The following is a 48,713-nucleotide window of genomic DNA, read 5'->3' on the forward strand; positions in this document are numbered from 1 at the left end:
TCTTATAGACTATAAGTTTGATAGGCTGGGTGTGTAATTGATGTAAGTCATTTAGCTGACCAGTACTAATAGCTCGTTTGCTTATCTTATTAAGCATCACTTCCTTGTTAAGGATAAATAACTATTCTTTAAACAAGTTTTACAGTTTTAAATATTAAAACTTAGACTTTTAACAATTTAACTAACAGTGTTTAATAAGAGTATTTATTTAAATATTTTTATTTAACACTGTCCGTGGTTATACAGATGTGGAAACGCCTTGCTCCATCCCGAACCAAGAAGCTAAGCACATCGTGGCTGATGATACTCTCCCTTACTGGGATGCTGGGAAAGTAGGTCACTGCGGACTTTGTTTTTATACTATCTATATATTTTTAATTATTAATTTATCTAGTATTTATTGCAATGTTTATTTTAAAAACATATCTAATTAAATTAATCTTTTAAAGACTTTTATCTGTTTGCTTTTATCTTTTTTTTATTTTTTCTTTTCTTTTATCCTGTTTATGTGTTTATTTAATGTATTTTTAGCTATAATATTACTATCACGAGTTAAAGGTGGATGAGAAGAGTTCTCCCTTAAATTTACCGCTATAAGCGGACAAGTTCGCGGTATTGCCTTTAACTCTATATTATATGAAGTTCTCTTTATTTTTTTATATTCTTTTACAAGATAAAAACTATTATCCTTTTAATAGTTTTAAAGCTATTAAAGTATTTAAAGTTATTACTAAAATAAGTTGATTAAAAACAAACTTCTTTTTTATTATCTTTTATAAAACATTACATAATTAATAAAAACTAATCTATATAATAAATCTTTTTTAAAATAAATTCTTAAATACAACTATCACTATAAAATATAAAAATGAGGCTTTTTTAAATTTTGATAGTGTTTTAGCTTAAATATTACAAAAAATAGCAATATCTTTCTAAATCATAAATAATATTTCATAAATAATATATCATAAATCATAAATCATATATATTATTTCATAAATGATATATAATAAATCATAAATATGATATATTATATAATATATCATAAATATTATATCATAAATAATAAATAATATCTGTTAAAAATACCTAAATTTAGTAGTTTATGTTTTAATTATCATAAATAATATATCATAAATAATAAATAATATATCATAAATATTATATCATAAATCATAAATAATATATATTATATCATAAAACATATTTCATAAATATGTTATCATAAATAATAAATCATAAAACATAAATAATATATCATAAATAATATATCATAAATAATAAATAATATTTATGATTTCTACTAAATTTTAGTAAAATTTGACTGTTTTAAAAATACTAAATTTAGGCAAATTTTTACCCCTATATATATAGAACATTATTTATTATGAAAAATTAGTTGGAAAAAGTCTAGTTTTTCTTTGGGTAAAAATTAACTCATATTCAACTCTTTTTATTTAATATTTTATTAAGATTAGAGATTTAAAAAAGTAATTTAGATTTGTATGTTTAAAAACTAAAATATCACTTATAAAAAAATACATAAATAAGATAAAAAAGAAATAAGTAAATAGATAAAAGTATTTAAAAATTTAATTTTACTAGATAGGTTTTTAAAATTAAACATTGTAATAAATAAAAGATTACTAAAAAGAAAGATTATTTTTAAAAAATAACCAAACATTGTTTTTATGAAAAGATCTTGGCGAAAATTATGTTAAGTTTTATAAGTATTAATTAATTAAGGTTTTAACTAAAAAGAAATTGTAGGATAAAAGATTTAGGTGGTATTGATTTAGTTGGGTAGAACTTGGTTATATATGATGCTATTGGATTAGTAAAATATTGATGAAATACACTTATGATTTGAGAAATTTTAGTGGGATAATACTTTAGAAAAATTTGCTAATACTGTAAATAAAATTATCTAAAAAAAGGTAAATAATATAAGGCTTAACAACTTTATAGTTTTGGCAAAGCAAAACTCTTGATAAGAGAAATTAAAATTAGTTTTGATACTATAAAAATAAGCAAGGAACTATCAGTAATGCACACTTAGATAGTATTAAAAAAGACAGATTGTCCTCTTAAAACCTTGCTAGTATTGGTAGCTTAACCCAATATACCTTAAAAACCACTAAAATTAAAATGAGATTTATAATTGTAAGAGAGTTTGTTTTGATATTTTTTAGGAAATGTGGCTGGTTGCGAAATCACACATAAGTTAAAAAACTATGAAAAATTGTTTTAGGAGTGTTAGGTGGTGTTGGTATATCTCAAATCCAATAACAAGTGGCAATTTTGTAACTCCATCAAAAATGGAAGCTATGGCTTATGCTGGAAATGGCAAAGTATATGAAAAAAACGTAAATATAAATGAAGTTGCTTGGATAGATAGCCTACAAGGTCAATACATACAAAGTAAAAGCTTACACCCATTTGAAACAGTAAAATACAATAGTAATGTGATAGATAAAAATAGTTTAAATATCATTAAAAAGCAAGAGTTTATAAAAACTCTAAAGGGCGAAGAAAAAGACCTAGCAAGAATAAATTTAGAAAAAGAGCTAAATATCACTCCTATAAAAGAGTTTGGCAAAAACTATGCTGAGTTTTATCACGATCCAAATGGAGCAATTGATAAGCTTTTAGCTGAGAAAAAAGGACAAGTTGTAGGGGCGTTTTATAGAAAAGATTTAGGCGATATTGACTTAGTTTGGGGCGATATAAAAATAGGGCTTAGAAAAATACTAGATAAACATATTGATGATTTTAGTGAGTTTGGCAATGATATAAATGCAGTTGGTAAGGCGCTAGATACAATTATTTCAAAAGGAAAACTAACAACAAATGCAGGAGTTCATACGATAGTTTTTAAAACTGAAAAAGGAACTTATAGAGTTGGACTTGGTAAAGGATGGTTTGATAAAGGGGATAATAACTGGGTAATAACTGCTTATAAGTTAGATAAGCCGTCTGGCTCTGTATCTCGACCAAGTAGCCAAGTTGTCAAGGGCGATGGAACCGATCTACGCCCTAACGGCTTATCCAATGCAGATAATATACCTCAAAACACCTTAAACAATAATAAAATGAAAGGTGGTTTTACCACTCAAGCTATGGCAAAAAACATAGTTTCTAGTGGTATAGGTGGAGGCATAGGAGCATATTCAGCACCTGAAGATAAAAAACTAGAGGGATTTATAATTGGAGCTTTAGGAGGAATGGGAGCATCAAACTTTGGTGGCATATCTCACTCAGCCGTTAATCTAGTAAAAAATATGATAAAAACTCCAAAAGGAATAGATAAAGCAATCGAAAAAGGAGTAGATAAAGGCTTAGTTGGTGTTGCTAATAAGTTTTTAAGCAAAGAAGCAGCCAAAACTTGGAGTGATATCGGTGGCAATGTTGGAAATATAAAATATCTATTTGCAAATACCCTAGATAAAAGTTATGAAAAAGTAAGAGATAGTGTAACTGGTGAATTAAATGCTATGTTTAATAAATATGTAAATTTAAGTGGTGTTTTAAATCAGTTATCAAAGCAAGATAACAAAGCTTTTTATGATTTTTTAGCAAATAATGGAAGTATTGAGAACTTAAGCCCTGAAATTAGAAAGTTTGCAAATGATGTAAGAAATCAAATAATTAAAGAGTTTGAATATCAAATGGGAGAATAAGCAACTAATTTTTTAAGTAAAACACTAGGTTTGGCTAAAAAAACAGATAATATTTAGTACCTAATTAGCTATTACCATTGATTAACATAGCTAAAAAAGCAGGAATATAAAATATATAAAAAGGTATCAAAATCACCATATATAGAGTGTTAAAAAGTAGGTTTTAAGATATGTGATACTATTTAATACTTTTTTATATAGTTGTTATAATTTTAAGTGTAATTTTTAAAAAATAAATAATTTTATTTAATATTTATTTTTAAGCAGATATAAAAGAAAAATAGTATATAATGAAAATCATTTATACAAAATTTTTAAGGATTTTATATGAAAAAAATACTTTTTGTTTGGTTGGCCTGTATTATTTCGTTTGCCTTTGCTGATATTTCTGATGAGTGTAGAAATAAAACTAAAGATGAGTGTTTAAGCTATTTATTACAAAAGTGTGATGAAGACAATTGTGAGTATTGTCAAAAGCTTATAGCTTCTCTAAACGTAAGTTTTGTTGCAACTAAAAATTTAACTGTAAATTTTGATACTAAGCAAGAAAAAGATATAAAACTTGAAGAGTTGAAATCCAAAGTTCAAACTATTTACAGTGAAAAGAAAGAAATTTGTCCACATTTGATAAATTTTATTGACTTTTAAAATATTTATTTAACCATATCAAAAGTAAAATTTGTATACGATACTCAGAAAAAGGAGATAATATGAATTTGGTTATTTTTGATATGGATGGAACTTTGGTTGATAGTTGTAAAGCAATAACTAATACTATAAACACTACTAGAAAAGAACTAGATTTAAAACCTAATTTGGAAAGTGATTTTATAGTAAAAATTATAAATGATCCAACTAAAAATTATATAAAAGAGTTTTACCCAGGCATCATACCATCGCAAAAGCTCATGGATAGATTTGAGGTTTTGTTTAGGCAAAATTATGAAAAGTATGCTAAGACTTACTGTGATATAAAATATCTTTTAGAAAAATTAAAAAATGAAAATATTGCTATGGCTCTTGCTTCAAACGCACCTAGCAAATCACTTAAAAAAATACTAAAAAAACTTGAAATTTTTGAATTTTTTAACTACATAGTTGGTTTTGATGAGGAAAATCCTAAAAAACCAGATCCAACCATGCTTATAAAAATAATAAATCATCACTCTAAAAACAATAAATCTTTTAAAACTATTTTTATTGGCGATAGCTTAAAAGATAAGGCTGCATCTTTAAACGCTAAAATACAATATCTGCATGCTAATTGGGGTTTTGGAAAAGGACTTATGCAAGGGGTTAATACGCCAAATGAAGCGTTAAATTACATTTTAAATTATTTTTATCAAAATTAAAACTTTCTTTTGATATAATGAGATGATTATTTTTTAAGGATATAAAATTGGATATTTTTGAAGGCTCACCTAGGCAAAAATTTTTCGATATCATTTTTAACGCAAATCAAAATATAGTTGAAACTGAGATTGAAAATTTGCTTATTGAATTTGTACATTTAAAAAAAACCTTAAAAGATAAAGAAATAACTATTTCAAACTTAGATAACGAAACAATACAAGATGAATTAAATGATATCTTTATACAGCTAAGTTCAAACATATTATCAAATAGCGAGTGAAAATGGAAAATTTAAATAAAATCGATGAAATTATGAAAAGCTTTATAGATGAATTTTGCTATGAGAAAGCTAATTCAATGTTTTCAAGCATCAGTTCTGGAAAAAAACTTCGTTCAAAACTTATCTTAAAAATAGCTGGAATAAGTGATGAAAGTTTAAGGCTTTGTGCAGTTATTGAGATGATTCATGCAGCAAGTTTGCTTCATGATGATGTTATTGATGAGAGTGATACAAGACGTGGAAAAAGCTCAATAAATGCAACATATGGCTCTAAGAATGCTATTATGCTTGGAGATATTTTATATTCAAAAGGGTATTTTGAGCTTAGTTTATTTGATAAATTTATTGCTCGTAATGTATCAGCAGCTGTTTCATTGCTAAGTATTGGTGAGTTAATGGACGTTGAGCTTAGTAAAAAATTTAATAGTAATAAATCTCTTTATTTTGAGATGATCTATAAAAAAACAGCAGTTTTAATAGAAGCAAGTGCAAAATGTGCAGCTTTTTTAAAAAGCTATGATGTGGATAAATTTGCAAAATATGGTAGAAATTTAGGCATTGCTTTCCAAATAGTTGATGATATCTTAGATATTATAAGTAATGATGAAACTCTTGGTAAGCCAGCTTTAAGTGATTATAAAGATGGAAAAACAACTCTTCCATATATTTATCTTTACGAAAATTTAAATGATGAAGATAAAAAAATACTACTAAGGTATTTTAAAAAAGAACTTAGTAGTGATGAAATTTTATGGGTAAAAGATAAATTTAATGAGTTTAAGATAATTGAAAAATGCGTAAATGAGGCCAAATTTATAGCAAATGAGGGCATAGAAGCTATAGAAAAATATAAAAATAACGAACTTGTAAATATAATGAAAAATATGGTTGATAGGAAGTTTTAGTGAATTTTTTAAGTATAAGTTTTACACATAAAAACACAGATATTGATATAAGAGAAAAATTATCTTTTTCTAGTAATGAAAAAAAAGAAGAAGTTTTGAGACTTATTTTATCAAATCAAAGCATATCAGAGTGTATGTTGCTTAGCACTTGCAATAGAGTTGAAGTTATGGCCTTTGTCAATGATTTGGAAATTTCTCAAAGTTATATTTTAAAGGTTATGTCTATAACAAGTGGTGTGGCTTTAAATGAACTTGAACATAGAGCAGATATATATTATGCCAGTGGAGCACTTCATCATCTTTTTTTGGTAGCAAGTTCTTTAGATAGTTTAGTTATTGGAGAAACTCAGATAGTAGGACAGTTAAAAGATGCTTTAAAATTTGCAATTGATGGCAAATATGCTGATTTAAACTTAAAAAGGGCAGTTGATTATTCTTTTAAATGCGCTGCTGAAGTTAGGAATAAAACTGAAATTTCTAAAAATCCAGTATCTGTTTCAAGTGTAGCTGTATCAAAAGCAAAAGAAATTTTTAAGAGTTTAGAAGGCATAACAGCAGTTGTTGTTGGTGCTGGAAAGATGAGTGAGCTAGCTTGTAAACATTTATTAAGCAGTGGTGCTAAAATAATTTTAGTTAATAGAAGCAAAGAAAGAGCCTTAAATTTGATAAATGAATTAAATGCAGATATTAAATATGAGCCATTTTCAAATTTAAAAGATGTTATTAACTCTCATCAGCTTATTTTTAGTGCTACAGCTTCCCCAAAAATTGTCATTGATGATACTTTTATCGAAGAGTGTGAGTTTGATAGATATTTTTTTGATATTGCTGTTCCAAGAGATATTGAAATTACAGAATCATTAAATTTAAAGGTTTATAGCGTTGATGATTTGCAAGAAATTGTAAAATTAAATTTAGCGATGCGTGAAGAACAGGCTCAAATAGCTTTTGCTATTGTTGGTCGATACACAAATGAGTTTTTTAAATGGCTTCAAACTTTAGCAACAACTCCAATTATTAAAGCTTTAAGATTAAATGCTAAAAAAATAGCTGAAAATGAAATACAAAAAGCTATTCAAAAAGGCTATTTAAAACACTCAGATCAAGATGAAGCAAGAAAATTAATTCATCAAGTTTTTAAAGCATATCTTCACAAGCCAACCATAAATTTAAAAAATTTAGAAAATGATGATGCTTGTGTTGTGGATTTAATTTTAGATATTTTTGATATTAAAGATGAATTTGAAAAATATACTTCACAATACTCAGATATAAATTTATTAGCAAAAGGCACCACCGATGAAATTTAGCAAATTTTTTATACCAACAACAAAAGAAGCACCAAAAGATGCAGTTTTACAAAGTCATATCTATCTAATAAGAGCTGGTTTTATAAATCAAAATGGAAGTGGACTTTATGATTTATTGCCATTAGGAAAAATGGTTTATGATAATATTTATAATGTTATAAAAGAAGAAATGGATAAAAGCGGAGCAATACAAGTAAATTTTAGCGTTGTAACTCCGGCTGATTTTTGGAAGGAAAGTGGAAGATTTAATGTTTATGGAAAAGAACTTTTAAGATTTAAGGATAGAAAAGAAAATGATTTTGTAATAAGTCCTACAAATGAAGAAAGTGCTGTAAATATGGTAAAAAATAAAATTACCAGCTATAAACAACTACCACTAAATATTTATCAGATAAATACTAAATTTAGAGATGAGGCAAGACCTAGATTTGGGCTTTTAAGAGGACGTGAGTTTGTTATGAAAGATGGATATAGTTTTCATGCAAGCACAGATGATTTAGATAAAGAATTTGATAATATGTATAAAACTTACACTTCCATTTTTACAAAATTAGGACTTAATTTTAGAGCTGTTGAGGCAGATAGTGGGGCAATTGGCGGAAGTGGAAGTAAGGAATTTATGGTTTTGGCTGATAGCGGTGAAGATGATATTTTGGTTTGTGAAAGCTGTAAATATGCTGCCAATATCGAAGCAGCCAAAAGAAAGCCTAAAATTTGCAATAGTCTACCTCCGCAAAGTAGTATGATGAGCAAATTTCATACACCAAATTTAAAAACAATTGATGAAATTGCTAATTTATTTAAAGTTGATAAATTTTATACTATAAAAGCAATCATTAAAAAAGCAAAATTTGAAGATGATAGTTTTAAAATAGTGGTATTTTTCATAAGAGGTTGCGATGAACTTCAAGAAGTAAAAGCTTTAAATGCTTGTTGTGCAATTGAGCTTATGGATGCAAGTCAAGAAGAGATAGAAGAAGCTGGGCTTGTAGCTGGATTTTGTGGACCAGCTAAACTTCCAAAAGATATTTTATTTTTTATAGACAATGAATTAAAAGACCAAAAAGAGATGATAGTTGGAGCAAATGAAAAAGATTATCATATAATTGGCTTTAGTGTTTCAAGTTTTAAAGATGAGAGATTCAAAGATTTGGTAGCTGTAAATGAGGGTGATTGTTGTCCAAAATGTGGTGCTATTTTGAAAAAAACAAAAGGTATTGAGGCAGGACACATATTTAAATTAGGACAAAAATACTCAAAACCTATGAATGCTACTTTTTTAGATAAAAATGGCAAAACGGTACCATTTTTTATGGGTTGTTATGGTATTGGAGTTACAAGACTTATTGCAATTGCCGTTCAAAGTAGTCACGATGAAAAAGGAATAATTTGGAATGAAAAAATAGCTCCTTTTAAACTTCAAATAATAATTTCAAATATAAAAGATGAAAATCAAGTTAATTTTGCAAATGAAATTTATGAAAAATGTGAAAATTTAGGAATAAAAACTATTCTTGATGATAGAGATGAAAGATTTGGCGTTAAAATGAATGATTATGAATTAATCGGATTTCCGTACGCCTTAATCGTAGGTAAAAATTTAGCAAACGGTGAAGTTGAGTTTATAAAAAGAGATGGTTTGATAAAAGAAAAAATTTCGAAAAATGAAGCCCTAAATAAGATAAAAGAGATTTTATTATGAGAAAATATTTACTTCCATACGCCATTTTAGAGACTTTATTTGTAATGATGTTTATTTACAAGTATGGTTTTTTTGCTCTTTTACTAGAGGTTGTTTTAAGTATTGGCGTTGGATTTATTTTAATATCAAAATTTGGAATGTTGGATTTATTAAGGGATTTTAGGACTATTTCACCAAAAGATATTTCAGGAAATTTTGGCATTGCCTTAGGAGGGTTTTTTTTACTTATTCCTGGTATTTTATCAGATACAATAGGTTTTTTAATAATTATTTCAAGTATTGTAATGCGTTTTTTATCAAAAGACTATATCGATTTAAAAACTAGAAATAAAAAACATTCAAAAACAAGCTATGAAGATGATATTATAGATGTTGAAATTATAGATGAAAGAGATAAATAAAAAGGAAAAATATGAAAAAATTGATAATTGCTTCAAGAAAAAGTGCTTTAGCTATGTGGCAAAGTGAGTTTATAAAAAGTGAGATTGAAAAAGAACATAAACTTAAAGTAGAAATAAAAAGTATGAAAACAAAAGGTGATGTAATTCTTGATAGTCCATTATCAAAAATAGGTGGAAAGGGACTTTTTACAAAAGAGCTTGAGGTTAGCATGCTAAATGGTGAGAGTCATTTAGCTGTTCATAGCTTAAAAGATGTTCCTATGGAGTTTCCAGATGGACTAATTTTAGGCGCGGTAAGCAAACGAGAAGATGAAAGAGATGCATTAGTCAGTGAAAAATTTGCTTCAATAAAAGATCTTCCAAATGGTGCAAGAGTTGGAACTACTAGTCTTAGAAGACAGATGCAAATTAAAATACTTAGACCAGATATTAAAATTTTACCACTTCGCGGAAATGTAAATACTAGGATTAAAAAACTAAAAGATGGTGAGTTTGATGCAATTATTTTAGCTGTTGCGGGAATTAGCAGAATAGGGCTTGATAAAGAAGTTAAACATATTTATAAATTCAGTAAAGATGAAATGATTCCTGCAATGGGACAAGGTGTTTTAGGAATTGAATGTCCTGATAATAGTGAAATTTTAAGTCTTATATCTTTTATAGATGATAAAAAAGCCCTTATGGAAATAACAATAGAAAGAGCATTTGTTGGAGCATTAGAGGGTGGATGTCAAGTACCAATTGGTGTAAATGCTGAAGTTATAGATGATAATATAAAAATAAATGCTGTCGTTGGACTTCCCGATGGAAGTAAATTCATTAAAAAAAGCATTATTATAAATAAAGATGAGTTTAAAACAGCTGGTAAAAATTTAGCTGATGAGTTTATAAAAGAAGGTGCAAAAGAGCTTTTAAAAGAAGCTGAAAAAATGGCAAATAATAGTTAGTTAATTTTTAAAAAACTTTAAAAAGGATAAATTATGCAAGAGTGGGTAGGGAAATTTAAGGAGGCTGGACTTTTAAAGATCATTGATGAGCCAGTTGATATAGACAGAGAAATCGGACATATCAGCTACATTGAAGTTAAAAAAAAGGATTCTAAGGCGCTACTTTTTACTCGCCCTATTAGTAAGGATGGGCGAATTTATCCTCCTGTTTTAACAAATACTTTTGGAAGCTTTGAAGCTTTAAATTTAATCTTAGGAAAAACTCCAGATGAAATAGCAGATGAGATAACATCCATTTTAAAACCCAAAAAACCTACAAATTTAGCTGATAAATTTGATTTTTTAAAATATCTTTATTCGCTTAAAAATATTTTTATTAAAAAATTAAAAGGCGAGGGTGTTTGCCAAGAAAATAAAATCTTAGGTGAGAATATTGATTTGTATGACTTACCGCATCTTACAACATGGGAAAAAGATGGTGGACCTTTTATAACTATGGGGCAAGTTTACACCAAAGATTTAAATGGAGAAACTCAAAATTTGGGAATGTATCGTTTGCAGGTTTATTCTAAAAATAGACTTGGTATGCATTGGCAAATTCATAAAGATGGAGCAAATTTCTTTAATGAATATAAAAAAGCTGGTATTAAAATGCCAGTTTCTGTAGCAATTGGCGGAGATCCACTTTATATTTGGTGTGGTCAAGCACCTCTTCCACATGGTATTTTTGAATTGCTTCTTTATGGTTTTATTAGAAAAAGTCCTGCAAAACTTGTAAAAAGTTTGACAAATGATATTTATATTCCACATGATAGTGATTTTGTTATTGAGGGGTTTGTAGATCCAGATGAGCTTGAAGATGAGGGCCCATTTGGTGATCACACAGGTTTTTATACACCTATTTTACCATTTCCCGTTATGAACGTAACTGCTATAACTCATAAGAATGCTCCTATTTATCACGCAACAGTTGTTGGAAAGCCGCCTTTGGAGGATAAATATATGGGGTATGCAACAGAGAGAGTATTTTTACCTCTTTTTAAAGTTACAGCTCCAGATTTAGTTGATTATAATATGCCTGAAAATGGTGTTTTTCACAATTTAATACTTTCTAAAATAAATGCATGGTATCCAGCTCATGCAAAACAAATGATGCACGCTTTTTGGGGAGTTGGTCAGATGAGTTTTGTAAAACATGCTATTTTCGTTGATAGTGATGCACCAAATTTAAATGATTTTAATGAACTTGGAAAATATGTTTTAAACCGCATAACTTCAAAAAGTTTATTTTTTAGTGAAGGTGTTTGTGATCAGCTTGATCACGCAAGCCCAAATTCTTGCTTTGGTGGAAAACTTGGCATTGATGCAACTATAGACTTAGAGCCAAAAGAGGCTGAAATATTAAGCGATGAAGAGCTTTTAAAGGAATTTAAAAAAATAGATAAAAATATTATAAATTTAAAACAATATTTTTGCGATACAAAAAATCCAGTAGTTTTGATAAATTACGATAAAAAAGATATTGTTAGAAAATGCTTTAACGAACTTTTAAAACTTAGAAAATATTTTAAAATCTTAATATTTTTAGATACAAAAAATGATGTAAATAATCCATATATGAGTGTTTGGAGAATTACAAATAATATTGATGCACTTCGCGATATTTATACAAACAGAGATCAAATTTGTATAGATGCAACAGAAAAAAGCCAAATTGATGGATATGAAAGAGAGTGGCCAAAAGAGGTTAATTGTTCAAAAGATGTTATTGAAAGTTTGATAAAAAGAGGACTAATAGAAAAAGATGAGGAGTTTTTTAAGAAATTTGAGATAATTGGCTAAAGCTTTGAATCTTTTGGAGCTGGAAAAACATAGAAAAAATACTCTTAACAAACTAAAAACCGTGACATTAAAGCGGTTTTTCATGTACTTTTGATATTAATAGCTCCTTTTTTAGTTTGTATTTTAATGGGTTATAGGTCATAATTAGAGTTTGATTTAAGTACTATTGCAATAATTATATTAGCTTTTATAATATATTATTATGCTTGTTATTACTAAAATAAAGAGATTTATATTTTTGAAGAAATAAGAAAAATTATCAAAAAATCTTTAAAGCTATCCGGCATTAAATGTGCATCTGCAGTATCAACTGGAGAAATTTTATCACCATAGGTTCCATATTTATTGGCTATTTTTGATACTATCTATAATTTTTAGTATCGCTTTTATCTCCATTATTTTCATTATTATCTCCTTGCACATAATTATAGAGATTCTCGCCAAAAACAGAATCTTTAAAAAGACAATATGCATATTGTTTTCCTGTTTCAAACATTATGATTTTTTTATTAAAATCATGGGTATTGTTTTTATTATGCAATGCTTATTGTGTAGTACCCGCAGATATTAAAAATTTATCTTTTATTCCAGCAATAGTTACCGATACGCCATATATAACATTACCTAAATACTCATTTGTGATATTTCCCTCGTTTATGTTCTTATTTTTTACATCAAAAATACCTTTGCCTTGAAATCTTTTACCAAAATCATCTAAAATTTGCTTTGTGGAATTTTTGTCTTTTTGGCAAGACATTGCTACATCAAGTGTATTATCTACATGGCTTCTTTGCGAAGAAGTTAGCTGATTATATAAATTAGATTTTTTAAAATCATCTATATTAAATTTATTTATTTATGTTCCTATTAAAAAACATTAAAAATATAATAAATAAAGAAAAAACTAATGAAATGACTATATGCCATATTTTACATTCATCAACATTAAACAAAAAGCCTATTTTTGTTAATTTTGCATTTGATAAAACTATTATAAAAATAGAATATAATTGTAAGAAAATAAATATAATAATTGATTTTGTTATTTTTTTAGTTAAATAAAACCTAAAAATTCCTTTGTATACATAAAAAGAAAAGAATAAAGAAACAAAAATTATTAGTAAAACCGAAATATAAAATAACAATATAATGATAGAAGACGAAGTAAAAATATTTTCATTGACAAATAAAACGTCTATTTTAAAAGTATTTATTATAAACAACATAGGCTCAATAAAAAAAGCTATTTTGTAAATCCTTCTTTCGTATAATTTAAAATTAAAAAGTAAACCGTCCATACTAGCCAAAAATACACTTAATGAATTAACAATTAAAATAAATAGCAGTACGATAAATAATGCTTTTAAAATATTGCACAAAATTCTATTAACTTTTACCACCTTTTGCATCCTCTAAAAATATTATTTTTTAAATGTTTGTTTTATTTTTAAATTTTATTCTTTTTATTTGTAGATTTACGTTACAAATTTATAACTTCTAAAATTATAAATGTTTCATTAATAACACTCATAGCTATCTCCTATCTTTATTGCTAAAAAATTTAATTATTTTATTAAATATTGTCTTAGATTTTTGTTCTTTAATATCTTTTTTAATTTTGAATTTTCCTATAAAAAGCGATATATAAGTATATAGTATGTCCCAAAAAACGCAATAAATCATAGAAGATACAATACAAATAAGTATATTAAAAACAAAAGATATGCCATCATTTAAATGCAAAAAATTATCATCAATATAGATGCTAAAATTAAAGCCAAAAAACAAACTCATCAAAACACCTATATCCAAAATAGCTGAGTAGAAAAAATTAGAAAGAAAATTCTCTTTTTTTACATATTCGGTTTTACAATTTTTACACTCTATTTCTGAGGCAAAACCATATAAATTTATTGCCTTAAACTTGTTTATTTTATTTCCACAAACTTCACATTTTTTATAAAAAAACCCCATTTGATTTTACCTTTTACGCCACAAATTTATAATTTTTAAAATTATAAATCTTTTTAGTTAAATTTGTATAAATTTACATCTTTTAGCACTATTAGAGCCATCTTTTAATACATTGTTATTTATAGATTTAGTAAAATTAGAGAATGGATTTGATGCTATGTTCTTTTAATGTTTTTAACTCCTTTGAGAGATATCATTTAAATATCAAAACTACTTTTTAATAATAAATTTCTTGCAGATATTTATTATGTTTATTATATCTATAGTAAAAAAGATAAACCACCAAATTCTATCTGTAAATTACTATTTGTTTACCATTATAAATTATAATAATTAATATCATTATATAAAGGAAAAAGATGAGAAAGATTATTTTTTCGGCTTTGATTGTTGCAAGCTCTTTGTTTGCAGACTCTGTTGTCAATGTTTATTCTTCAAGACATTATGACTCAGATAAGATGGTTTTTGATGCTTTTACTGAAGAGACAGGCATCAAAGTAAATGTCATACAAGATAAGATAGAGGCGATTACTCAAAAACTTGAGCTTGAGGGCAAGGATACAATAGCTGATGTTTTTATGACAGTTGGTGTTGGCGATCTTTATAATGTAAAGCAAAAAGGACTTTTACAACCAATTAGCTCAAAAATTGTAGATGAAAATATACCACTAGATTTGATGGACAAAGATAAAAACTGGGTAGGTGTAACATACCGTGCTAGAGTTTTGGTTTATGATCCAAAGAAGATAGACAAAAAAGAGCTCTCAACCTATGAGGCGTTAAGCGGTGATAAATTTAAAGGCAAAATTTTAACTCGCTCATCAACATCATCATACAACAAACACCTAATAGCCTTTTTGATAGCAAAAGATGGCGAGGCAAAGACAAAAGAGTGGGCAAAAGGTTTGGTTGCAAATTTTGCAAGAGCTCCAAAAGGAAATGACAGAGATCAGGCAAAAGCCATAGTTTCAGGTGTTGGAAGTGTGGCTATAATGAATAGTTACTATATGGGTAGAATGTCTGTTTCAAAAGATCCAGTAGAGCAAGAGGTTGCTAGAGATTTAAAGGTATTTTTTCCAAACCAAAACGATGGAGGAACTCACATCAATTTAAGTGGTGCTGGTGTTACAAAATATGCTAAAAACAAAGATAATGCAGTTAAGTTTATAGAGTTTTTAACAACTCCAAAAGCACAAGAAATTTTTGCCAAGACAAATTTTGAGTTTCCAGCCAACCCAAAAGCAGAGCCTGCTGATATCGTAAAATCATGGGGAGAGTTTAAGAAAAGCAAGATTGATTTTGATGAAATAGGCAAAAACCTCACAAAAGCTCAAATGATAGCTGATGAGGTAATGTGGAAATAGTGCGTATGATGAAGCGCTTTAAGAGGTGTGATACACCTCTTATTTTTACTTTTGTCTGTTTGGCTCTTATAATATTTCCAATTATCTATATATTTTTTGGGATCTTTAACCAAACAAACGAATCGACTGAATTTTTGTTTAAAACACAGCTTAAGTTTTACATAAAAAACAGCTTTATAATACTTTTTTTTACAGGAATTTTTACAGGCATTATAGGAACTTTTTTAGCCTATTTTGAGACATTTTATGAGTATAAATTTAAAAATTTCTTTAAATTTACCCTTATTTTGCCATTTGCAATCCCTAGCTATCTTTTTGGGTATATTTATGTTGATTTTTTCAGTTATTCTGGCTGGTTAGTAACTTTTTTAAGGCAAAATTTTGATATAAGAGTCCATTTTGACATTATGAATATTTATGGTGCTATTTTTGTGCTAACGCTGGCTTTTTATCCATATGTCTATATCATCTTAAGAGGATTTTTAAAAAGGTTTCCGCAAAACTATATAGAAGCATCGCAAAATTTAGGTTGCACTCAAGTAAAAACCTTTTTTAAAGTCATCTTGCCTCTTAGCAAACCTGCAATTATAAGCGGCATGACGCTTTGTTTGATGGAGTGTTTGAATGCTTATGGAGTGCCAAACTATTTTGGACTTCATGTATTTAGCACAGGAATTTATAAGGCTTGGGTTGGGTATAGCGACTTAAATGCAGCTATAAAACTTGCTTCGATTTTGCTTTTTTTAGTCTTTTTTATCATAATAGTTCAAAAGTTACTGCAAAAACCATATGCCATAACTGTTACAAAAAGACAAAAGATAAGAGCTAAAAAATTAAGTAAAAAGAGCGAAATTGCTGTTGTTTGTCTAATTTTTTTATTTTTATTTGTAGCTTTGTTTTTGCCACTTCTTCACATTTTTATCTGGCTTTATCAAAGCTATAGCGATATAAATTTAATTTCGCTTTTTAATCTAAGCAAAAATACAATTTTACTTACAACATTGTCAGCCATGCTAATAGTAGTTTTTTCTCTGTTTATCAACGAATCTTTGAGGCTAAAAGAGGGCAAGATCAAGGAAATAGCAACTTCATTTGCAAATATTGGCTATAGCATTCCAGGCTCAGTTGTAGGTATCTCGATGCTTGCGATATTTATAAATATCGACAAGTCAATGCAGTGGTTATATCGGCTTTTAGAGGTGAAAGCAACTCTTTTTTTAACGTTAAGTCCTTTGGTTTTGGTCTTTGCTTATATGATCAGGTTTTTGTCTTTAGGATATATGGGAGTCCAAAATAGCCTAAACCAACAAGGAAAAAAATACTATGAAGCCTCTTTAAGTCTTGGAAAAGGAAAACTAAAAACATTTTTTTTGGTGGATCTGCCAATGATAAAACCAGCTATTTTAAGCTCATTTATACTTGTTTTTATTGAGATAATCAAAGAGCTTCCATTAAGTTCGCTTTTGACTCCGCCAAATTTAAAAACTCTAGCTTTTGAAATGGATAGATATGCCAGTGATGAACAGCTAGCTTTAAGTGCGGCTCCTGCTATTGTGGTTGTTGGCATAAGTTTAGCTTTGCTGGTAATTTTAAATAAAATAAAGGATAAATAGTGTTTTTAGAGCTAAAAAATATCTCTTTTTCATATAAAAAAGATCAAAACCTAATCTCAAATTTAAACTTTTCTTTGCAAAAAGGAAAACGTCTAGCAATACTTGGCGAAAGTGGAAGTGGCAAAAGCACGATTTTAAGACTAATTAGTGGCTTTGAGAATTTAGATAGTGGAGAGATTTGGCTAGATGGTCAAAATATCACTTTTTTACCACCAAACAAAAGAAATATAGGCTATCTTTTTCAAGACTATGCGCTTTTTCCACATCTTAAGGTTTGGCAAAATATAGGCTTTGGCATAAAAAATAATAAAAAAAGAGTTGATGAGATGCTTGAGCTGATTAGAATGAGTGAATATAGAGATCTCTATCCCCATGCTTTAAGTGGTGGTCAACAACAAAGAGTAGCACTTGCAAGAGCGTTAGCAATAAAACCTAAACTTTTACTTCTTGATGAGCCATTTAGCGCTCTTGATGCAGGTTTAAGGATAAAAATAAGAACCGATATAAAAGAAATTTTAGATAGCCTTGAGATAACTTCTATTTTAGTTACTCACGACCTAGATGATGTTAAAAACTTTGCAGATGAAAACTTTATGCTTAAATAAGGGCAGTAGCTTTTAAAATCTACATTCACATTGAGAAAAAATACAGCCATTTAAAATCAGATATTTAAAAAGTGCAGTTACAAATAACCAAGCTAAAAATATCTTAGATGAGATTAAGGCTTTACTTGATATTATTGAAGTTTTAAATTCTAAAATTTATAAAGTATAAAAACAAGGATTTTGTTTTGTTAAAAACGGCATTTAACACTTTTTCAAATAAACGAGATTACGATAAAGAGCCGATAGTTATTAAAGATTATAGTTACTTTTTTGGTGTTTCGTTGAGATTTATTTCATTTTTTATAGGCATAACAATTGTGGTTAGCGTTATGTGTATAACAATGAATTTAATAAAAGAAAAAATTGAAATTTGGTTTTTATTTGCTCCTTTGATAGTGCCTTTAGCACTTGTTTTTTATGATTACTATTCTTATGTTGTAAGGGATAATTATACGCTTTATTTTACAAATAATTCTATTAATTATATGTTAGATGGTAAATTAAAACGAAAAATTGATATAAATGAAGTGCCAAATTACTTGTTAAAATCTTTTTGGAAAAACAAGCTTGATACCCAAGCTGTTATAATTGTTTTAATAATTGTGATTTCTATATTTGCTTATTTACTTATTAGTTTAAGCAAGCCTACACCAAATGAAATTTATTATTTTACTGCCTTGTTTTTTATATCTCAATTGTTTGGAAATATAATATTTAAAGTGCTTTTATATTTACATTTAAATAAAACTTTATTTGGATTTAGGGTTTTTCCTACTTTAATTTTAGCTGAACCCATAAATCCTAAACTAGGAACTCCTAGTGAGTTTTTCAATAGGCAAAAATACTATTTTATATATTTTTATAATGAACAAATTTATGATGAAGTTAGAGAGTATTTTTTGCAAAATTTAGGTTTTGATATTGATAAAACTAAAAAATTAATTACATTTTAATGGATAAATTACAAATAGAGAAGCGTTGCAAAACAATAGCTTGAAATTTAATTATAAAAACAACAAATTTTTTATAGTAATTATAAACTCATTTTATTGTGAATCCACCATCAACGACTAAATTTGCTCCTGTTATCCACTTTGCTTCATCACTTGCCAAAAATAGAGCTGCATTTGCCACATCTTCTACGCTTCCAACACCGCCAAGTGGATGAGGTTCGTTAAACATCTCATTAAATGCCTCTTTGCCGATTTGTTTTTCTAAATTTGCCACGGCATTAGTTTTTACCGTTCCAGGAGATATTGAATTTACTCTTACATTAAACTTTGCCACACTTAAAGCATCTTGTTTTGTCATGGCTATTATAGCGCCTTTACTTGTGCTATATACACTAAAAGCTTCACTTGCAACCATTCCAAGAACAGAAGCAATATTTACTATATTACCACTTTTTTGTTTGATCATTTCTAAAAGTGCGTATTTGCTCATTAAAAAAGTGCCATTTACATTTAAGTTTATTACCTCACTCCATTCATCAAAACTAAGTTCAAATGATGGTTTTGTTGGACCTGTAATTCCTGCATTATTTACCAAAATATCAATTTTTCCAAAGCTTTTTATGGCAAATTTATAAATTTCTTTTACACTGTTTTCATCTGTTATATTAGCACTAAAAAATTTTGCATTTTTTCCAAGATTTTTAATAACTTCTTCGTTTTTATGTCTTGCTATGACTAAAACTTTAGCTCCATTTTCTATAAAAGTTTCAGATATTTTTGCACCAATTCCACTTGTTGCACCAGTTATAATAGCAACTTTATTTTTTAATTTCATAGTATTTTTACCTCTAATTTATGATTTTTAAACTCTATCTTTTCGCCCTTTAAAAGTGATAAAAACTCATCTGCCATTAGTATATAAAAGTTATTTAAACTTCTATTTTGCGTTTTTTGAAGCTCTTTACTAAGTGTGTCAAACATATAAAAAGCTCTTTTATCATTTACTAGCAAAAAATCAGCCCCGTTATCATAAGCATTAAATAAAATTTCACCTGCTAAATTTAAAGCAACTTTTTTATCAAATTTTAAAATATCATATCCAATATTTTCATTTTCAAGTTCAAAATTAACTAAATTTGCTACAACTTTAACCAAATTTTGTAAGTTTTTATCACTATAAACTGCGATATTAAATTTTGAAAAATCAACTTTTTTTGTTGCATTTTTTATCTCTTCATCACTTACTATATTCTCTTTTTTTGAAAAATTTAAATTTAACATTTTAGCTAGATTTTTTACTATCTCATCGGTTTTAAAAGGATCTTTAAGTAAAAATTGTGGTTTTATATAATAGATTATTTCATTTTTAATTAAATTTAAAATTTCATCCTTTTTATGAGGAAATTTTTCTATTAGATAGTTTGCAAAAACAAATGCCGAATTTCCTAAAAAATCATCTTTAAATTCCATTATTTTACTTGAATAAAACAAAGGCTCTAATTTTAAAAAAAACTCTTTTTCATTGTTTTGTCCTAAAATTTCACTAAATCTATCATAGGTTTCTATAAAATCATCATTGTTAATTATTAAATCCTTTGTAGAGCGAGTTTGGCAAAGTGCAGAGATATTTATAAAATTACCAGTTTTTTTAAAAATGTCATCTAAATTCTCATCCAAATTTACAATTTTTTCATTTATTTTTACAAATTCTGTTTTTCCAAATTTAAAGTATGGATCGTTTCTTTTAATATCTAGTAAAAGCTCTCTTAAAGTTAAAAACTCAAAATGCTCATAAATATAAGGCTTATAATAACTTTCTAAATCTATTTTTCTATCAAAACGAAAAAGTGATATTTCAACCATATTTTTCCTTTAAAATTTCGTTAAATTGTATCAAATTTAATCTTATAAAGAGTTTTTTATCAAAATTAATATAAAATAATAAGTTATGGATAAAGAAAGTTTTGTAATATCAAAATTCAGTAATAAATTTATCGGAGATGACGGTGCAGTGCTTGGAAAATGGGTTTTAAGCAAGGATCTGTTTTTGGAAAATTCCCACTTCAAAATGGGCTGGTTAAGCTTTTATGAAATAGGAAAAAAGGCAATGAGTGTAAATTTAAGCGATGCTATTGTGATGAATGCAAAGCCTAAATTTACATTAATTGGTTTAATGCTTCCTAAAAACATAACTTTTAAAGAGATTGATGAGCTTAAAAATGGAATTTTAGATATTTCAAAACAATATGGAGTTAAAATAATTGGCGGTGATACAGTAAAATCCGATATTTTGGGAATTAGTGTAAGTATTATATCTTATGCAAAAAAACCAATTTTTAGAAAAAAACTTAAAAATGGTGAGCTATTAGCTTTTACAGGGAATTTAGGAGGAAGTCTAAAAGGGCTTAAAACGCTTCAAAGATGTGCGAAAAACTATAAAATTCTTGGCAAAAACTCACGATTTAGAAATATTACTTTAAGGGATAAATTTTTTTACAACTCATCAAAATTCATAAACTCAGCTATGGATATAAGTGATGGACTTGCGTGCGATTTGCCTAAATTTATAAAAAATAAAAATATTAAATTTATAAAAAAGCTTAAAAAATATGAGTTTTTAAGCGGCGAAGAGTATGAGGTGCTTTTTAGTTTTAGTAAAAAAAACAAATTTAGAATCATAAACGAGGCTAAAAAAGCTAGGATAAAACTTACTATTTTTGGAGAAACAATAGATGGAAAATATAAAAAACGAGCAAGAAATTGGCATTTTTAAACCACTTTTCACTCTTGATCATTCACCCATAAATGTACATTTTAGTAAAAATTCAGATGATTTTGTAGTTAGAGAAATTCCACTTTATGAATTTAGCGGTGAGGGTGAGCACTTGATACTAAATATCGCTAAAAAAGGACTTACAACTTTTGATGCACTTCATATTTTAAGTGATTACTCAGGCGTTAAAATGAGGGATTTTGGATATGCAGGACTTAAAGATAAAGAGGGTTTTACAACTCAGTTTATCTCACTTCCTAAAAAATTTGAAAAAAACTTAGCAAATTTTTCTCACGAGAGTTTAAAAATAACTGATACTTTTACACATAAAAATAAACTTAGAATTGGTCATTTAAGCGGAAATAGTTTTTTTATAAAACTTAAAAAAGTTAGTGAAGTTGATGCTTTAAAGCTTAAAAATGCTCTTTTAAATTTGGATAAAAATGGCTATGCAAACTATTTTGGCTTTCAAAGATTTGGCAAATTTGAAGATAACGCAAAAGATGGTGAAGAAATTTTAAGTGGAAATTTAAAGATGAAAAATCCAAAAATTAAAAATTTCTTAATTTCAGCTTATCAAAGTGATCTTTTTAATAAATGGCTTAGTAAAAGAGTTGAAATTTCAAAATTTATCAGAGATTTTAATGAGAATGAAATAAATAAAATTTATGGATTTGATAAAGAGATTGTAAAAGATTTAAAACTTCAACCTAATTTTTTTAAACTTTTTAATGGGGATGTTTTGGGACATTATCCATATGGAAAACTATTTTTATGTAAAGATTTAACAAGTGAGGTTGAAAGATTTTTAAAGCGCGATATTACTCCTTTTGGCTTACTTCCTGGAAATAAAGCTTTTGACAGTGAAGATTTAGCAAAAAATATAGAAGATGAAATTTATCACCCTTCATTTAAATTTATTGAAAAAATGAATGGAAGCAGGCGTTTTGCATGGTGTTTTTTAAAAAATGTTAGTTACAAATACACACCTGAATTAGCCCAATTTAGCATGAGTTTTGAACTTACAAAAGGAAGTTATGCAACTGTGGTTTTAAGAGAGATTTTGCATAAAGAAATTTTTGATTAAGTCAAGTTTTTATAAATTTATTGTAATATAAGGTTTAAATTTACAAGGAGAGAGTATGAAAATAGCAGTCATCGGCGGAGGGATAAGTGGCTTAACAACAGCTTTTTATCTAAATTTTTTTGGCAATAGCGATGGTGATAAATACGATATAACAGTTTTCGAAAAAGAAAAAGAGCTTGGTGGAAAAATGAGAACTAAAAACATAAAAGGGTTTTTAGTTGAAGAAGGAACCAATGGTTTTTTATCAAATAGACCTGATACCTTAGAACTTTTAAAATACGCAGGCATAGAAAATTTACTTTTAAAGAGTAATGACAATGCAAGAGTTAGATTTATTTATAAAGATAAGCTTTATAAAATGCCAGAAGGTGCAAAAGATTTCTTTTTAAGTGGGATTATGTCACCACTTGGAAAAATAAGAGTTGCATGTGAGTATTTTATACCAGAAAAAAAAGATGACATGGAAGAAACACTTCAAGAGTTTGGTTATAGAAGAGTTGGAAAAGAATTAACTGAAACTTTTTTAGATCCAATGGTTGCAGGAGTTTATGGCTCAAGTCCTGATAAAATTTCAGTTAATGCAAGTTTTGAGAAGATAATAGCTATGGAAAAAAAATATGGCGGACTTATAAAAGCAATGCTTGCTATGAGAGCTAAAAGTGCTGCTCCAAGTGGAGTTTTAATGAGTTTTAAAGGTGGGTGTGAGACCTTAATAAAAGAAGTTGGTAAAAGATCAAATGCTAAGATTGTTACAAATTTTGAAATTTCAAAAATAGAAAAAAAAGATGATAAATTTATACTAAATGGTGATAAAAATTTAGAGTTTGATAAAGTTATTATTTCAACTCCTGCTTATAGAGCTTGTGAGCTTTTAAACAAGCTTCTTCCAGATACTTCAAAAAGACTAAAAGCTATTGAATATACTCCTATTTCTGTAGTTGGGCTTGGATATGAAAACCTTGATCACGCTTTAAGAGGTTTTGGACTTTTAACAACAAGCTCATCAAAGCAACCAGTGCTGGGAATTTTATGGGATAGCTCGATATTTTTTGATAGAGCGCCTGATGGTAAGGTACTGCTTCGCGTTATGATAGGCGGTCAAAGAGATAAAGATCTAGCCTTAAAAGATGAAAAAACATTAGTTGAGCTTGCAAGACTTGGCATAAGAAATACGATGGGAATTTCTGATGAGCCGGTAATGACGTACGTAAAAAGACATGAAAAAGGCATACCAAATTATAATTTAGGTCACCTATCAAATGTGGCTGAAATTTTTAAAGACATAAGGCAAACAAAAGGACTTTATTTAAATTCAAATGCCTATAAGGGCGTTGCTATGAATGATTGCATTAAAAATTCACGTGAATGCGCAAGGGATGTTTTACAAGGTTAAAATACAAACCAAAGTGTTTTCTTTGGTTTGTTAAGTTTTATTTATATGGCATGTTGTAAATTAATCTAAAGCATAGCCACCATAAATATATGATTCCCACTTTATCAATATTGTCATCTACAAGAGCATGAACTATTTCGTTTCTTAAATTATATGATGTTGGTTGTATTAATAAATATTGTAATTCTTTTATTAGATCTATTTCTAGTATCTCTTGTAATTTTTCTTCTTTTAGGAGTTTATTAAGGCTTTTTTCTGTTTCTATTCCACAGTTATCAATTATGGTAGTTGTAACATTGTTTTCTTTTAAAATAAATCTAATTAGGTACTCTATTTGGGGTATTAGTATATGTGCTGATAGTAAAAATTCATGCTCAAAACCAAGATGTAATCCTTTTGTCCAAAGATTAACTCTGTTTTTATCTATAAGTAAAGAATTATTACATATATTATAAATATACTCTTTGGAAATTCTGTGCTCCATTAAAATTTGGTTTAATGCTGGAATAATAAAGCTATATACTGTAAGACTAAAGTGTATATTGTAATTTATAGATAAAACTATATTTTCATATGGCTCCTCTGATATTTTTTTACCATCTTGTGATAATTGTATGTGTTTAAACATTGATGCTATTGAGTTTTGAGAGATATTTTCAGATTGTTTTTTTAAATTAGTAAAATCAACTCTTTGTCCGCCATTTGTAAAAAATCGCAATGCAGTAGAAATATCTTTATTTTTTACCATATTTATACTACTATCTGTTAAATTACTTATATTAATAGGTGAAATTTCCAGACCTTCAATGCTTCTTAGTTGTATTTTATTAGTTCGCTCAATTTTTCCATAAAGAAAATCTTTATCTATATCTAAATTTTCTTTTATTTTATTGGGAAGGGAATAATACTCTTTTAATGCCATTTCGTAGTAGCATGAATAGTTTTTATTATTTCCAAGTTCTATATAAGTGTTGATTATTTCAATAGTTGTATTATTTTCTTCGTCTGTATTGCCAAGAATTATATACCAGTTTCTAATTTCTTCTAGATAGCTTATTTTTTGTGCGTTGTTAGTTTTAATTTTTAGTTTTTCTATTATTTCATATTTTAATTTATCTTTTAATTGTAATTTTTTTAAAATATCATTAAGTTTGAGTATATAGTTATTGTTTTGTAAATTTAAAAATGCATTAGTAGTCCTGTTTACTATTTCGCTTAATAACTCTTTATTTTTTGTGGAATTTGCAAGAAATATAGCTCTTTTATATGAGCTGATAGCTTCACTAAATTCAAGGGCATTATCAAAATTATCTATAGGAAATTTAGAATATTCTTGAATAGCTATTTTTAAATATTTTATATCTTTTGGTTTATAGTAAATCCATAAAATATCGGCTATTCTAGCTTTAATTCTAAAGTCTTTACATTCATTTAAAATTTGATTTAAAAAATATAATTCATCTTTTGTTAAATCATCAGGTAGAAAAGTTCGTTTTTGGTAGTTTTGAAACATTGGAATAAATGGTTCATTATAGCTATCTACTTTTAGGCCAATAGAACAAATATTTGATAATAAATTTAAAATTTCTTTTGCATTTTTTGAATATTTGTAAGACTTAGTTAATTTATTAAAAATTGTACTATAATTTAAACAAGTTTTATTTTTTAAATTTTGTAAAATTTCCATGTAGTCTAATTTTGTAAAATTTTCAAGCGTTAAGACATCCATTCTTCCCCTTTTTTACTACATTATAACTAATCTTCTTAAATTCATAAAATTTTTATTGATTTTTTGTTAAAATATCTTTTTCGGTGCAATGAACGATCGCGTTAATACGAGGAAAGTCCGAGCTGCTCTAAGATGTAGTTCCATTTAACGAATGGCTGGGGTAACCCAAGGGATAGTGCAACAGAAAGTAAACTACCACTTTGTTTTTATAAGGTGGAAAAGGTGAAATGGTGGGGTAAGAGCCTACCAGCGTTTTTGGTAACATTAACGGCTTTGCAAACCCAACTTGCAGCAAGAAGGGATGGTTTAATCTTAGAATAAAACCCTTCGCTTGAACTAAATTGCAAAATTTAGTCTAGATAAATGATCGTTTGAAAAACAGAACTCGGCTTATAGTTGCACCGAAATTTCATTTAAATAAAATATTAAAGCTATTATTACTATTTTTTACGTTTGATTTAATTTGGTAAAAATGACTTGGATATTTGCATTTGTTTATCAAAATGATATTATAATATAGCTTTAGAATGTTTTTACAAAAAGGTAATATTATGCAAACAATTTATGACCTTGCCATTATAGGTGGCGGACCGTGTGGGCTAGCCTCGGTTGTGGAGGCCAAAATAAGTGGAATTAATAAAGTTTTACTTCTTGAAAAAGGCTCAAACCATTCTCAAACAATCAGAACTTTTTATAAAGAAAATAAAAGAGTTGATAAAGAATACAAAGGTTTAGATAGTGAAACAAAAGGTATGGTAAAGTTTGAAACTGGCACAAAAGAAGATGTTTTAAACTACTTTGATACCCTTTTGGATAGTGAAGATATTGATGCGTTTTTTAATACAGAAGTTGAAAAAGTTAAAAAAAATGAAGATGGATTGTTTGAAATTTATGCTCCAAAAACTCATTATTACGCTAAAAAAGTAATAATTGCAATAGGAAGAATGGGAAAACCTAATAAGCCTGATTATAAAATTCCAAGGTCACTAAATCCCGTTGTAAATTTTAATCTTGATAAGTGTGGAAGTCATGAAAAGATTTTAGTTGTAGGTGGTGGAAATTCAGCTGTTGAATATGCTATAAGCCTTTCTAGTAATAATATTGTAACGCTTGCTTATAGAAAAAGTAATTTTACAAGATTAAATGCGATAAATTTAAAAGATATCGCCCATGAAGAAAGATATGGAAATATTATTTTAAGATTAAACTCAGATATTGAAAGTCTTGAAAATGAAGAGGGAAAAGTTGTTGTTAAATTTAAAGATGGCAAAGAGTTTGTTTATGATAGAGTTATTTATGCCATAGGTGGTACAACTCCGGTTGATTTTTTAAAAAACTCAGATGTTGAGATAGATGAAAATGGTATTCCAATAGTTGATGAAAATTGCCAAACACATATCAAAGGTCTTTATATCGGTGGTGATTTAATAACAAAAAATGGCGGATCTATAGTATTTGCCCTAAATCACTCAAGTAAAATTGTAAATAATATAAACTCTTTATGATAATTTATCAACTAAAAGATGGCTATCGCTACAATAGTGATACCATCATGCTTTATAATTTTATTTTTGATATTAGTCCAAAAGGTGATATTTTAGAAGTTGGGGCTGGATGCGGAGTTTTAGGACTTTTATTAAAAAGAGATTTAAAAAATGCAAATTTAACTTTAATGGACATACAAAAAGAAAATATAAAATTATGTGAAATAAACTCAAATGAAAACAGACTTGATATAAATACTATTCTTGCTGATTTTAAAGAGTTTAGAAGCGATAAAAGATATGACGTAATTATCTCAAATCCACCATATTATCACGATGGAGTTATAAAAAGTGAAAATTTACATCTAAATATAAGCAGATATTCATCAAATTTAAGTCTAAGTGACTTAATTCAAAACTCAAGCACTCATCTTAAATCTCACGGATCTCTTATATTTTGTTATGATGCAAAACAGCTTATGAATGTAGCTTATCTACTTTTAAAAAATAAATTTTGTATGACAAAGCTCAAATTTATTTATCCAAAAATTGGCAAAAGAGCAAAAATTGCTTTGATAGAGGCAAAAAAAAGTTCAAAATCTTTATGTTTGGTTGATGAGGGATTTTATTTAAGTGATGAAAATGGTTATACAAAAGAGGCTTTAAAGCTTTTTAAAAAAGCCAATTTAGAAAGTAAAGATATTGTTTTAGGTAAAAATTATGATTAAAAAAGATGGGTTTAATTATTGCTTTGATGAAAAAAAATGTGAAATTTGCAAAGGAAAGTGCTGCACAGGAGAAAGTGGTTATATTTGGATAGATGAAAGTGAAATTAAAGCTTTGGCAAAATACTTAAATTTGAGTTTAGATGAGTTTAAATTTAAATATTTAGAAAAATTCGGAGTCAGGTATAGTATAAAAGAAAGTATTTATAAAAATGGTTATAAATGTACTTTTTTTGACGAAAAAAAATTAAATTGTTCTATTTATGAACATCGTCCAAAGCAGTGTAGAACTTTTCCGTTTTGGGAATATTTTAAGAAAAATTATAATGAATTGGAGAAAGAATGCATAGGTGTAAAAAAATTATAAAATACCTTTTTATAGCACTTTTTTGTCTAAATTTAAATGCCTTTGATACAAAATCTTACGATGAAAGCTTGAACGTATTTAAAGCACTTTTATTAGAAGAAAAAGACCCAAAAGATTCAGTTTCAATTTTTACATACTTGTATGATAAGACAAAAAAACCTGAATATTTAAAAGAGGTAATAAAAATACTTTATAATTATGAAGATTTTACAAATTTAGGTTTTTATCTTGAAAAAGGAAGTGTTGTATTAAAAGATGATGATGAGTTTTTAAGGATAAAAATAGCCTATCTTTTATCGAAAAATAGCCTTTATGAAGCTTTAAATTTAGCAAGAAATCTTACTAAAGTAGATAATAGCGCAAGAAGTTTTATTATTTTAGGAAAAATAGAAGAAGTTTTAAATTTACAAAATGAAGCTTTTAAAAGCTATAAAAAAGCCTATGAGTTAGATAAAAATGAGATAAATTTTTTAAGATATGTAAAAGCTTTATTAGGTATGAAACAAACAGATGAAACATTAAAAGAGCTAGAGAGTTATAAGAAAGAAAATGGCTGTTCTTTGGCGGTTTGCAGTATGTTAGTCGATATTTATAGACAGCAAAATGACTTTGACATGGTTGTAAAAATTTGCGAAGAGCTTTATAAAGATACGAAAAATAATAAATTTTTAGATTATATTCTTAATTTTTACATAACCTTTGAAGAGTATGATAAAGCTGTAGATCTGTTAAAAAAATATGACTATAAAAATAAAATGTTGGTTGAGTTATACGGTTTTTTAAAACAAAATGATGAGGCTATAAAACTATCAAAAGAGTTTTTTAAAAAGACAAATGATACAGAGTTTTTGGCATTAGAAGCAATGAATTTATATGAAAAAAATACCCCCAATGTAAATGAAAATTTGCTAAAAGAGATTTTGGATAAATTTGATAAATCTATTAAAGATTTAAATAATGCAACTTATGAAAATTATTATGGATACTTATTGATTGATCATGATGTTGACTATAAAAAAGGCATTGAGTTTGTTAAAAAGGCACTCTTAAAAGAACCAGATTCTCCTTATTATTTAGATTCGCTTGCTTGGGGATATTATAAGTTAAAAGAGTGTAAAAAAGCTGATGAAATTATGAAGCAAATCAGCTATAAGTTTAGTGATTTTTTAAACAGTAGTGAGGCAAAAGAGCATCTTGAAGCTATAAATAAGTGTTTAAATAGCGGAGATATAAAATGATACTTGATGAAATTTTAAAAAAAACAAAATATGACTTAGAAAAAAGAAAAAAAGATATTCCTTTTGATGTTCTTGGTAGAAGCCTTTCGGCTAATCCTTTTATTACAAGAGATGTAAAGACTGCCTTAAAAACAGATGAAAAAGATCAATTTAAAATAATAGCTGAAATTAAAAAAGCAAGTCCTAGTAAAGGTATTATAAGAAATGATTTTGAGCCAGTAAATATTGCAGTAGAGTATGAAAAAGGTGGAGCAAACGCCTTTTCAGTTTTAACAGAACCGCATTACTTCAAAGGGAATTTAGAGTTTATCCCACAAATTAGGCGCTATACAAAAATACCAATTTTAAGAAAAGATTTTATTGTTGATGAATATCAAATTTTGGAAAGTTTAGTTTATGGAGCTGATTTTATTTTATTAATTGCTAAAGCACTAAGTAAAAATGAGCTTAAAAATTTACTTGAATTTGCTCATAGATTAGGTCTTGAAGCTTTGGTTGAAACACATGATAAAGAAGATATTAAAAATGCTATTTTTGCTGGAGCAGAGATATTTGGCATAAATCACAGAGATTTGCAAACTTTTGAGATGAACATGGGTTTAAGCTCTGATTTAATTCCACTTATTCCAAAAAATAAAATAATCGTTGCTGAAAGTGGACTAAAAGATAGTGAACAATTAAAACAATTGCATAAAATCGGTGTTGATGCATTTTTAATTGGTGAAACTTTTATGCGAGAAAAGGATGTTAGAAAAGCTATTTTAAAAATGAAAGGTTTAGAATAAAATTTTAAAAATAAAAAGGAAGTAAAATGGGTAATAAGTTAGAATATCTTTGTGCACCTTGGAGAAGTGAATATTTTAGCCATAAAAAAAGTGAATGTGTATTTTGTGATATTGTAAATAGTAGAGAAAATGATAAAAAAAATGGTGTTATTTTTAGAGCAAAACACTGTTTTGGTGTGATGAATTTATACCCATACAGTCCTGGAGCTTTTATGGTAATTCCTTATAAACATATTGACAACATTGAAAACTTAGATGATGAAATTTGGACTGAAATGAGCAAATTTGTTAAAAAGGGTGTTGAGGTCTTAAAGAAATATATTGGCGCAAGTGGCGTAAATATAGGCATGAATTTAGGAAGTGCAGCAGGAGCAGGTATCGCCCAGCATGTGCATTATCATTTAGTTCCAAGATGGAGCGGGGATACAAATTTTATAACTACAATAGGTTGTGTTAGGGTAAATGGTGTTCCTTTTGGAGATATTTATGAAAAAATCAAATTAGGGTTTGAAGAGCTGAAATAATAAGGAGAAAAAAATGGGTTTTGTGAGTATAGAAGAAGCTATAAAAGATATAAAAAATGGGAAAATGATAGTAGTTGTCGATGATGAGGATAGGGAAAATGAAGGAGACTTGGTTTTTGCTGGAGCTTTTAGTGATGTTGAGAAAGTAAATTTTGCCATAACTCACGCAAAAGGAGTTTTATGCACACCGGTTAATAAAGAAATTGCTAAAAAACTTGGTTTTGATCTTATGGTAAAAGATAATACATCAAATCACGAAACCGCTTTTACTATAACAGTTGATGCCAAAAAAGCAACAACTGGAGTAAGTGCAGTCGAGCGTGATATGACTATAAAGCTAATTACAAATTTTTCAACTTCGACAAAAGATGATTTTGTCTTTCCAGGACATATTTTTCCATTAATTGCAAAAGATGGTGGAGTGCTTGAAAGAATTGGTCACACAGAAGCAAGCATTGATCTTTGCAAACTTGCTGGACTTGCCCCAGTAAGTGTAATTTGCGAAATAGTAAATGAAGATGGAACTATGGCAAGAAGAGATGATTTAGATAAATTTTGTAAAAAATTTGATTTAAACATGGTAAGCGTAGCTGATTTAGTAAAATACCGTCTAAAAAATGAGACTTTGATAAAATTTAGCGAGTTAAAATATGGAGAATTAGCTGGTATTAAGGTTAAGTTTTATGAGGTAATTGACCATAAAAATAACATTCAAAGAGTTTATATTTTTGGTGATATTTCAAAAACTTCAAATGTTAAATTTCATAAAATTTCAAGTGATTATGAGTTTTTAACAACTGACAAATTTAGTGAATTTAAAAGAAGCTTAGATATTTTAGAAAATGAGGGTGGGGTTTTAATAATGTTTGATGCACTTCAAAATGGCTCTATGAAGGATTATGGTATAGGAGCTCAGATATTAGCTCACTTAAAAATAGAAAAAATAAATATTATTAGTAAAAGTCACAATAGAGATTTTGCTGGACTTAGTGGTTTCGGGCTTGATATTATAGGTTATAAATAGGTTTAAGTATTGATTTTGCACATTGATTTAGATTGCTTTTTTGTAGCAGCTGCAAGGATAAAAGATAAAAGATTAATTGGTAAAAATGTAGCTGTTATTGGAGGTGGACTAAATGAAGACTTTGGTGAAACTAATAGTGATATAAACAATTCAGTTGTTTTAAGTGCTAGCTATGAGGCTAGAAAGTATGGAGTAAAGTCTGCTATGGTATTAAAGCAAGCTAAAGTATTGTGCAAAAATTTAATAGTTGTAAAATCAGATCATCATTTTTACAAAGAACTTTCAAAAAAGCTTTATAAATTTTTATATACATTTACTCCAGATATTGAGCAATTCAGTATTGATGAGTTTTTTTTGGATCTAAGTGGAACAAATGCTATGAAAGATCCATTGAAATTTGCCAAATTTTTACAAAATGAAATTTTAAATAAATTTGAACTTCCATCAAGCATTGGCATAAGTGATGCAAAATTTATAGCTAAGCTTGCAACTGATTTAGCAAAACCTTTTGGTATTAAGATTATTAAAAAAGATGATTTTGATACAGTTTTAAAAAATATTGATATTTCTAAATTTCCTGGTGTTGGAAAAAGTGCTTTAAAGCGCCTTAATAAATATGGTATTTTTACTATAGGAGATGTAAAAGGGTCCAAATTTATTTTTGAAAAACTTGGTAAAAGTGGTATAAAATTATATGAAAACATTACAGGAAGTGGTAAGAACTTAGTCGAAACAAACTCAAAAAGAAAGAGTTTTTCGCATGGCAGGACTTTTAAAGCTATAAGCAATAGAGATGAAATTAAAAGGCGAATTTTAATTCTTTGTAGATATTTGTGTTTTGATATCTATAAATTGGGTCAAAATCCAACTAAATTTGAACTAAAGATAAAATATTTAGATAAAATTACTATCACTAGATCTCTAACTTATAAGTTTAAATTCTATGAAGGCGTTTTGCATCAAATTATGAATGAGCTTTTTCAAAGATGTGATGAGTTTATAAATAAGCCAATTATTTATATAAGTGTTGGAGTTAGTGGTTTTGTTGAAGAGAAAAATATAGAAAAAACTCTTTTTAATGAGATAAAACAAAGTGATATTGAGATAGATAAGGCAGTGCAAGTTATACGAGAAAAATACGGTGTAAATTCACTGCTTTTTGCAAAAGAGATAAAAGCTAAAAATTAAAAGGAAAAATATGAAAGTAAGAGATCTTTATGCGATGATTTGTGTGATATTTGCTACAAATTTTAAAGGTGTTATCAGCGAAGATAATTTTAAAAAAATGGCTCCTAAATGGATTTTACAAAATGAAACAGTATCTAATAAAACAGCTCATGAAATTTGGCAAAAAGCTTTAAAAGAAGATTATAGTGAAATTTGTAAAGATTATGAGAATTTAAAAAAGTTTTTTAAAATGGATTATTACTGTCTTATAAGTAAAACAGATATGAGTTTGTTTTTTGAAAAAGCAAGATATCAAAAACCTTTTAAAGAGTTAGATGAAAGCCATGCTGCAAATATGCTTGCATTTTTAGCAGCAATTTTAAAAAGCGATGATGGAGAAAAAACACATAATTTTTTAGGGCTTTATTTAACAAAATATTTTATGGAAAGTTTTAGAGCTTTAAGTGAAATTTTAAAAACAAAATCAAAAAGCGATTACTATAAAGCACTTGGTTGGTTTTTAGAAGATTACTTAAATATGTTAAAAACTACTTTAGGACTTAAAATTTAAATTTTAAAAAAACAAATTGGAAAAATATGAATTGGTGGAATGAAATTTATAACCATTTTGATCCAGTGGCATTTGAAATTTTTGGCTTAAAAGTGCATTGGTATGGGCTTATGTACGTTATAGCACTATTATTGGCACTTTTTTTAGCCAAATATTTTGCAAAAAGAAGTAATTTTCCTTTTAGCGATGAAATGCTTGATAAATATTTCATTTTTGTTGAAATAGGTGTTATTTTAGGTGCAAGACTCGGATATATTTTTATCTATTCAAATGAGCAAATTTTTTATTTAACTCATCCTTGGGAAATTTTTAACCCATTTTATAATGGCGAATTTGTAGGGATTAGTGGCATGAGTTATCATGGTGCTTTAATTGGTTTTGTTATTTCTACTTATATTTTTTGTAAAAAATATAAAGAAAATTTATGGCTTTTGCTTGATTTGGTGGCTTTAAGTGTTCCGCTAGCTTACGTTTTTGGAAGAATTGGAAATTTTTTAAACAAAGAACTTTTTGGTAAAGTCACAGAAGTTCCATGGGGAATTTATGTAGATGGAGCTTTGCGTCACCCAAGCCAACTTTATGAAGCTTTTTTAGAAGGTATTTTAATTTTTATAATTTTAATTTTTTATAAAAAATATAAGAAATTTGATGGGGAGCTAATATCTATTTATGTTATATTGTATTCATTAATGAGATTTATAAGTGAAATATTTAGAGAGCCAGATATCCAGCTTGGTGTGTTTTTAGGTTTTAGTATGGGGCAAATTTTATCTTTTTTAATGCTTATTTTTGGTGTAATTGTCTATTATTATCATTTAAAAAATATAAACAAATAATCAAAAAAATTTAAGCAATTAAAAAGAAAATTTAAGATATAATTAAACAATAGTGAAACATAGTTAAAATTTTACTAGTAAAGGAGTTCTTATGGTAAATAAGATTGAAGGGTTTTTAGGAAAATCCGTTGATGGTAAAAAGAGCCGTATTCCGGCACTTCAAGATAAGTTACAAAGTATCACTGGACTTATTTTGGCAGCTTTTATGATCTGTCACATGCTTTTTACAGGTTCTATCATCATCGGTAAAGGTGTTTTTGAAGGCATTGTAAGTTTTGCTGAGCCTTTTGGAATTTGGCAAATTACAAATTTAATTGCTTTTTTTATCTTTTGTGTTTTTGTTCTACATGCGTTTTTAGCAATGAGAAAATTTCCGCAAAATTATGCGGCTTTTAGAGCATTTAGAGCTCACAAAATTAGATTTAATCACTGCGATACTACTTTATGGTGGTTTCAATTCATTACAGGATTTTTATTATTTTTCTTTGCGAGTGCGCATCTTATAACTATTATTTTTGGTGAACAAATTACAGCCGAGGTTTCAGCTTTTAGATTTGGTCAGTTACATCTATTTTATTTTGCACTTTTACTATTTACTGTAGTTCATGCTGGCATTGGAGTTTATAGACTTTATGTAAAATGGATAAGCATTGATGGTGCTAAAAAAGAAGAAATGATAGCTCATAGACAAAAAGTTAAAAAAATTATATTTATAGTTTGGGGCTGTTTATTTGTGCTTTCAGTAATAGCTGATTTTGTTTGGATAGCTCAGTAAGAAAGGGAAATTTATGAAAATAATATATTGCGATTCTTTAGTAATTGGTGGTGGTTTAGCAGGTCTTAGAGCTGCTGCGGCAACTGCTGCAAAAGGAAATAGCACAATAGTTTTAAGTCTTTGTCCAGTTAAAAGATCTCACTCAGCTGCTGCACAAGGTGGTATGCAAGCAAGTTTAGCAAATTCAAAAATGAGCGAAGGCGATAATGAAGATGTGCATTTTGAAGATACAGTTAAAGGAAGCGACTGGGGTTGCGATCAACAAGTTGCTAGGATGTTTACTCAAACAGCACCAAAAGCAATTAGAGAGCTAGCTAGTTGGGGTGTTCCTTGGACAAGAATAACAAAAGGCGATAGAGATGCGATTATTAACGCACAAAAAACAACTATCACTGAAAAAGATGAAGTTCATGGTTTAATTCACTCAAGAGATTTTGGTGGTACTAAAAAATGGAGAACCTGTTTTACAGCTGATGCTACAGGACATACAATGCTTTTTGGTGTTGCGAATGAATGTACAAAACACGGCGTTGATATAAGAGATAGAAAAGAAGCTATTGCACTTATCCATAAAGATAATAGATGCTACGGTGCTATAGTAAGAGATTTAATAGATGGTAGAATAGAGGCGTATGTTGCTAGGGGAACTTTAATAGCAACAGGTGGTTATGGAAGAATTTATAAACAAACTACAAATGCTACTATTTGTGAGGGAATAGGTGTTGCAATAGCACTTGAAACAGGCGTTGCACAACTTGGAAATATGGAAGCTGTTCAGTTTCACCCAACACCAATTGTTCCAAGTGGAATTTTATTAACTGAAGGTTGTAGAGGTGATGGTGGAATTTTAAGAGATGTTGATGGACACCGCTTTATGCCTGATTATGAGCCTGAGAAAAAAGAACTTGCTAGCCGTGATGTTGTTTCAAGAAGAATTATGGAACACATCAGAAAAGGAAAAGGTGTAAAAAGTCCTTATGGTGATCATGTTTGGTTAGATATTTCTATATTAGGAAGAGAGCACATAGAGAAAAACCTAAGAGACGTTCAAGAAATTTGTGAAACTTTCAATGGTATTGACCCAGCAGATACAGAAAAAGATGAAAATGGTATTGGAAAAGGTTGGGCTCCAATTTTACCAATGCAACACTATTCAATGGGTGGTATTAAAACAAAACCAACTGGAGAAAGCCCTACATTAAAAGGACTATTTAGTGCTGGAGAAGCAGCTTGTTGGGATATGCATGGATTTAATAGACTTGGTGGAAACTCAGTTGCTGAGACAGTTGTAGCGGGTATGATAGTTGGTGATTATTTTGCTGATTATTGTAAAGAGCATGATATTGATATAAACACAAAAGATGTTGAAAAATTTGTAAAAAAAGAAGAAGATTATTTAAAAAGTCTTGTTGAAAAAGATGGCAAATATAATGTTTATGAGATAAAAAACAGAATGAAAGATGTAATGTGGGAAAATGTTGCTATCTTTAGAACAGGTGAGGGACTTGAAAAAGCTGTTAAAGAACTTGAAGAACTTTATAAAAAATCACTTGATTTAAAAGTTGAAAATAAGGCTTTATTTGGAAATCCTGAGCTTGAAGATGCATACAGAACACCTATGATGCTTAAACTTTCACTTTGTGTTGCAAAAGGTGCGCTTGATAGAACTGAAAGTAGAGGAGCTCATTATAGAGAAGATTATCCAAAAAGAGATGATGCAAACTGGCTAAAAAGAACACTTGCTTCATGGAAAGAGGGCGATACAATGCCAACTATCACTTATGAGCCGCTTGATATAATGAAAATGGAAATTCCTCCTAAATTTAGAGGTTATGGTGCAAAAGGAAATATCATTGAGCATCTTGATAGTGCAAAAAGACAAAAAGAAGTTGATGAAATAGTTGCTAAAATGAAAGAAGAAGGAAAAAGTAGATATGAAATTCAAGATGCGTTAATGCATTATGAGTTGCAGCCTAAATTTAAAGCACCAAATGAAAGAGTAGGAGTTGAAAATGAGTAGAAAAATAACTATAAAAGCATTAAAATATAACCCTTTAAGTAAAATTTCAAAGCCACATTTTGCTTCATATGAGCTTGAAGAAACTTCAGGTATGACTTTGTTTGTGGCACTAACTCAAATAAGAGAGAAATTTGATCCAGATTTAAGTTTTGACTTTGTTTGTAGAGCTGGAATTTGTGGAAGTTGTGGTATGCTTGTAAATGGTAAACCAAAGCTTGCTTGTAGAACTTTAACAAAAGATTATGAGAGTGGAGTAATTGAGCTTATGCCTCTTCCTGTATTTAGCTTAATCAAAGATTTAAGTGTAAATACTGGAAAATGGATGGCAAATATGGATAAAAGAGTTGAGAGCTGGATACACACTACAAAACAAACTGATATCTCAAAACTTGAAGAAAAAGTTGATCCAGAACTTGCTCAAAAAACATTTGAACTTGATAGATGTGTTGAGTGCGGACTTTGTGTTGCAGCTTGTGGAACAGCCATCATGAGAAGTGACTTTTTAGGAGCTGTAGGATTAAATAGAATAGCAAGATTCCACCAAGATCCACTTGATGAAAGAACTGATGAGGACTTTTATGAGTTAATTGGAGATGATAGTGGTGTGTTTGGCTGTATGTCGCTTCTAGGATGTGAAGATGTTTGTCCTAAACACTTACCATTACAAAATCAAATAGCATTTATACGCCGCAAAATGGCAAGTGCGAAGTAGAAATTTACTACACGAAATTTAGCAAGGTTTTTCCTTGCTAAATTTTACTTTTTTATTATATGCTCTCAAATTTTTAAACCAATTTTTCAAAAATAACAACTTTTAAATTGGTCAGTAATTTTATATAATATTTTAAATTATTTAAAACGATTTATCAAAATAAATTCTTGAATGTAAAATAATAATTTCAATTAATATCATAAAATTTATGTAAAATTTAAGCATTTTTAGATATTTAAATTAAAAAAAATTGTAAAAACAGATTAATTTTTATCGAGATTGTTTAGTGACTAAAATCATATTTTTATAGACATATTAAATAAAAGAATTTATAACGCAACAAATTTAACAACTGTAAAAATTTAACTATTTCAATAATTAAATTTTTACAAGTTTAAAGTTAGTCTAAATTATCAAATTCTTTTGTCATTATTCTATATGAATTTAATGAAGCAATAAACAGTGTTACAATTGCAGGCCCTAGAATAATCCCCCAAAAGCCAAATGTTGACAGTCCAGCAAGCATGGCAAAAAATATTAAAAGCTCATTTATATTAGCAGGGCTACTTACAAGTTTTGAGTTTATAAATCTAATTATTAATGGTTTTATAAAGTTATCAGCAATAGTTGCTATCATGATTATTGAATATAAAAATATTATAATTGCGTTTAAGGTATTGCCATTGGCTAATTCATAAATACTAATTGGTACAAATATCAAAGCCCCACCAACTATTGGCACAAGCGATGCAAAAGCATATAATATTCCCATTAAAAAGCCATCATATCCATAAAATGATAGAAAAACACCAAATAAAAACCCTTGTAAAACAGCAGTTGCTATGGTTGAGTATAAAACAACACTCATTGTATTTGCTACTTCATGAGAGATTGAATCTATATGTGAGGCTTCAACTGGCAAAGTTTCTTTTAAAAAACTCATAAGAGATTTTCCATATAAATTTGCAAAAAAGTAAAATGCTATTATAAGACCCATATCTACAATAAATTTTGCACTTGATTTGCCTATAGTAGAAAGATAAGTTGCGCCTTGTTTTACTAAGGAATTTATGTTTATTGAGGCTATAAATTCTTTTATTTTTGGCTCAAAAGATGCAAATTTTTCAGGTAAGTGAAAATTAAAATTTTGTATATAATTTAATACAATAGATGTATTTTTCATATCAAAACTTGATGCGTATTTTGCAAGCTCAATAACTGCATACATAAATGGCACTAAAAAAAATAATGCCAAAACAAGAGTTGTAGAAGTTGCTGAAAGTAGATTTTTATCATTTGTTAGTTTAAGGAAAAATCTATTAATATTTGCAGTTGAAACAGCTAGAAGTATCCCAATGGCAATTGTAAGCAAAAAACCGTTAAAAAGATAAATCACAAAACAAAATAAAAAAAGTATAAAACCCACAAAAAAGTATTTACTCGTCTTCATCAAAAAGTCCTTTTTGGTATGGAATTTTAAGCATTTCATAGCTTTTGTAAGTTGCAATTCTGCCTTTTGCTGTTCTTTGTATATAGCTATTTGCAAGCAAATATGGTTCTATCACATCTTCGATCGTTCCTTCATCTTCGCTTAATGCAGCTGAAATAGTATTTAATCCAAGTGGTTTTTTATTTGCTTCAAATAAAATTCCCAAATATTTTAAATCAAGTTCATCAAAACCAAGTTCATTTACTCCAAGTTCATCTAGTGATGTTTTTGCTCTATTTAATGATATGTTTTCTTCATCATTTATATCGGCAAAGTCTCTTATTCTTTTTAATAATCTTAATGCTATTCTGGGAGTTCCACGACTTCTTTTTGCTATTTCAAGTGAGGCATCTTTATCAATGCTTTTATTTAATTTTAAAGAAGCTTTTTGAGTTATACTAGCTAGTTCATCTGGTGAGTAAAACTCAAGCCTAAAAGAAATTCCAAACCTATCTCTAAGTGGAGCTGAAATCATACCAGCTTTAGTAGTTGCACCAATTAGTGTAAATTTTGGGATATCTATTTTGATAGTTTGTGCAGCAGGACCTGAGCCAATTATAATATCAAGTCTAAAATCTTCCATGGCAGGATATAAAATCTCTTCAATAGACGAGCTTAAGCGGTGAATTTCATCTATAAATAAAACATCACCTTCTTCTAAATTTGTTAAAATAGCCGCCAAATCGCCAGCTTTTTCTATCATTGGTGCGGCAGTTATTTTTATATTTGCATTCATTTCATTTGAAATTATATGAGCCAATGTTGTTTTTCCAAGCCCTGGAGGTCCATAAAAAAGAGTATGATCCAAAACCTCAGCTCTTTTTTTTGCAGCTCCTATAAAAACTTTTAAATTTTGTTTTATTTTTTCCTGACCTATATATTCATCAAAATTTAGCGGTCTTAGGCTTACTTCATATTCTTTTTCAAAATTTACTTTTTCTATTTCGACGATTCTGTCCATTACTTTTAAATTTCACCCTTTAACTTTAACTCTTTTAGTTGTGTTTCATATTTGCAACCTTGCTCATGTCCTAAGTCACAACCTTTTGCAAAGTATTCACTAGCTTTTTCAATATCGATTTTTACACCATTTCCATTAGCATAAAGAGTTCCTAAATTTGTACATCCTTCCCCATATCCAAGTTGGCATGATTTATCATAGTATTCAAAAGTTTTATGGATATTTGCCTCTACACCATCACCAAATTCATACATATATCCAACTTGCGCGCATGATAAAGGGTGGTTTAACTCACAAGCTTTTCCATAGTATTTAAAAGCTTTTTCAAAGTCCATTTCTACAACTTCACCTCTAAAATACATCATTGCTATGTTTGAGCAACCTTCTGGACTATTTAGTTCACAGCCTTTTTCGTAAAGTTTTATAGCTTCTTGCTTATCAACTTCTACACCTAAACCATTATCTAAAAGCCATGCTAAATTTGTACAGCTTTTGCCATCGTTTTCATTACAAAGTTTAGTCCAAATTTCTTTTGATTTTTCATATTTATTTTCAACAAATGCTTGATGTCCATCATCAACATTTAAATCTTCACTAAAGTAATCTCTTGTTTTTTCACTTGCATTTATACTAAGTGATAATAAAATAGATAAAATAATAGTTTTTTTCATTTTTGCCCTTTTTTTTGTTAAAATTAAATGTATATTCTACCAAAATAATATAAAAATTTGACAAAAAGTAGTATTTTATGTAGAATTATGCACATTTAAATGGGGGTGACTTGGCTTCGACAGGAGTTAAACGGTCACGGTTGCATGTCGCTTTGAGCAAAGCGTTAAAAGCTCAAATTAAAATTAAACGCAAATAACGTTAAATTTGCTCCTGCTTACGCTAAAGTAGCGTAAGTTCAGTTGAGCCTTGCATTTGCTGATACTATTTAGGCAAAGTAGCAAGTCATTTAAATAGTGTAGTTTAAATGTTTGACAAGCATTTAGATGAAATTCTTGTCTTAGTTTAAGAGTTTGGTTTTTTTGCTTAGTTGTTATTTTAACTGCTAGCAAAATGAAAGTGGGCCTTCTTAAACGAAATTTCACTTTCGCTAAACATGTATAGAGACTTTGGTCTTTTGCTTTTGGACTGCGGTTCGACACCGCACACCTCCACCAGTTAATCAATTCTATATAAATTTAAAAATATTTTTATCGCTCCATGAACTCCATAAAATCATATTTTTAAAGCTTTTATAACATATCTAAATATTTTTAAAATTATGCTAATATTTTTATAATTAATGCAGTATAATAATGTAGTTTTATTTTATTAATGTAGTTTTATAAAAAGGAACAAAATGGCAAACATTTCAAAAGTAAATTTGCAAGACAAAGATATAAGAAATTTAAAACCAAAAGATAAACAATATAGAAAAGCAGTAGGAAATCCAAAGGAGCTTTATATTTGGATAAATCCAAGTGGAATTAAAACATTTTTTATTCTTTATAAAGGAAAAACAAAAAAATTACATGAATTTACAAATGACTATGGCGTAGAACAAGCAAGAGAGGATGCCTTTAAAGAAAAAAAGCGGTTAAAAAACAATGTGCCATTAAAATCAAATAAATATACTCTAGGAGCATTATATGAAATCTATATAAGACGCAAAAAACTAAGCTTAACAAAAAACTATATTTCAAGAATTGAATGTAGAATGAAAAGATATATTCTTCCTAGATTTGGAAATAAAGATATTAAAACAATTAAATATACTGATTTGTTAGAAACTTTAACACCTATTTTTAATCCTTCTAATCCTGCTAAATCAGGCTTAGGAACAATTGAAAGACTTATAGGCGATTTAAATGCTATTTTTACAATAGCGATAAATGATGGATATATAGGTTTTAACCCTTGCAATCAACTAAAAAATGATTTTCCTTCATCAAGAAGTTTCGCTACAAAACACGGAGTAGATACAAGATACCCTGCAATAGTGGATGAAAATTTATTGAAAGAGTTTTTAACTGATTTAATAAATGATAATAAAATGGAGTTACAAACAAAAAGAGCCGTATTGCTTCAAATTTTATGCGTAAATAGACCAAAAAATACAGTAGAGGCAAGATGGGAGCATATAGACTTAGAAAAAGGAATTTGGAGTATTCCAGCATCTGAAATGAAAACAGGTTTTTCTCATATTATAAATTTATCAAATGAAGCAATAAAGGTTTTAAAAGAACAAAGAATATATTGTATGCAAGATTCAGAGTTTGTGTTTCCATCATTTGAAAAAATAAAAAAAGGAATTAAAATAAGCCATATGAATAGAGATACTATAAATAAAGCTATAAAAAATTTTGGAGGTAAAAATAAATATTTAGGCAAAGCAACAGCTCATGGATTTAGAGCAACATTTAAGACTATTTGCACACTAAATTTAGCAGAGCTTGGAACACTTGGAATAAGCGAAAAAACAATAGAAAATGCACTAGCACACAAAGAGTTAGACGATATAAAATTTGCATATGAAAGACAAACGGCAACGATGGAACAAAATAAGGCTTTAATGCAGTGGTATGCCAATTATTTAAACAAAATTGTTAAATTTATATAATATTAATTTTTTTATGGTATCATAAGAAAAATATTTTTGTTAAAAAATTACATTAGAACACTTATGAAAGTATAAAGAAAGGGAGAATAGTATCTTTTTATAAAAAAGATCAAAAATATTAGGGCAAAGCCCCAAACCACACCATTAAAAAGTGAATAATTAAATACAAACCCTACAAAAAAAGGAAAAAACACAATGAAAAATGAAAATTTAAAAATAAACGATTTGCAAAAAGAGTATGAGAAATATGAACTTACAGAAGCTGATAAAGCAGATATGAGAGAGACCCTAGCACAAAGAGAGCGTGGAGAACTAGAATTTATAAGCCATGATGAATTCATACAGCATAAAAAAGAATTATTTGCAAGGCTTAGTAAGTATGAAAATCAAGTATAATAAAAAATTGAATGAAAAAACTTTTTTCTTTTCTCTCCCTTTTTAAAATCTATAAAAAGAGTTAAATTCTTTTTTTTGTTTTAAAATTTATAAAAAAGGGAAAAAGAGAGATTTTATTTTATTAAGTTATAAATGACTCTAAAAAGGTTTTTATGATTTATTTATGTAAAGGATTAAAGACTTTTACGAATAAAATTTAAACTTATTTTTAATCAAACAAAGTTATAATATTCTCTGTTTAGTGACAAAAAATAAGGAGTGATAATGGCTGTCTTATCGCAAAAACAAATACTTGAATATTTATCTGAAATAAAACCACATTTAAAAAAAGATGGAATAAATGGAATTGGTCTTTTTGGAAGTTACGCTGACGGCTATGCAGATGAAAATTCAGATATTGATATAGTGGTTTTAGCAGATAAAGAAAAATTTTTAGATAGACTACACGCATTTAGAGCACTTGACTATTTGGACAAATTAAAAAATAAAATTTCAAAACATTTTAATAAACCAGTTGATATATGCGATTTTTACTCAAAACAAGAAATGATAGAAAACAAGATAGTTAAAGATATAATATTTGCCTAAAAATTGCACATCTTATTAAAAAGGAAAAAATATAATGAAAAATGAAAATTTAAAAATAAATGATTTAAAAAAAGAATATGAGGAATACGAGCTATCAGATGCTGACAAGGCTGATTTAAAAGAAATTTTAGCACAAAGAGAGCGTGGTAAATTAGAATATGTTACAATGGATGAAATATTAGTATCAACAGAAGCTACAATAAAACAATGGGAAAATAAACAAAATAAAAAATGATAACTGCAATATAATATGCTATAATTTTTTAAAAAGGGGATAAAAATGCACACATTAACAATAACTGGCAATATCAGTTCAAAATTAGCACAAACAATAAAAGATATGGTTCAAGCAATCGATCCAAATTTTAAGGTTGATTATTCATTTAAAGAAAAAGCTGATGAGCCAAGGCTAAGCAAAGATGACGCTAATTATTTAAAAAAAGTGGTTAGCAAGATTGAAAATGGTGAAATTTATGAAAATGATGAGTTAATTAATACTAAAATTTATACCACAAAACAATTTAAAATAAAAATGCAAGAACAAGGCTTTGCATGGTAATTTTTTATACAGATGATTTTTTAAAATCTCTTATGGAAATTAGAAATTTCATAGCCAAAGATAGTAAGTTAAGGGCTGATGATTTTACAGAATTGCTTCACCAAGAAATAGAAAAAATACCCTATATGCCATATAAGCATAGGCAAAATTTTATGGAAGAAGTTTTAATTGATGATAATATGGTTTTTGATATTGATAATTTAAAAGGATTTCTTAATGATACCAGTTCATTTGGGTTTATAGCTAAAGAAAATAATAAAATTATAGGATTTGCATATTGCTATACACTTTTAAGACCTGATGGAAAAACAATGTTTTATTTACACTCAATAGGAATGTTACCTAACTATCAAGACAAAGGTTATGGTTCAAAATTATTATCTTTTATTAAGGAATATTCTAAAGAGATTGGTTGTTCTGAAATGTTTTTAATAACTGATAAAGGTAATCCTAGAGCTTGCCATGTATATGAAAAATTAGGTGGTAAAAATGATTATAAAGATGAAATAGTATATGTATATGATTATGAAAAAGGTGATAAATAAATGAATATAGTTGAAAATGAAATATGTATAAGAACTTTAATAGATGATGATTTTCCTTTGATGTTAAAATGGTTAACTGATGAAAGAGTATTAGAATTTTATGGTGGTAGAGATAAAAAATATACATTAGAATCATTAAAAAAACATTATACAGAGCCTTGGGAAGATGAAGTTTTTAGAGTAATTATTGAATATAACAATGTTCCTATTGGATATGGACAAATATATAAAATGTATGATGAGTTATATACTGATTATCATTATCCAAAAACTGATGAGATAGTCTATGGTATGGATCAATTTATAGGAGAGCCAAATTATTGGAGTAAAGGAATTGGTACAAGATATATTAAATTGATTTTTGAATTTTTGAAAAAAGAAAGAAATGCTAATGCAGTTATTTTAGACCCTCATAAAAATAATCCAAGAGCAATAAGGGCATACCAAAAATCTGGTTTTAGAATTATTGAAGATTTGCCAGAACATGAATTACACGAGGGCAAAAAAGAAGATTGTTATTTAATGGAATATAGATATGATGATAATGCCACAAATGTTAAGGCAATGAAATATTTAATTGAGCATTACTTTGATAATTTCAAAGTAGATAGTATTGAAATAATCGGTAGTGGTTATGATAGTGTGGCATATTTAGTTAATAATGAATACATTTTTAAAACAAAATTTAGTACTAATAAGAAAAAAGGTTATGCAAAAGAAAAAGCAATATATAATTTTTTAAATACAAATTTAGAAACTAATGTAAAAATTCCTAATATTGAATATTCGTATATTAGTGATGAATTATCTATACTAGGTTATAAAGAAATTAAAGGAACTTTTTTAACACCAGAAATTTATTCTACTATGTCAGAAGAAGAACAAAATTTGTTAAAACGAGATATTGCCAGTTTTTTAAGACAAATGCACGGTTTAGATTATACAGATATTAGTGAATGTACTATTGATAATAAACAAAATGTATTAGAAGAGTATATATTGTTGCGTGAAACTATTTATAATGATTTAACTGATATAGAAAAAGATTATATAGAAAGTTTTATGGAAAGACTAAATGCAACAACAGTTTTTGAGGGTAAAAAGTGTTTATGCCATAATGATTTTAGTTGTAATCATCTATTGTTAGATGGCAATAATAGATTAACTGGAATAATTGATTTTGGAGATTCTGGAATTATAGATGAATATTGTGATTTTATATACTTACTTGAAGATAGTGAAGAAGAAATAGGAACAAATTTTGGAGAAGATATATTAAGAATGTATGGAAATATAGATATTGAGAAAGCAAAAGAATATCAAGATATAGTTGAAGAATATTATCCTATTGAAACTATTGTTTATGGAATTAAAAATATTAAACAGGAATTTATCGAAAATGGTAGAAAAGAAATTTATAAAAGGACTTATAAAGATTGATTATATAATATATGAAAAGCTATTATAAAAGACATTAGTATTAAATAGTTTAAAAAAATGAAAAATAATAAAGGGAAGTGAGTCAAGTCCAGACTCCTGTGTAAAATGCTATACAATGTTTTTACCATTTCTACTTATCAAAATTGATGTATTTTCTTGAAGAATAAATCCATTCATCATGTAGGTCCATAAGAACGGCTCCAATTAAGCGATTGGCTGATGTTTGATTGGGGAAGATGCGAATAATCTTTTCTCTTCTGCGTACTTCTTGATTCAGTCGTTCAATTAGATTGGTACTCTTTAGTCGATTGTGGGAATTTCCTTGTACGGTATATTGAAAGGCGTCTTCGAATCCATCATCCAATGATGCGCAAGCTTTTGAATATTTTGGTTGATCGATATAATCATGAATCAATCGATTTTTAGCCTCACGCGCTAAGTTAATATCTGTGAACTTAAAAATTCCTTTAACAGCTTCTCTGAAAGATTTTGAATTTTTTTTAGGAATGGTGGTAAAGATATTTCTTAGGAAGTGAACTTGGCATCTTTGCCAACTTACGTTGGTGAAGGATTTTCTAATGGCAGAGACTAATCCTTTGTGCGCATCAGAAATAACGAGTTCCGTACCTTGTAAACCGCGTTCTTTTAGGTATTCAAAAAATGTTGTCCAGGTCTCTTCGCTTTCGCCACTTTGAATCATGAAGCCGATAATTTCACGGTCGCCATCTTTGGTTATTCCAATCGCTATATGACAGCTTTTTGAGAGTACTCGATTTTCTTCTCGTACTTTTATATAGAGTACATCGGTCATTAAGTAAGGATAATTTTTTTCTGATAATAAACGATTCTGCCACTCGTTAACCATAGGTTCTAGCTGTTCTGTTAAGCTAGAAACGAAGGACTTAGAGACGGATTTACCACAAAGTTCTTCCACAATTTTTGATACTTTACGAGTTGAAACGCCTGATACATACATTTCCAACATTGAAGCCATGAGGGCTTTTTCGTTTCGTTGATAACGTTCAAACACTGTGGGTGAAAAATGGCCATCACGTGTTCTGGGTACTTTTAATTCTAGCGTGCCTACACGTGTCGTAAAGCTGCGCTCATAATAGCCATTTCGTTGACTTTGTCGGTTTTCTGTTCGTTCATATTCTTTTGCTTGAATATATTCTGTTCGTTGATTTTCCATTAGTTGATTAAATACCGTTGTTAAAATATTTTTAGAAACGTCATCCTTTACAGAATATTCAATAATGCTTTGAATCTCTTCGCTTTTCAGTGTAAAATGTACTTGGGTCATGTAAAAGTCCTCCTGGGTATGTTTTTGTCGTTAAAAACATTGTACCGTAAAAGGACTGTTATATGGCCTTTTTACTTTTACACAATTATACGGACTTTATCCAAAATTTAGATGCAGAGAATGAAAATGTTAGGGATTTGATTTTTAAGGGATATGTGATTGTTTTTCATATAAGCCAAAGATATAACACAATAACAATACTTCAAATTTATAAAAGAAATCAGCCAAAAATAAATTTTAAAAACTTAGCATAGATTTAAATTTTTACACCTACATGAAAAAATAAAATTTCTCTCCCTTTTTATAAATTTGACTAGTTAAAAATGTTGGATATTAAAATAATTTACAAGTTTTTTAAAAAAAGAAAAAGATTTTTAAACTTAATAACTACTTAAATATTATTTTTATTTTTATATTTTTTTATGCTTTTTATTTTGATATTTTTTAGTATATTTCGTTTATTTAATTTAGTTTTATTTTAATATTTATTGTTTTTTAAATAAAATACAGACAAATGCAAAAGAAAAACTATTCTCTACCACCTCTGCTTTTTTCAATACTATTAAATTTATCTTTTTTAATTGTGTTATTATTTCTATGATATGAGTTATCTTTTAAAATATCTTTCATAAGGACTTGCTTATTTCTTATCTTTAAAAGCTCATCATCAGGCGTTACATTAAGA

General features: G+C 28.0%; 48 protein-coding genes, 2 rRNA genes and 2 other RNA genes. 42 read left to right on the forward strand and 10 right to left on the reverse strand.

What is annotated here, in order from left to right:
- The 12 genes from O6B72_RS07230 to O6B72_RS07285 form a co-directional block, all read left to right on the forward strand.
- Nucleotides 1-89 (forward strand): 23S ribosomal RNA (locus O6B72_RS07230); the annotation flags it as partial.
- Between the two features lie 141 nt (nt 90-230).
- Nucleotides 231-349, forward strand: a 5S ribosomal RNA gene (gene rrf, locus O6B72_RS07235).
- Between the two features lie 1,885 nt (nt 350-2,234).
- Nucleotides 2,235-3,680, forward strand: coding sequence for a putative barnase/colicin E5 family endoribonuclease (locus O6B72_RS07240; protein ID WP_269492688.1), 1,446 nt, complete (start codon nt 2,235-2,237; stop codon nt 3,678-3,680).
- A gap of 327 nt (nt 3,681-4,007) precedes the next feature.
- Nucleotides 4,008-4,328 carry a hypothetical protein gene (locus O6B72_RS07245; RefSeq protein ID WP_269492689.1) on the forward strand — a complete coding sequence of 107 codons (321 nt, stop codon included), beginning with the start codon at nt 4,008-4,010 and terminating at the stop codon, nt 4,326-4,328.
- Nucleotides 4,329-4,390: 62 nt separating this feature from the next.
- Nucleotides 4,391-5,032, forward strand: coding sequence for an HAD family hydrolase (locus O6B72_RS07250; RefSeq protein ID WP_269492690.1), 642 nt, complete (start codon nt 4,391-4,393; stop codon nt 5,030-5,032).
- A gap of 47 nt (nt 5,033-5,079) precedes the next feature.
- Nucleotides 5,080-5,313 carry a DUF2018 family protein gene (locus tag O6B72_RS07255; RefSeq protein ID WP_258298283.1) on the forward strand — a complete coding sequence of 78 codons (234 nt, stop codon included), beginning with the start codon at nt 5,080-5,082 and terminating at the stop codon, nt 5,311-5,313.
- 2 nt (nt 5,314-5,315) lie between these two features.
- Nucleotides 5,316-6,218, forward strand: coding sequence for a polyprenyl synthetase family protein (locus tag O6B72_RS07260; protein WP_258298284.1), 903 nt, complete (start codon nt 5,316-5,318; stop codon nt 6,216-6,218).
- Entirely contained in the window at nt 6,218-7,528 is a 1,311-nt protein-coding gene (hemA, locus tag O6B72_RS07265; RefSeq protein WP_269492691.1) for a glutamyl-tRNA reductase, read from the forward strand. Before O6B72_RS07260 ends, hemA begins: the two co-directional genes overlap by 1 nt.
- Nucleotides 7,518-9,230, forward strand: a complete 1,713-nt coding sequence (locus tag O6B72_RS07270) for a proline--tRNA ligase (RefSeq protein WP_269483638.1) — start codon at nt 7,518-7,520, stop codon at nt 9,228-9,230. The genes hemA and O6B72_RS07270 overlap by 11 nt, the downstream gene beginning before the upstream one ends.
- The gene (locus O6B72_RS07275; protein WP_101637463.1) at nt 9,227-9,631 is read left to right on the forward strand and encodes an FxsA family protein; all 405 of its coding nucleotides are present in this window, start codon (nt 9,227-9,229) and stop codon (nt 9,629-9,631) included. The genes O6B72_RS07270 and O6B72_RS07275 overlap by 4 nt, the downstream gene beginning before the upstream one ends.
- An 11-nt stretch (nt 9,632-9,642) precedes the next feature.
- Nucleotides 9,643-10,578, forward strand: coding sequence for a hydroxymethylbilane synthase (hemC, locus tag O6B72_RS07280; protein WP_269492692.1), 936 nt, complete (start codon nt 9,643-9,645; stop codon nt 10,576-10,578).
- A 33-nt stretch (nt 10,579-10,611) separates the two neighbouring features.
- Nucleotides 10,612-12,420: a menaquinone biosynthesis decarboxylase gene (locus O6B72_RS07285; protein WP_269492693.1), complete on the forward strand. Its 1,809-nt coding sequence runs from the start codon at nt 10,612-10,614 to the stop codon at nt 12,418-12,420.
- A 361-nt stretch (nt 12,421-12,781) separates the two neighbouring features.
- On the opposite strand, the gene O6B72_RS07290 is transcribed toward O6B72_RS07285, so the two are convergent.
- From O6B72_RS07290 to O6B72_RS07300, 3 genes are all read right to left on the reverse strand, one after another.
- A complete protein-coding gene (locus tag O6B72_RS07290; protein WP_269492694.1) occupies nt 12,782-12,916 on the reverse strand; it encodes a hypothetical protein in 135 nt (44 codons plus the stop codon).
- Nucleotides 12,917-12,964: 48 nt separating this feature from the next.
- Complete coding sequence (locus O6B72_RS07295) at nt 12,965-13,177, reverse strand: hypothetical protein (protein ID WP_269492695.1); 213 nt, start codon at nt 13,175-13,177, stop codon at nt 12,965-12,967.
- Between the two features lie 776 nt (nt 13,178-13,953).
- The gene (locus O6B72_RS07300; RefSeq protein ID WP_269492696.1) at nt 13,954-14,394 is read right to left on the reverse strand and encodes a hypothetical protein; all 441 of its coding nucleotides are present in this window, start codon (nt 14,392-14,394) and stop codon (nt 13,954-13,956) included.
- Nucleotides 14,395-14,753: 359 nt separating this feature from the next.
- Between O6B72_RS07300 and O6B72_RS07305 the strand changes: the two genes are divergently transcribed.
- From O6B72_RS07305 to O6B72_RS07320, 4 genes are all read left to right on the forward strand, one after another.
- Complete coding sequence (locus O6B72_RS07305; protein ID WP_269487639.1) at nt 14,754-15,758, forward strand: Fe(3+) ABC transporter substrate-binding protein; 1,005 nt, start codon at nt 14,754-14,756, stop codon at nt 15,756-15,758.
- A complete protein-coding gene (locus tag O6B72_RS07310; RefSeq protein ID WP_269492697.1) occupies nt 15,749-17,371 on the forward strand; it encodes an ABC transporter permease in 1,623 nt (540 codons plus the stop codon). Before O6B72_RS07305 ends, O6B72_RS07310 begins: the two co-directional genes overlap by 10 nt.
- Complete coding sequence (locus O6B72_RS07315) at nt 17,371-17,976, forward strand: ABC transporter ATP-binding protein (RefSeq protein WP_269492698.1); 606 nt, start codon at nt 17,371-17,373, stop codon at nt 17,974-17,976. Before O6B72_RS07310 ends, O6B72_RS07315 begins: the two co-directional genes overlap by 1 nt.
- Nucleotides 17,977-18,161: 185 nt before the next feature.
- Nucleotides 18,162-18,929, forward strand: coding sequence for a hypothetical protein (locus O6B72_RS07320; protein WP_269492699.1), 768 nt, complete (start codon nt 18,162-18,164; stop codon nt 18,927-18,929).
- A gap of 88 nt (nt 18,930-19,017) precedes the next feature.
- Here the strand turns inward: O6B72_RS07320 and O6B72_RS07325 are convergent, their stop codons facing one another.
- On the reverse strand, nt 19,018-19,764 hold the full coding sequence (locus O6B72_RS07325) for an SDR family NAD(P)-dependent oxidoreductase (RefSeq protein ID WP_269492700.1): 747 nt from the start codon (nt 19,762-19,764) through the stop codon (nt 19,018-19,020).
- The gene (locus tag O6B72_RS07330) at nt 19,761-20,792 is read right to left on the reverse strand and encodes an HdrB C-terminal domain-containing protein (RefSeq protein WP_269492701.1); all 1,032 of its coding nucleotides are present in this window, start codon (nt 20,790-20,792) and stop codon (nt 19,761-19,763) included. Before O6B72_RS07330 ends, O6B72_RS07325 begins: the two co-directional genes overlap by 4 nt.
- 85 nt (nt 20,793-20,877) lie before the next feature.
- On the opposite strand from O6B72_RS07330, the gene O6B72_RS07335 reads away from it, so the two are divergent.
- Genes O6B72_RS07335 through hemG form a run of 3 tightly spaced genes read left to right on the forward strand, consistent with a single transcriptional unit; the run spans nt 20,878 to nt 24,182 of the window.
- A complete protein-coding gene (locus O6B72_RS07335) occupies nt 20,878-21,702 on the forward strand; it encodes a thiamine-phosphate kinase (protein WP_269492702.1) in 825 nt (274 codons plus the stop codon).
- Entirely contained in the window at nt 21,671-22,789 is a 1,119-nt protein-coding gene (gene truD / locus O6B72_RS07340; RefSeq protein WP_269492721.1) for a tRNA pseudouridine(13) synthase TruD, read from the forward strand. The genes O6B72_RS07335 and truD overlap by 32 nt, the downstream gene beginning before the upstream one ends.
- A 55-nt stretch (nt 22,790-22,844) precedes the next feature.
- Entirely contained in the window at nt 22,845-24,182 is a 1,338-nt protein-coding gene (hemG, locus tag O6B72_RS07345) for a protoporphyrinogen oxidase (RefSeq protein ID WP_269492703.1), read from the forward strand.
- A gap of 37 nt (nt 24,183-24,219) precedes the next feature.
- Here the strand turns inward: hemG and O6B72_RS07350 are convergent, their stop codons facing one another.
- Nucleotides 24,220-25,911: a DUF4209 domain-containing protein gene (locus O6B72_RS07350; RefSeq protein WP_269492704.1), complete on the reverse strand. Its 1,692-nt coding sequence runs from the start codon at nt 25,909-25,911 to the stop codon at nt 24,220-24,222.
- 80 nt (nt 25,912-25,991) lie between these two features.
- Between O6B72_RS07350 and rnpB the strand changes: the two genes are divergently transcribed.
- From rnpB to O6B72_RS07420, 14 genes are all read left to right on the forward strand, one after another.
- An RNA gene (gene rnpB / locus O6B72_RS07355) (RNase P RNA component class A) lies at nt 25,992-26,320 on the forward strand.
- A gap of 142 nt (nt 26,321-26,462) precedes the next feature.
- Entirely contained in the window at nt 26,463-27,416 is a 954-nt protein-coding gene (locus tag O6B72_RS07360; RefSeq protein ID WP_269492705.1) for an NAD(P)-binding domain-containing protein, read from the forward strand.
- A complete protein-coding gene (locus O6B72_RS07365; RefSeq protein WP_269492706.1) occupies nt 27,413-28,123 on the forward strand; it encodes a tRNA1(Val) (adenine(37)-N6)-methyltransferase in 711 nt (236 codons plus the stop codon). Before O6B72_RS07360 ends, O6B72_RS07365 begins: the two co-directional genes overlap by 4 nt.
- Nucleotides 28,116-28,487, forward strand: coding sequence for a YkgJ family cysteine cluster protein (locus tag O6B72_RS07370; protein ID WP_269492707.1), 372 nt, complete (start codon nt 28,116-28,118; stop codon nt 28,485-28,487). The genes O6B72_RS07365 and O6B72_RS07370 overlap by 8 nt, the downstream gene beginning before the upstream one ends.
- Nucleotides 28,463-29,725: a tetratricopeptide repeat protein gene (locus O6B72_RS07375; protein WP_269492708.1), complete on the forward strand. Its 1,263-nt coding sequence runs from the start codon at nt 28,463-28,465 to the stop codon at nt 29,723-29,725. The genes O6B72_RS07370 and O6B72_RS07375 overlap by 25 nt, the downstream gene beginning before the upstream one ends.
- On the forward strand, nt 29,722-30,510 hold the full coding sequence (trpC, locus tag O6B72_RS07380) for an indole-3-glycerol phosphate synthase TrpC (protein ID WP_269492709.1): 789 nt from the start codon (nt 29,722-29,724) through the stop codon (nt 30,508-30,510). Before O6B72_RS07375 ends, trpC begins: the two co-directional genes overlap by 4 nt.
- Nucleotides 30,511-30,536: 26 nt before the next feature.
- Nucleotides 30,537-31,034, forward strand: a complete 498-nt coding sequence (locus tag O6B72_RS07385; RefSeq protein ID WP_269492710.1) for an HIT family protein — start codon at nt 30,537-30,539, stop codon at nt 31,032-31,034.
- Between the two features lie 13 nt (nt 31,035-31,047).
- Nucleotides 31,048-32,058: a bifunctional 3,4-dihydroxy-2-butanone 4-phosphate synthase/GTP cyclohydrolase II gene (locus tag O6B72_RS07390; RefSeq protein WP_050335063.1), complete on the forward strand. Its 1,011-nt coding sequence runs from the start codon at nt 31,048-31,050 to the stop codon at nt 32,056-32,058.
- 15 nt (nt 32,059-32,073) lie between these two features.
- Nucleotides 32,074-33,246, forward strand: a complete 1,173-nt coding sequence (locus O6B72_RS07395) for a Y-family DNA polymerase (protein ID WP_269492711.1) — start codon at nt 32,074-32,076, stop codon at nt 33,244-33,246.
- 10 nt (nt 33,247-33,256) lie between these two features.
- Nucleotides 33,257-33,796 carry a hypothetical protein gene (locus tag O6B72_RS07400; RefSeq protein ID WP_269492712.1) on the forward strand — a complete coding sequence of 180 codons (540 nt, stop codon included), beginning with the start codon at nt 33,257-33,259 and terminating at the stop codon, nt 33,794-33,796.
- A 26-nt stretch (nt 33,797-33,822) separates the two neighbouring features.
- Nucleotides 33,823-34,632 (forward strand): prolipoprotein diacylglyceryl transferase, encoded by an 810-nt coding sequence (lgt, locus tag O6B72_RS07405; RefSeq protein ID WP_269492713.1) that lies wholly within the window; start codon nt 33,823-33,825, stop codon nt 34,630-34,632.
- A 91-nt stretch (nt 34,633-34,723) separates the two neighbouring features.
- Nucleotides 34,724-35,407, forward strand: a complete 684-nt coding sequence (locus O6B72_RS07410; protein WP_050335056.1) for a fumarate reductase cytochrome b subunit — start codon at nt 34,724-34,726, stop codon at nt 35,405-35,407.
- A gap of 13 nt (nt 35,408-35,420) precedes the next feature.
- Entirely contained in the window at nt 35,421-37,427 is a 2,007-nt protein-coding gene (locus tag O6B72_RS07415) for a fumarate reductase flavoprotein subunit (protein WP_269492714.1), read from the forward strand.
- On the forward strand, nt 37,420-38,139 hold the full coding sequence (locus tag O6B72_RS07420; protein WP_018713890.1) for a fumarate reductase iron-sulfur subunit: 720 nt from the start codon (nt 37,420-37,422) through the stop codon (nt 38,137-38,139). Before O6B72_RS07415 ends, O6B72_RS07420 begins: the two co-directional genes overlap by 8 nt.
- A gap of 400 nt (nt 38,140-38,539) precedes the next feature.
- On the opposite strand, the gene O6B72_RS07425 is transcribed toward O6B72_RS07420, so the two are convergent.
- Genes O6B72_RS07425 through O6B72_RS07435 form a run of 3 tightly spaced genes read right to left on the reverse strand, consistent with a single transcriptional unit; the run spans nt 38,540 to nt 41,260 of the window.
- Nucleotides 38,540-39,589, reverse strand: a complete 1,050-nt coding sequence (locus O6B72_RS07425) for an AI-2E family transporter (RefSeq protein WP_101636744.1) — start codon at nt 39,587-39,589, stop codon at nt 38,540-38,542.
- On the reverse strand, nt 39,576-40,589 hold the full coding sequence (gene ruvB, locus O6B72_RS07430; protein ID WP_016647192.1) for a Holliday junction branch migration DNA helicase RuvB: 1,014 nt from the start codon (nt 40,587-40,589) through the stop codon (nt 39,576-39,578). The genes O6B72_RS07425 and ruvB overlap by 14 nt, the downstream gene beginning before the upstream one ends.
- A 5-nt stretch (nt 40,590-40,594) precedes the next feature.
- Nucleotides 40,595-41,260 (reverse strand): tetratricopeptide repeat protein, encoded by a 666-nt coding sequence (locus O6B72_RS07435; RefSeq protein ID WP_269491079.1) that lies wholly within the window; start codon nt 41,258-41,260, stop codon nt 40,595-40,597.
- A 101-nt stretch (nt 41,261-41,361) separates the two neighbouring features.
- Here O6B72_RS07435 and ssrA point away from each other — a divergent pair.
- From ssrA to O6B72_RS07475, 8 genes are all read left to right on the forward strand, one after another.
- Nucleotides 41,362-41,755: a transfer-messenger RNA gene (gene ssrA, locus O6B72_RS07440) on the forward strand.
- 182 nt (nt 41,756-41,937) lie between these two features.
- A complete protein-coding gene (locus O6B72_RS07445; RefSeq protein ID WP_269492715.1) occupies nt 41,938-43,197 on the forward strand; it encodes a tyrosine-type recombinase/integrase in 1,260 nt (419 codons plus the stop codon).
- Between the two features lie 195 nt (nt 43,198-43,392).
- Nucleotides 43,393-43,593, forward strand: a complete 201-nt coding sequence (locus tag O6B72_RS07450; RefSeq protein ID WP_269492716.1) for a hypothetical protein — start codon at nt 43,393-43,395, stop codon at nt 43,591-43,593.
- A gap of 264 nt (nt 43,594-43,857) precedes the next feature.
- Entirely contained in the window at nt 43,858-44,181 is a 324-nt protein-coding gene (locus O6B72_RS07455) for a nucleotidyltransferase family protein (RefSeq protein WP_269492717.1), read from the forward strand.
- Nucleotides 44,182-44,215: 34 nt separating this feature from the next.
- The gene (locus O6B72_RS07460) at nt 44,216-44,416 is read left to right on the forward strand and encodes a hypothetical protein (protein WP_269492718.1); all 201 of its coding nucleotides are present in this window, start codon (nt 44,216-44,218) and stop codon (nt 44,414-44,416) included.
- A 45-nt stretch (nt 44,417-44,461) separates the two neighbouring features.
- Nucleotides 44,462-44,740, forward strand: a complete 279-nt coding sequence (locus O6B72_RS07465) for a hypothetical protein (RefSeq protein ID WP_269492719.1) — start codon at nt 44,462-44,464, stop codon at nt 44,738-44,740.
- Complete coding sequence (locus O6B72_RS07470; RefSeq protein ID WP_462898180.1) at nt 44,734-45,285, forward strand: GNAT family N-acetyltransferase; 552 nt, start codon at nt 44,734-44,736, stop codon at nt 45,283-45,285. The genes O6B72_RS07465 and O6B72_RS07470 overlap by 7 nt, the downstream gene beginning before the upstream one ends.
- Nucleotides 45,286-46,725, forward strand: a complete 1,440-nt coding sequence (locus O6B72_RS07475; protein WP_001028144.1) for a bifunctional aminoglycoside N-acetyltransferase AAC(6')-Ie/aminoglycoside O-phosphotransferase APH(2'')-Ia — start codon at nt 45,286-45,288, stop codon at nt 46,723-46,725. It begins immediately after the preceding gene.
- 130 nt (nt 46,726-46,855) lie between these two features.
- Here O6B72_RS07475 and O6B72_RS07480 read toward each other — a convergent pair whose 3' ends face one another.
- The gene (locus O6B72_RS07480) at nt 46,856-48,028 is read right to left on the reverse strand and encodes an IS256-like element IS256 family transposase (protein WP_000195429.1); all 1,173 of its coding nucleotides are present in this window, start codon (nt 48,026-48,028) and stop codon (nt 46,856-46,858) included.
- 62 nt (nt 48,029-48,090) lie between these two features.
- Between O6B72_RS07480 and O6B72_RS07485 the strand changes: the two genes are divergently transcribed.
- Nucleotides 48,091-48,282, forward strand: a complete 192-nt coding sequence (locus O6B72_RS07485; protein ID WP_269492720.1) for a hypothetical protein — start codon at nt 48,091-48,093, stop codon at nt 48,280-48,282.
- Nucleotides 48,283-48,713 lie beyond the last annotated feature (431 nt).

Origin of the sequence: Campylobacter ureolyticus, assembly GCF_027277485.1 — a bacterium.
Classification (GTDB): domain Bacteria; phylum Campylobacterota; class Campylobacteria; order Campylobacterales; family Campylobacteraceae; genus Campylobacter_B; species Campylobacter_B ureolyticus_B.

Coding starts and splice junctions, on each gene's coding strand:
- O6B72_RS07370 (WP_269492707.1), top strand. CDS start 28,116: ATGATTAAAAAAGATGGGTTTAATTATTGCTTTGATGAAAAAAAATGT.
- O6B72_RS07480 (WP_000195429.1), bottom strand. CDS start 48,028: ATGACCCAAGTACATTTTACACTGAAAAGCGAAGAGATTCAAAGCATT.
- O6B72_RS07455 (WP_269492717.1), top strand. CDS start 43,858: ATGGCTGTCTTATCGCAAAAACAAATACTTGAATATTTATCTGAAATA.
- O6B72_RS07350 (WP_269492704.1), bottom strand. CDS start 25,911: ATGGATGTCTTAACGCTTGAAAATTTTACAAAATTAGACTACATGGAA.
- O6B72_RS07245 (WP_269492689.1), top strand. CDS start 4,008: ATGAAAAAAATACTTTTTGTTTGGTTGGCCTGTATTATTTCGTTTGCC.
- O6B72_RS07420 (WP_018713890.1), top strand. CDS start 37,420: ATGAGTAGAAAAATAACTATAAAAGCATTAAAATATAACCCTTTAAGT.
- O6B72_RS07260 (WP_258298284.1), top strand. CDS start 5,316: ATGGAAAATTTAAATAAAATCGATGAAATTATGAAAAGCTTTATAGAT.
- trpC (WP_269492709.1), top strand. CDS start 29,722: ATGATACTTGATGAAATTTTAAAAAAAACAAAATATGACTTAGAAAAA.
- hemG (WP_269492703.1), top strand. CDS start 22,845: ATGAAAATAGCAGTCATCGGCGGAGGGATAAGTGGCTTAACAACAGCT.
- O6B72_RS07415 (WP_269492714.1), top strand. CDS start 35,421: ATGAAAATAATATATTGCGATTCTTTAGTAATTGGTGGTGGTTTAGCA.
- hemC (WP_269492692.1), top strand. CDS start 9,643: ATGAAAAAATTGATAATTGCTTCAAGAAAAAGTGCTTTAGCTATGTGG.
- O6B72_RS07335 (WP_269492702.1), top strand. CDS start 20,878: ATGGATAAAGAAAGTTTTGTAATATCAAAATTCAGTAATAAATTTATC.
- O6B72_RS07330 (WP_269492701.1), bottom strand. CDS start 20,792: ATGGTTGAAATATCACTTTTTCGTTTTGATAGAAAAATAGATTTAGAA.
- O6B72_RS07445 (WP_269492715.1), top strand. CDS start 41,938: ATGGCAAACATTTCAAAAGTAAATTTGCAAGACAAAGATATAAGAAAT.
- O6B72_RS07275 (WP_101637463.1), top strand. CDS start 9,227: ATGAGAAAATATTTACTTCCATACGCCATTTTAGAGACTTTATTTGTA.
- O6B72_RS07460 (WP_269492718.1), top strand. CDS start 44,216: ATGAAAAATGAAAATTTAAAAATAAATGATTTAAAAAAAGAATATGAG.
- O6B72_RS07325 (WP_269492700.1), bottom strand. CDS start 19,764: ATGAAATTAAAAAATAAAGTTGCTATTATAACTGGTGCAACAAGTGGA.
- O6B72_RS07290 (WP_269492694.1), bottom strand. CDS start 12,916: ATGTTTGAAACAGGAAAACAATATGCATATTGTCTTTTTAAAGATTCT.
- lgt (WP_269492713.1), top strand. CDS start 33,823: ATGAATTGGTGGAATGAAATTTATAACCATTTTGATCCAGTGGCATTT.
- O6B72_RS07470 (WP_462898180.1), top strand. CDS start 44,734: ATGGTAATTTTTTATACAGATGATTTTTTAAAATCTCTTATGGAAATT.
- O6B72_RS07365 (WP_269492706.1), top strand. CDS start 27,413: ATGATAATTTATCAACTAAAAGATGGCTATCGCTACAATAGTGATACC.
- O6B72_RS07240 (WP_269492688.1), top strand. CDS start 2,235: ATGAAAAATTGTTTTAGGAGTGTTAGGTGGTGTTGGTATATCTCAAAT.
- O6B72_RS07475 (WP_001028144.1), top strand. CDS start 45,286: ATGAATATAGTTGAAAATGAAATATGTATAAGAACTTTAATAGATGAT.
- O6B72_RS07250 (WP_269492690.1), top strand. CDS start 4,391: ATGAATTTGGTTATTTTTGATATGGATGGAACTTTGGTTGATAGTTGT.
- ruvB (WP_016647192.1), bottom strand. CDS start 40,589: ATGGACAGAATCGTCGAAATAGAAAAAGTAAATTTTGAAAAAGAATAT.
- O6B72_RS07485 (WP_269492720.1), top strand. CDS start 48,091: ATGGCCTTTTTACTTTTACACAATTATACGGACTTTATCCAAAATTTA.
- O6B72_RS07300 (WP_269492696.1), bottom strand. CDS start 14,394: ATGGGGTTTTTTTATAAAAAATGTGAAGTTTGTGGAAATAAAATAAAC.
- O6B72_RS07410 (WP_050335056.1), top strand. CDS start 34,724: ATGGTAAATAAGATTGAAGGGTTTTTAGGAAAATCCGTTGATGGTAAA.
- O6B72_RS07305 (WP_269487639.1), top strand. CDS start 14,754: ATGAGAAAGATTATTTTTTCGGCTTTGATTGTTGCAAGCTCTTTGTTT.
- O6B72_RS07285 (WP_269492693.1), top strand. CDS start 10,612: ATGCAAGAGTGGGTAGGGAAATTTAAGGAGGCTGGACTTTTAAAGATC.
- O6B72_RS07450 (WP_269492716.1), top strand. CDS start 43,393: ATGAAAAATGAAAATTTAAAAATAAACGATTTGCAAAAAGAGTATGAG.
- O6B72_RS07390 (WP_050335063.1), top strand. CDS start 31,048: ATGGGTTTTGTGAGTATAGAAGAAGCTATAAAAGATATAAAAAATGGG.
- O6B72_RS07360 (WP_269492705.1), top strand. CDS start 26,463: ATGCAAACAATTTATGACCTTGCCATTATAGGTGGCGGACCGTGTGGG.
- O6B72_RS07400 (WP_269492712.1), top strand. CDS start 33,257: ATGAAAGTAAGAGATCTTTATGCGATGATTTGTGTGATATTTGCTACA.
- O6B72_RS07435 (WP_269491079.1), bottom strand. CDS start 41,260: ATGAAAAAAACTATTATTTTATCTATTTTATTATCACTTAGTATAAAT.
- O6B72_RS07375 (WP_269492708.1), top strand. CDS start 28,463: ATGCATAGGTGTAAAAAAATTATAAAATACCTTTTTATAGCACTTTTT.
- O6B72_RS07295 (WP_269492695.1), bottom strand. CDS start 13,177: ATGTCTTGCCAAAAAGACAAAAATTCCACAAAGCAAATTTTAGATGAT.
- O6B72_RS07425 (WP_101636744.1), bottom strand. CDS start 39,589: ATGAAGACGAGTAAATACTTTTTTGTGGGTTTTATACTTTTTTTATTT.
- O6B72_RS07465 (WP_269492719.1), top strand. CDS start 44,462: ATGCACACATTAACAATAACTGGCAATATCAGTTCAAAATTAGCACAA.
- O6B72_RS07385 (WP_269492710.1), top strand. CDS start 30,537: ATGGGTAATAAGTTAGAATATCTTTGTGCACCTTGGAGAAGTGAATAT.
- O6B72_RS07270 (WP_269483638.1), top strand. CDS start 7,518: ATGAAATTTAGCAAATTTTTTATACCAACAACAAAAGAAGCACCAAAA.